Annotated in this window: 55 protein-coding genes and 1 pseudogene (1 of these 56 cut by a window edge); 26 read left to right on the plus strand and 30 right to left on the minus strand. The window is 65.8% G+C overall.

The genetic code is table 11. The features are described from left to right. Both U5760_RS28485 and U5760_RS28490 read left to right on the plus strand, forming a co-directional pair. Positions 1-262 (plus strand): annotated as a pseudogene (locus U5760_RS28485) (glutamine--fructose-6-phosphate aminotransferase); the annotation flags it as partial. Between the two features lie 264 nt (positions 263-526). Further along, the gene (locus U5760_RS28490) at positions 527-1036 is read left to right on the plus strand and encodes a GAF domain-containing protein (protein WP_322015659.1); all 510 of its coding nucleotides are present in this window, start codon (positions 527-529) and stop codon (positions 1034-1036) included. Here U5760_RS28490 and U5760_RS28495 read toward each other — a convergent pair. Continuing rightward, positions 1033-1809, minus strand: a complete 777-nt coding sequence (locus U5760_RS28495; protein WP_415914195.1) for an AraC family transcriptional regulator — start codon at positions 1807-1809, stop codon at positions 1033-1035. The genes U5760_RS28490 and U5760_RS28495 overlap by 4 nt on opposite strands. Before the next feature lie 99 nt (positions 1810-1908). On the opposite strand from U5760_RS28495, the gene U5760_RS28500 reads away from it, so the two are divergent. Continuing rightward, positions 1909-2835 carry a DMT family transporter gene (locus U5760_RS28500; protein WP_322015661.1) on the plus strand — a complete coding sequence of 309 codons (927 nt, stop codon included), beginning with the start codon at positions 1909-1911 and terminating at the stop codon, positions 2833-2835. A 57-nt stretch (positions 2836-2892) separates the two neighbouring features. On the opposite strand, the gene U5760_RS28505 is transcribed toward U5760_RS28500, so the two are convergent. Then, positions 2893-3795, minus strand: a complete 903-nt coding sequence (locus tag U5760_RS28505) for a LysR family transcriptional regulator (protein WP_322015662.1) — start codon at positions 3793-3795, stop codon at positions 2893-2895. Positions 3796-3904: 109 nt separating this feature from the next. On the opposite strand from U5760_RS28505, the gene U5760_RS28510 reads away from it, so the two are divergent. Next, entirely contained in the window at positions 3905-4786 is an 882-nt protein-coding gene (locus U5760_RS28510) for an aldo/keto reductase family oxidoreductase (protein WP_322015663.1), read from the plus strand. 75 nt (positions 4787-4861) lie between these two features. Here U5760_RS28510 and U5760_RS28515 read toward each other — a convergent pair whose 3' ends face one another. Further along, positions 4862-6523 carry a hypothetical protein gene (locus U5760_RS28515; RefSeq protein ID WP_322015664.1) on the minus strand — a complete coding sequence of 554 codons (1662 nt, stop codon included), beginning with the start codon at positions 6521-6523 and terminating at the stop codon, positions 4862-4864. 171 nt (positions 6524-6694) lie between these two features. Continuing rightward, on the minus strand, positions 6695-8008 hold the full coding sequence (locus tag U5760_RS28520; RefSeq protein ID WP_322015665.1) for an MFS transporter: 1314 nt from the start codon (positions 8006-8008) through the stop codon (positions 6695-6697). Positions 8009-8199: 191 nt separating this feature from the next. Between U5760_RS28520 and U5760_RS28525 the strand changes: the two genes are divergently transcribed. Beyond that, positions 8200-9153, plus strand: a complete 954-nt coding sequence (locus tag U5760_RS28525) for a LysR family transcriptional regulator (RefSeq protein ID WP_322015666.1) — start codon at positions 8200-8202, stop codon at positions 9151-9153. Between the two features lie 19 nt (positions 9154-9172). On the opposite strand, the gene U5760_RS28530 is transcribed toward U5760_RS28525, so the two are convergent. The 3 genes from U5760_RS28530 to U5760_RS28540 form a co-directional block, all read right to left on the minus strand. Beyond that, complete coding sequence (locus U5760_RS28530; protein WP_415914194.1) at positions 9173-10099, minus strand: 2-hydroxyacid dehydrogenase; 927 nt, start codon at positions 10097-10099, stop codon at positions 9173-9175. 13 nt (positions 10100-10112) lie between these two features. Further along, positions 10113-10928, minus strand: coding sequence for a class II aldolase/adducin family protein (locus U5760_RS28535; RefSeq protein WP_322015668.1), 816 nt, complete (start codon positions 10926-10928; stop codon positions 10113-10115). A 243-nt stretch (positions 10929-11171) separates the two neighbouring features. Further along, positions 11172-11393, minus strand: a complete 222-nt coding sequence (locus tag U5760_RS28540; protein WP_322015669.1) for a hypothetical protein — start codon at positions 11391-11393, stop codon at positions 11172-11174. 359 nt (positions 11394-11752) lie between these two features. Between U5760_RS28540 and U5760_RS28545 the strand changes: the two genes are divergently transcribed. Further along, positions 11753-12394, plus strand: coding sequence for a LysE family translocator (locus U5760_RS28545; RefSeq protein ID WP_322015670.1), 642 nt, complete (start codon positions 11753-11755; stop codon positions 12392-12394). An 81-nt stretch (positions 12395-12475) separates the two neighbouring features. Here the strand turns inward: U5760_RS28545 and U5760_RS28550 are convergent, their stop codons facing one another. From U5760_RS28550 to U5760_RS28560, 3 genes are all read right to left on the minus strand, one after another. After that, positions 12476-13240: an SDR family oxidoreductase gene (locus U5760_RS28550; RefSeq protein WP_322015671.1), complete on the minus strand. Its 765-nt coding sequence runs from the start codon at positions 13238-13240 to the stop codon at positions 12476-12478. Positions 13241-13297: 57 nt separating this feature from the next. After that, on the minus strand, positions 13298-13699 hold the full coding sequence (locus U5760_RS28555; protein ID WP_322015672.1) for a nuclear transport factor 2 family protein: 402 nt from the start codon (positions 13697-13699) through the stop codon (positions 13298-13300). A 183-nt stretch (positions 13700-13882) separates the two neighbouring features. Then, entirely contained in the window at positions 13883-14779 is an 897-nt protein-coding gene (locus U5760_RS28560; protein ID WP_322015673.1) for a LysR family transcriptional regulator, read from the minus strand. Positions 14780-14933: 154 nt separating this feature from the next. Between U5760_RS28560 and U5760_RS28565 the strand changes: the two genes are divergently transcribed. The 9 genes from U5760_RS28565 (at position 14934) to U5760_RS28605 (ending at position 20740) form a co-directional block, all read left to right on the plus strand. Further along, positions 14934-15995, plus strand: coding sequence for a DMT family transporter (locus U5760_RS28565; protein ID WP_322015674.1), 1062 nt, complete (start codon positions 14934-14936; stop codon positions 15993-15995). Between the two features lie 38 nt (positions 15996-16033). Continuing rightward, a complete protein-coding gene (locus tag U5760_RS28570) occupies positions 16034-16420 on the plus strand; it encodes an SRPBCC family protein (RefSeq protein WP_322015675.1) in 387 nt (128 codons plus the stop codon). A gap of 394 nt (positions 16421-16814) precedes the next feature. Beyond that, on the plus strand, positions 16815-17366 hold the full coding sequence (locus tag U5760_RS28575) for a ferritin-like domain-containing protein (protein ID WP_322015676.1): 552 nt from the start codon (positions 16815-16817) through the stop codon (positions 17364-17366). Between the two features lie 44 nt (positions 17367-17410). Next, positions 17411-17968: a type 1 glutamine amidotransferase domain-containing protein gene (locus U5760_RS28580; protein ID WP_322015677.1), complete on the plus strand. Its 558-nt coding sequence runs from the start codon at positions 17411-17413 to the stop codon at positions 17966-17968. 35 nt (positions 17969-18003) lie between these two features. Next, positions 18004-18297, plus strand: a complete 294-nt coding sequence (locus U5760_RS28585) for a DUF1488 domain-containing protein (protein ID WP_322015678.1) — start codon at positions 18004-18006, stop codon at positions 18295-18297. Positions 18298-18408: 111 nt separating this feature from the next. Then, entirely contained in the window at positions 18409-18897 is a 489-nt protein-coding gene (locus U5760_RS28590) for a PRC-barrel domain-containing protein (RefSeq protein ID WP_322015679.1), read from the plus strand. A gap of 77 nt (positions 18898-18974) precedes the next feature. Then, positions 18975-19127 (plus strand): DUF6496 domain-containing protein, encoded by a 153-nt coding sequence (locus tag U5760_RS28595; RefSeq protein WP_322015680.1) that lies wholly within the window; start codon positions 18975-18977, stop codon positions 19125-19127. 41 nt (positions 19128-19168) lie between these two features. Continuing rightward, positions 19169-19549 (plus strand): DUF3022 domain-containing protein, encoded by a 381-nt coding sequence (locus U5760_RS28600; RefSeq protein WP_322015681.1) that lies wholly within the window; start codon positions 19169-19171, stop codon positions 19547-19549. A gap of 132 nt (positions 19550-19681) precedes the next feature. Then, positions 19682-20740 carry a purine nucleoside permease gene (locus U5760_RS28605; protein ID WP_322015682.1) on the plus strand — a complete coding sequence of 353 codons (1059 nt, stop codon included), beginning with the start codon at positions 19682-19684 and terminating at the stop codon, positions 20738-20740. A gap of 70 nt (positions 20741-20810) precedes the next feature. Here the strand turns inward: U5760_RS28605 and U5760_RS28610 are convergent, their stop codons facing one another. Both U5760_RS28610 and U5760_RS28615 read right to left on the minus strand, forming a co-directional pair. Beyond that, the gene (locus tag U5760_RS28610) at positions 20811-21077 is read right to left on the minus strand and encodes a hypothetical protein (protein ID WP_322015683.1); all 267 of its coding nucleotides are present in this window, start codon (positions 21075-21077) and stop codon (positions 20811-20813) included. Between the two features lie 58 nt (positions 21078-21135). Further along, entirely contained in the window at positions 21136-21552 is a 417-nt protein-coding gene (locus U5760_RS28615) for a MarR family winged helix-turn-helix transcriptional regulator (RefSeq protein WP_322015742.1), read from the minus strand. A gap of 504 nt (positions 21553-22056) precedes the next feature. On the opposite strand from U5760_RS28615, the gene U5760_RS28620 reads away from it, so the two are divergent. Continuing rightward, positions 22057-24300, plus strand: a complete 2244-nt coding sequence (locus U5760_RS28620) for an NADP-dependent isocitrate dehydrogenase (RefSeq protein ID WP_322015684.1) — start codon at positions 22057-22059, stop codon at positions 24298-24300. Positions 24301-24455: 155 nt separating this feature from the next. On the opposite strand, the gene U5760_RS28625 is transcribed toward U5760_RS28620, so the two are convergent. Continuing rightward, positions 24456-25451, minus strand: coding sequence for a quinone oxidoreductase family protein (locus U5760_RS28625; RefSeq protein ID WP_322015685.1), 996 nt, complete (start codon positions 25449-25451; stop codon positions 24456-24458). 136 nt (positions 25452-25587) lie between these two features. Here U5760_RS28625 and U5760_RS28630 point away from each other — a divergent pair, with 136 nt between their 5' ends. After that, positions 25588-26475: a LysR family transcriptional regulator gene (locus tag U5760_RS28630; RefSeq protein WP_322015686.1), complete on the plus strand. Its 888-nt coding sequence runs from the start codon at positions 25588-25590 to the stop codon at positions 26473-26475. Positions 26476-26518: 43 nt separating this feature from the next. Here U5760_RS28630 and U5760_RS28635 read toward each other — a convergent pair whose 3' ends face one another. From U5760_RS28635 to U5760_RS28665, 7 genes are all read right to left on the minus strand, one after another. Continuing rightward, a complete protein-coding gene (locus tag U5760_RS28635; protein WP_322015687.1) occupies positions 26519-27292 on the minus strand; it encodes a slipin family protein in 774 nt (257 codons plus the stop codon). Further along, positions 27289-28836 carry a nodulation protein NfeD gene (locus tag U5760_RS28640; RefSeq protein WP_322015688.1) on the minus strand — a complete coding sequence of 516 codons (1548 nt, stop codon included), beginning with the start codon at positions 28834-28836 and terminating at the stop codon, positions 27289-27291. Before U5760_RS28640 ends, U5760_RS28635 begins: the two co-directional genes overlap by 4 nt. 200 nt (positions 28837-29036) lie before the next feature. Continuing rightward, positions 29037-29417, minus strand: coding sequence for a cupin domain-containing protein (locus U5760_RS28645; RefSeq protein WP_322015689.1), 381 nt, complete (start codon positions 29415-29417; stop codon positions 29037-29039). Positions 29418-29499: 82 nt separating this feature from the next. Then, positions 29500-30747 (minus strand): cytochrome c, encoded by a 1248-nt coding sequence (locus U5760_RS28650; RefSeq protein ID WP_322015690.1) that lies wholly within the window; start codon positions 30745-30747, stop codon positions 29500-29502. Then, positions 30744-31388, minus strand: coding sequence for a (2Fe-2S)-binding protein (locus tag U5760_RS28655; RefSeq protein WP_322015691.1), 645 nt, complete (start codon positions 31386-31388; stop codon positions 30744-30746). Before U5760_RS28655 ends, U5760_RS28650 begins: the two co-directional genes overlap by 4 nt. Next, positions 31385-34273 carry a xanthine dehydrogenase family protein molybdopterin-binding subunit gene (locus tag U5760_RS28660; protein ID WP_322015692.1) on the minus strand — a complete coding sequence of 963 codons (2889 nt, stop codon included), beginning with the start codon at positions 34271-34273 and terminating at the stop codon, positions 31385-31387. Before U5760_RS28660 ends, U5760_RS28655 begins: the two co-directional genes overlap by 4 nt. Before the next feature lie 196 nt (positions 34274-34469). Then, positions 34470-34610 carry a hypothetical protein gene (locus U5760_RS28665; RefSeq protein ID WP_322015693.1) on the minus strand — a complete coding sequence of 47 codons (141 nt, stop codon included), beginning with the start codon at positions 34608-34610 and terminating at the stop codon, positions 34470-34472. An 84-nt stretch (positions 34611-34694) separates the two neighbouring features. On the opposite strand from U5760_RS28665, the gene U5760_RS28670 reads away from it, so the two are divergent. The 4 genes from U5760_RS28670 to U5760_RS28685 all read left to right on the plus strand — a co-directional run bounded on the left by U5760_RS28670 (position 34695) and on the right by U5760_RS28685 (position 39416). After that, positions 34695-36194 carry a dipeptidase gene (locus U5760_RS28670; protein ID WP_322015694.1) on the plus strand — a complete coding sequence of 500 codons (1500 nt, stop codon included), beginning with the start codon at positions 34695-34697 and terminating at the stop codon, positions 36192-36194. A 208-nt stretch (positions 36195-36402) separates the two neighbouring features. Then, positions 36403-36753 carry a hypothetical protein gene (locus U5760_RS28675; RefSeq protein ID WP_322015695.1) on the plus strand — a complete coding sequence of 117 codons (351 nt, stop codon included), beginning with the start codon at positions 36403-36405 and terminating at the stop codon, positions 36751-36753. A gap of 363 nt (positions 36754-37116) precedes the next feature. After that, positions 37117-38253 carry a bacteriohopanetetrol glucosamine biosynthesis glycosyltransferase HpnI gene (hpnI, locus tag U5760_RS28680; protein ID WP_322015743.1) on the plus strand — a complete coding sequence of 379 codons (1137 nt, stop codon included), beginning with the start codon at positions 37117-37119 and terminating at the stop codon, positions 38251-38253. Positions 38254-38303: 50 nt separating this feature from the next. Beyond that, positions 38304-39416 carry a lysylphosphatidylglycerol synthase domain-containing protein gene (locus U5760_RS28685; RefSeq protein ID WP_322015696.1) on the plus strand — a complete coding sequence of 371 codons (1113 nt, stop codon included), beginning with the start codon at positions 38304-38306 and terminating at the stop codon, positions 39414-39416. On the opposite strand, the gene U5760_RS28690 is transcribed toward U5760_RS28685, so the two are convergent. Beyond that, complete coding sequence (locus U5760_RS28690) at positions 39322-40269, minus strand: cupin domain-containing protein (RefSeq protein WP_322015697.1); 948 nt, start codon at positions 40267-40269, stop codon at positions 39322-39324. The genes U5760_RS28685 and U5760_RS28690 overlap by 95 nt on opposite strands. Positions 40270-40466: 197 nt before the next feature. Here U5760_RS28690 and U5760_RS28695 point away from each other — a divergent pair, with 197 nt between their 5' ends. Beyond that, entirely contained in the window at positions 40467-41393 is a 927-nt protein-coding gene (locus tag U5760_RS28695; RefSeq protein ID WP_322015698.1) for a LysR family transcriptional regulator, read from the plus strand. 44 nt (positions 41394-41437) lie between these two features. On the opposite strand, the gene U5760_RS28700 is transcribed toward U5760_RS28695, so the two are convergent. Continuing rightward, positions 41438-42214 carry an NAD(P)H-dependent oxidoreductase gene (locus U5760_RS28700; RefSeq protein WP_322015699.1) on the minus strand — a complete coding sequence of 259 codons (777 nt, stop codon included), beginning with the start codon at positions 42212-42214 and terminating at the stop codon, positions 41438-41440. Positions 42215-42299: 85 nt separating this feature from the next. Here U5760_RS28700 and U5760_RS28705 point away from each other — a divergent pair, with 85 nt between their 5' ends. After that, a complete protein-coding gene (locus U5760_RS28705; protein WP_322015744.1) occupies positions 42300-43193 on the plus strand; it encodes a LysR family transcriptional regulator in 894 nt (297 codons plus the stop codon). 26 nt (positions 43194-43219) lie between these two features. Here U5760_RS28705 and U5760_RS28710 read toward each other — a convergent pair whose 3' ends face one another. From U5760_RS28710 to U5760_RS28730, 5 genes are all read right to left on the minus strand, one after another. Further along, a complete protein-coding gene (locus U5760_RS28710; RefSeq protein WP_322015700.1) occupies positions 43220-44347 on the minus strand; it encodes an FUSC family protein in 1128 nt (375 codons plus the stop codon). A gap of 99 nt (positions 44348-44446) precedes the next feature. Continuing rightward, on the minus strand, positions 44447-44962 hold the full coding sequence (locus tag U5760_RS28715; protein WP_322015701.1) for a lytic transglycosylase domain-containing protein: 516 nt from the start codon (positions 44960-44962) through the stop codon (positions 44447-44449). A gap of 23 nt (positions 44963-44985) precedes the next feature. Then, positions 44986-45366, minus strand: coding sequence for a hypothetical protein (locus U5760_RS28720; protein WP_322015702.1), 381 nt, complete (start codon positions 45364-45366; stop codon positions 44986-44988). A 4-nt stretch (positions 45367-45370) separates the two neighbouring features. Then, complete coding sequence (locus tag U5760_RS28725; protein ID WP_322015703.1) at positions 45371-45757, minus strand: hypothetical protein; 387 nt, start codon at positions 45755-45757, stop codon at positions 45371-45373. A 418-nt stretch (positions 45758-46175) separates the two neighbouring features. Continuing rightward, the gene (locus U5760_RS28730) at positions 46176-48227 is read right to left on the minus strand and encodes a bifunctional diguanylate cyclase/phosphodiesterase (RefSeq protein WP_322015704.1); all 2052 of its coding nucleotides are present in this window, start codon (positions 48225-48227) and stop codon (positions 46176-46178) included. A gap of 290 nt (positions 48228-48517) precedes the next feature. Here U5760_RS28730 and U5760_RS28735 point away from each other — a divergent pair, with 290 nt between their 5' ends. Continuing rightward, positions 48518-49702, plus strand: coding sequence for a peptidase (locus U5760_RS28735; RefSeq protein ID WP_322015705.1), 1185 nt, complete (start codon positions 48518-48520; stop codon positions 49700-49702). A 20-nt stretch (positions 49703-49722) separates the two neighbouring features. Here the strand turns inward: U5760_RS28735 and U5760_RS28740 are convergent, their stop codons facing one another. Next, positions 49723-50640, minus strand: a complete 918-nt coding sequence (locus U5760_RS28740; protein WP_322015706.1) for a LysR family transcriptional regulator — start codon at positions 50638-50640, stop codon at positions 49723-49725. 115 nt (positions 50641-50755) lie between these two features. On the opposite strand from U5760_RS28740, the gene U5760_RS28745 reads away from it, so the two are divergent. Together U5760_RS28745 and U5760_RS28750 are read left to right on the plus strand one after the other, a co-directional pair. Continuing rightward, complete coding sequence (locus tag U5760_RS28745) at positions 50756-51307, plus strand: carboxymuconolactone decarboxylase family protein (RefSeq protein ID WP_322015707.1); 552 nt, start codon at positions 50756-50758, stop codon at positions 51305-51307. Positions 51308-51444: 137 nt separating this feature from the next. Continuing rightward, entirely contained in the window at positions 51445-53295 is a 1851-nt protein-coding gene (locus tag U5760_RS28750; RefSeq protein ID WP_322015708.1) for an acyl-CoA dehydrogenase, read from the plus strand. 107 nt (positions 53296-53402) lie between these two features. Here U5760_RS28750 and ugpB read toward each other — a convergent pair whose 3' ends face one another. Together ugpB and U5760_RS28760 are read right to left on the minus strand one after the other, a co-directional pair. Continuing rightward, positions 53403-54686 carry a sn-glycerol-3-phosphate ABC transporter substrate-binding protein UgpB gene (ugpB, locus tag U5760_RS28755; RefSeq protein ID WP_322015745.1) on the minus strand — a complete coding sequence of 428 codons (1284 nt, stop codon included), beginning with the start codon at positions 54684-54686 and terminating at the stop codon, positions 53403-53405. 239 nt (positions 54687-54925) lie between these two features. Next, on the minus strand, positions 54926-55147 hold the final stretch of the coding sequence (locus U5760_RS28760) for an MFS transporter (protein ID WP_322015709.1). It continues 1011 nt past the right edge of the window; 222 of the gene's 1233 nt are visible here — the last part of the coding sequence; its start codon lies off the right edge, out of view — the gene reads right to left on this strand; its stop codon occupies positions 54926-54928.

Genomic DNA, 55147 nt, shown 5'->3' on the forward strand with positions numbered 1-55147 from the left:
CGACGCGCTGCTGGAGAAGCTCAAGTCGAACATGCAGGAAGTGCGGGCGCGCGGCGGGCAGCTGTATGTGTTTGCAGATTCGGACTCGCATATCGCGAGCGAAGAGGGCATTCACGTGATCCGCATGCCGGAGCACTATGGGCTGCTCTCGCCGATCCTGCACGTGGTGCCGCTGCAGTTGCTGGCGTATCACACGGCGTGTGCGCGTGGGACCGATGTGGACAAGCCGCGGAATCTGGCGAAGTCGGTGACGGTGGAGTGAGGTTTACCTCTCCCTGTTTATAAGGCGAAACGAAGAATAAGGGCGCTGAAACAGGTTTTCAGCGCCCTTGCTGCTTCTGAGTCTCGCCACTGGGCACTATCCCGCTTTCCAGCGGTGGGTGCCGATATTCGCAGGTAACTGCGGACGCGCGGGTGCGATCCTGGCACCGGCCCCGCCCCCCTCCTCCCCAGCAAAACCACCCAATCTCCCGTAAACTACCCCCCTGACCCAACGCACCACCCGTGCCCCCACCCTGCCACCACCATGTTCTCTCCCTCCGAAACCCTCCCCACCGACAAACCCGCCCTCTACGCCACGCTAGCCGCCCAGGCCCGCGCCCTGATAGAAGGTGAATCCAGCGTAATCGCCAACGCGGCGAACTTCTCCTCGCTCGTATTCAACTCACTGGAAGGCCTCAACTGGGCCGGCTTCTACTTCTTCGACGGCACCGAGCTCGTCGTCGGCCCGTTCCAGGGCAAGCCGGCCTGCGTGCGCATCGGTCTCGGCAAGGGCGTCTGCGGCACGGTGGCGCAAACGCGCGAAACCCAGGTGGTCCGCGACGTTCACGCGTTCCCCGGCCACATTGCCTGCGATTCGGCTTCGCAATCGGAGATCGTCGTGCCGCTCGTCGCCCCGGACGGTACGCTCATCGGCGTGTGGGACGTGGACAGCCCGCATCTCGCGCGCTTCGACGAAGAAGACGCGAAGGGCATGGAAGCGCTCTGCCGCACGTTCGTCGAATTCGGCTGGCAAGCCGCCGCGCGCACGGTCTAACGATAGAACGCAGACGGCGCGATCCCGAAGTGCCGCTTGAACATCGCCGCGAAGGCGCTCTGGCTTGTGTAGCCGTGATCGAGCGCCACGTTCACGATTTTCTCGCCGTGCGCGAGCCGCTCCAGCGCGAGAAAGAGCCGCGCGTGCTGGCGCCAGCGGCCGAACGTCATGCCCGTTTCGCGCTGGAACGCGCGGTGCAGCGTGCGCTCGGCCATGCCCAGCATCTGCGCCCACTGTGCGATTTCGTGACCCTGCTCAGGTGCCGCAAGAATGGCGTCGCACAGGCGGCGCAGCCGCTCGTCCTCGGGCCACGGCAAATAGAGCGGCAAGCGCGGAATCGCGGTTAGCTCCGCCAGCAGCAGGTGCATCAACAATTCGTCGCGGCTGCCCGCCGCGTAATCGAGCGGCACATCCACCGCCGCGAGTATCAGCTCGCGCAGCAACGGCGGCACATCGACCACACAACTGCCCTGCGGCAGCCCCACCGTTGCGCCGGGCTCGATGAACACGGTGCGCATGCACACGTTACCGCTCATGCGCACCGTGTGCTCGAGGCCCGCATCGAGCCAGACCGCCCGCGTGGGCGGCACGACCCAACGGCCCGTGTGCGCCTCGATCAGCATTACCCCTTCGCTCGCATAGAGCAGTTGCGCGCGGCGGTGCTGGTGCGGCTCGATAAATGCGCCGTGCGGATAGTCCGCGGCAAGCGCCGCAACGGGCATCGGCGTGTCTTCGAAGCGGACGTGAACATTGTGGGGCGGGCGCTCGATCATGGCTGGCATTTTTGCGATAGCTTTCGCCATTTTAGCGCGAGACCGTCCGGGCATCTGGCGGGCATCATCGGGACTCCCTTGGTTATCCGGAATGCGCCGATGCCCTCGCTCTACGCCCTCTTCCCCCTGGTCGCGATCCTTCTGTGGTCCGGCAACGTGATGGTTTCCCGCCTCTCGGCGCACACCATCGATCCGTATGCGATCACGTTCTGGCGGCTCGCGCTCGCCGTGGCCCTCATGAGCCTGTTCGTGCTGCGGCCCGCGTGGCGCAATCGCGCAGCCATCCGTCCGCAGTGGCCCAAGCTCGCATTCCTCGGCCTGCTGGCGATGGCGCTGTTCCAGTGTCTCTCTTACGAAGCAGCCAGGACCACCACGGCCACGAACATGGCGATCATGACCGCCCTCGTGCCCCTCCTGACGATGCTGCTCTCCGTCGCACTGCTCGGCGAGACACCCACCGCCGGCATGCTGTGCGGCGGCGCGCTCTCGTTCGCGGGCCTCGTCTATCTGATCACGGGCGGCGCACCGTCCGTTCTGCTCGCGGGCGGTGTGCATCTGGGCGATCTGCTGATGCTGGGCGCCGCACTCGCCTATGCGCTCTACAGCGTCTTGCTGCGGCGCTGGCACGTGGGTCTGCCCTCGTGGCAATCGACCTATATTCAGGCCATCGCTGCGCTGCTGGTCATGTCGGTGCTGATGCTGCGACTGCCGTTGCACGACGCGCTGCCGAACCGCGCCAGCTTGCCGCTGATCGCCTATGCAGGTGCGCTCGCTTCCGTCGTCCTGCCTTTCTTCTGGATGCAGGGTGTGAAGCACCTCGGGCCCAACCGTTGCAGCATGTTCATGAATCTGTTGCCCGTCGCCACGGCGGCGCTCGCGGCGGGTGCGTTCGGCGAGCAGCTCCACGTCTGGCACCTGACGGGAGGCGGCACGGCCCTCGCCGGCGTGCTGCTCGCGCAAACCTGGCGCCAACCACTCACCTGGCGCGCTTCGCGTGAAACTGCGGGCGAGACCACAAGCTCCTGAGCAAAGCGCGATAATGTACGTACCATTCTCAGCGTGCAGAATCTTATTTCATCAGGATTACCAATCTTTTTCCACCGGATGCTCGCGTAGAAATTCCACGAACGCGCGCAACGGCGCCGGTAAATGCCTGCGCCCCGGATAGTAGAGAAAAGGCCCGGAAAAATTCTGCCACCAGGGCTCCAGTATCGGCTCCAGCGCCCCGCTGTCCAGGTGCGGGCGCAACATGCCCTCGAACAGATGCACGACGCCCACACCCGCGAGCGCCAGGCTGATCGCCAGATCGACGGCCGCGCCGGGTCTGACCACCAGCGGCCCGCGCGGGTCCAGCCGCACGAGCTCACCCGCGTGCTCGAACTGCCAGACAGCCATCGCGCCGCCCGAAAATTGGCCACGCAGGCACGCATGCGCCAGCAGTTCGCGCGGATGCGAGGGGCGTCCGTGCAAATCGAGGTAAGACGGTGCCGCCGCCGTCGCGAAGCGTTGCACGCGCGGTCCGATCGGCACCGCGATCATGTCCTGTTCGAGACGTTCGTCGTAGCGGATGCCGGCGTCGCAGCCAATCTCCAGCACGTCGACGAATCCATCCTCCACCACCACTTCCACGCGTATCTCGGGATACGCGCGGTAGAACGCCGCAAGGATAGGTGGCAGGATGATCCGCGCGGCGCTCGACGGCACGTTCAGGCGCAGTGTGCCCACCGGCCGTTCGCGAAAACCGTTCAGCACGTCAAGCGCCGCTTCCATTTCGGTGAAAAGCGGCGCGAGCCGTTCGAGCAGGCGCTGCCCTGCCTCGGTGGGCGCCACGCTGCGCGTGGTGCGGTTCAGGAGCCGCAGGCCGAGTTTCGTCTCCAGCCGGCGCACGGCAGTGCTGAGGCTCGATGCCGAAACCCCGGCCACGCGCGCTGCGTCGCGAAAGCCGCCCGCGCGCGCAACCGAAACGAAAGCGGCCAGATCATTCATCTCCGAGGACATTGTTCACCTTTTTGAACGGCCCGTGCACATCTGCGCGGATTATCCAACAAGGCGAAGCTTGCCATACTGCGGGCATCCCTTTCCAAGGAGAAACATCATGACGAATCCCGCACCCGTCAACACTTACCCGCTCGCCGGCCGCACCGTCAACCGCATGGGTTACGGCGCCATGCAGCTCGCCGGCCCCGGCGTGTTCGGGGCGCCCCGGGACCGCGCGACGGCTGTGGCCGTGTTGCGCGAAGCGCTGGCGCTGGGTGTCGATCACATCGACACGAGCGACTTCTACGGGCCGCACGTCACCAACCAGATCATCCGCGAGGCACTGCATCCGTATCCGGACCCTCTCGTGATCGTCACCAAGGTCGGCGCCGTGCGAGGCAGCGACGCTTCATGGCTTGCCGCGCAGGAGCCCGCCGATCTCGAACGCGCGGTGCACGACAACCTGCGCAATCTGGGGCTCGACGTGCTCGATGTCGTGAACCTGCGCGTCATGGGCAACATTCACACACCGAGCGAAGGCTCGATCGCGCGCCAGGTCACGGCGCTCGCGGAACTCAGGGAGAAGGGGTTCGTGCGCCACGTGGGCCTGAGCAACGTGACGGCAACGCAGGTCGCCGAGGCCCGGCGCATCGTGCCCATCGTCTGCGTGCAGAATCACTACAACCTCGTCGAGCGAGCCGACGATGCGCTCATCGACGAACTCGGCCGCGAACAGATTGCCTACGTGCCGTTCTTCCCGCTGGGCGGCTTCACGCCGATCCAGTCGGATGCGCTCTCACGCATTGCACGAGGATTGGATGCCACGCCGATGGCTGTTGCGCTCGCATGGCTCCTGCATCGCGCGCCCAATATCCTGCTGATTCCCGGTACATCGTCGCTTTCGCATTTGCGCGAGAACGTTCGGGCGGCTCAATTGCGGCTCGCCGATGCAACGCTCGCCGAACTCGATGCCATCGGTAAGCATTCCGAAGCACACTGAGCGACGACGCAGCGACGCCACAACGGGCGATTGGGCCCACCGGCGCCCAATCGCCGTCTCTTCAGGCAGATGCGATCAGAACGCCTGACCGAAGAAGCCGCCCGGCGCGAGCGACACGCCGCGCAGCACTTCGCCGAAGCCGGCGTTGCGCAGCGTGACGAAGCGCTCCTGCGCCGTGCCCGCCGCCGACGTATTGCGCAGCACGTCGCGAATCGCGACGAGGCGGTTCGGATCGGCGCCGGTATCGCCGTTGCCGCTCACCGTGGAGGTGATCGCCCAGATCGTGACCGTGCCGTCGCCATCGACGTGGCCGGTCAGGTTACGCAAGCCGTCGGTGGCCGGTGCCCACGGCAGGCCCGTCGCGCTGTTCGAGCCGGTGGGGTAACCCGCAACCGTGTACGGCGTGCCCAGGTTCAGGCCGTTCTGCAGCGTGTAGACCTGCGTCCACGACTTCGTGCTGGCGTTGTACACCCACTTTTGCAGGCCCGCCTTGCTCTCGGCGGCAGCATGCGTGTACAGATCCGCACCACCCACGTAGCCGTCGCCTTCGTCCGCAACGTAGAGCGTGGTTGCATTTGCGAACCAGATTCCGAACGGATAGGCCAGCGTGGTCGCCGACTTGTTCGGCGTGGACGGGAAGCCCGCGAGGATACAGACGTTGTTCGGCAGGCCGTTGGACTGCACCGTTCCCGGCGTATAGGCAAGCGGCGTGGCGGGCAGTTTCGCGCCCGCTGCCGGCACACCCACGCCCGAGGGACAGGCCGTGCCCGTCGTATCGACGAAGTACACCGTGTTCACGCCATTGCTGCCGCTGCCCTTCGTGAAATACACAACGTTGTTGTACACGGTCAGGCCGCGGAAGTTATCGTCCTTGCCGACCTTGTCCGGCTTCGCGCCCAGCTCCGTCACCGAAAAGCTCGCGAGCGGTGCGGGCGTGGCGGGTGTTTGCTGCGACTCGTGTTCCGTCGTCGCGTCAATGAACTGCGCGCCCGCGCCGAGTATCACGTTGACCGGCTGCGGATTCGAGCCGTTGCCCGCGTTGCCCACGGTGTAGTAGAAGCCGGGTTTGCCCGCGCTGTTGTTCAGGATCGCGCTGCGGCCGTTGTTGCCGCTATAGGCGTTCGTTTCGGTGAAGCTGAAGTGGCCTTCGGGGTCGAGGCGCGCAACGGCGCGATAGAACGCCTGGCCATCCGGATTCGTCGGATCGCTCGCGCCCGGCGTGTTCGAGTTCGAGACGTCGATGACATTGACCGGCGCGACGTAACCCATGAACGTCAGATAACGTCCGTCGCTGGAGAGGTTGAGCGCGAGTTCCGACTTCGAGCTAAAGCTCGTCACGAGCTGATCGTGGCCTTCGCCCGGATGCAGACTGTTCGGCACTTCGAGCGTGTGCACCACCTGGCCGCCAGGCGTGATGGTGTCGAGGAACACGCGCGCCGTCACGCCGAAGCTCGGATCGTAGAGCACGTTGTTCCAGACGTAAGGATACGTCCCGTCGCTGGTCGCGCCATTGCCTGCGGGGCAACCCGCCTGGGTACTCGCGCAATTGGGCGGCAGCGTCTGGCCGGCCTGCACGTTGCTCGAAACGTTGTCGTACACGCTGCGGCTTACGACCAGCAGGCCCGGACCGCCGAAAAACAGGCCGGGAACCTGGGCGATTGCGGTGGTGCTGGCAGCAGCGAGAGCGAGGGTAAGGAGAGAAGCACGAACTGCGATACGCGGGGAATCGATGGCCATCTGTAGCGTCTCCGTAAGGAATTGAAAACTTCTTGTGCGGACGAGCGGGAAGGACAATCGACGCTACCGTAACGGCAATTTATGACGTATTTGTTGCAGCCGTGCGGGTCTCCCTGGAAAAAAATATTTAAATAATATTCAGGATAATTAATCAATCTCCGATACAAATCCTCAAGAGCGCACCGCCGCACCGCTCACCGATTCGGCCGGCTGCGTGCGGCAATACCGACCGAGCCCGACGATGCCCACCAGCGAGATTGCCGAAAGCAGGGTGAAAAAGAGCGCGAGCGGCAGCCACTCTCCCTGATACTTCTGCGCGAGCACGGTACCGATGAGCGGCGTGGTGCCGCCGGCCAGCGTCGCGCACAACTGATACGCGATGGAGATGCCCGAATAGCGCACGCGCGTGGGGAAAGCCGGGGTCATGAAACCCGCAATCACCGCATAGATCGCCGAGAGCGTCACGACGGCAATCGCGATCCCCGCGACAATCGCGAGCGGCTGCTGCGTCTTGACCAGCAGGAACATCGGATACGGCGTGAGCATCGAAGCGATCGCGGCCCATGTGAGAAAGCGCGCTTCGCCGAAACGCTGCGCGAGCCACGCGGAAACCGGCTGCGACAGCAGCTGGATCAACGTCACGACGAAGAGGCAGTCGAGGATAAACGACTTCGACATGCCGAGATAAGTCGTCGTGTACGAGATCATGAACGTGTTGGTGAAGAAGAAGCCTGCGGAACCGATGGTCGTGGCGGCAGCGGCCATCACGATGGGATACCAGGCAGTGCGCAGCACTTCGGCCACCGGATACTTCGCCACGGCGTTGGTGCTGCGCACGCGTTCGAACTCGGGCGATTCTTTCACGCTGAGCCGGACGGCGAGCCCGATCAGCAGCAACAGGAAGCTGCCGAGGAACGGCAGGCGCCAGCCCCACGAAACGAAGCTCGCATGATCGAGCGACGTGACGAGCCGAAACGTGAGCAGGGAAAGAATGAGGCCCGCGGGACTGCCCATCTGCGGGAACGAAGCAAAGAAGGTCTTGCGGCCCTGCGGGGCATGCTCGCTCGCCATCAGCACGGCGCCGCCCCACTCTCCGCCCACCGCAATGCCCTGCAGAATGCGCAGCAGCACGAGCAGCACGGGGGCCCAGATACCGATGGTTGCGTAGCCCGGCAAAAGACCGATGCCTGTCGTCGCGATCCCCATCAGGAACATGGTGAGCACAAGCATCTTCTTGCGCCCGATCCGGTCGCCCAGGTGGCCGAACACGGCGCCGCTCAGCGGACGTGCAACGAAGCCCACGAGAAACGTGCCGTACGACGCCATGGTGCTGAGAAAGTGATTGCTGCCCGGAAAAAACACGTCGCCCAGCACGAGGGCCGCCGCAGTCGCGTAGGTGTAGTAGTCGTAAAACTCCACCGCCGTGCCGACGAAGGCCGCAATCGCCGCACGCACGGGCTGGTGGGTCTGGGTAGGGTTAGACATGAGCGTCCTGTAGCGGAGAGTTTCGTTGATTTATCCGTCGCCGAAATACGTTCGTACAATTCCGTTTTTTTATCTGGAGCATTAGTGGGGCTTATTCTTGCGTTCGAGCCCTGCGCGGAGTATTTCGCAGGCCCATGCGCAAGGGCATGCGTATAATTTCCGCGGATTTCGCCTTCAGCAAGAGGCCCGCGATGAGCAAAGACACGCCCGACACCTATCTGAACGACCGCCTCGACTGGAATCTGCTGCGCACCTTTCTCGCGATTGCACGCGAAAAAAGCGTGAGCCGCGCGGCCACGCGACTGCATCTCACACAGCCCGCCGTGAGCCAGGCGCTGCGCCGTCTGGAGGAGCAACTGGGCCTGCGCCTCGTCGACCGGCATGGTCCGCGCATCGAAGTGACCCAGGCCGGCATCGAAGTCCAGAAGATCGCCGAAGACATCTACGGCACCATCTCGCGCCTCTCGCTCACCGAAGTCGATCGCGAGCACGACATCTCGGGCATGGTGCGCATCGGCATCGTGAGCGGTATCGACTTTCCTGCCTACGACGATTTCCTCGCCGGGTTTCATCGCACGTATCCGCGCATCGAGTTCGAAAGCCAGGTGATGCGCAGCGCCGATGTCGTCAACAGCCTCCAGCGCAAGGCCACCACGCTCGGGCTCACGCCGCGCCGCGCGCTGCCCAAAGGGGTGGAAAGCCGCGTGTTCCTGCGCCAGCGCTATGGCCTGTTCTGCGGGCGGCATCATCCGCTCTTCGGGCGCGAAGACGTGCGCGTTGCCGACCTCGCGAGTCAGGCGTTCGTGTCGTTCACCGGCGACAAGGTGGGGGACCACATGTCGCCGCTCACCATCTTTCGCGACGAAATGGGCTTCACGGGCCGCGTGATCGCGTCGTCGTCGAGCATGGCCGAAGTGCGGCGCTACATCTTCGCGGGGCTCGGCATAGGCTGCCTGCCCGAGCACATCGTGAGCGACGACATCGCGCGCGGACGCTTCCAGCGTCTGCCGCCCGATGAAGGCGTCGCCGACGTCGATCTGTATTTCCTCTGGTCGCAGGACCGCAAGTTCAACGCCGCCGAAGCGGCGTTCATGAGCGCGCTGCATGCCTTCCTCGATGCGCAGGAAGCGGAAGGCACGGAATAGCGGATCAGCCGGTCAGGGGTCAGTAACCGCGCTTCACGTCCACGACGTTGCTGAGCGGCTCGCCCGCAGCGAGGCGCCTTGCGTTGTGTGCCACCTGTTCGCCTATCGTTCTCGCACTGGCTACCGATGCCATGTGCGGCGTCACGATCAGATTCGGCGCACGCCAGAGCGGATCGTCGGCAGGCAGCGGCTCGACAGGAAACACGTCGACCACCGCGCCGCCCAGCTGGCCGCTTTCGAGCGCCGCGAGCAGATCGGACACGGCCAGATGCTCGCCGCGCCCCACGTGGATCAGTTTCGCGCCCGGCTTGAGCTGGCCGAACGTCGTTGCATCGAGAATGCCGCGCGTTTCGCCGGTGAGCGGCAGAAGACAGACGAGCACATCGGTACCGGCGAGAAACGGCGCGAAGCCATCGGCCCCCTCGAAAACTGTCACGCCCGGCAGTTCGCGTGCACTACGTGCCCAGCCCCGCACCGAAAAGCCGTGGTGCAGCAGATCAAGCGCCACGCGGCTGCCGATTTCGCCGAGTCCCATGACCCCGACCGTGTATCGCGCGGGATGCACCTGCTCGGGCCGAAACCAGTGCCCACGCGCCTGATTGCGCAGCACCAGATCGAGTTGCCGATGGAAATGCAGCACACCCCACGTGACGAACTCGCTCATGCCGCGCGCATGCTGCGGGTCCACCACACGGCACACCGGCAACGCGGGCAGCGTCGGGTCGCAGAGAATGTTGTCCACGCCCGCAGCGATGCTCTGGATAAGCCGCAGGTTAGGCATCTTCGCGAGCGCGCCGGGCGGCGGGTCCCAGCATGCCGCAACCTCGGCAGAGGCAGCACCGGGCTCGCCGTGCATCACAACCGTGAATTCCGGCGCGGCGCGCTGGATCGGCGCGACGAGATGAGACATGTCGTAGCTTTTGCTCAAAAGCGCAATGGTGGTCATGTTCGGCCTATGCTCAACTACGGTAGTCGCCCAGCTTCGCGCCACTCGGGTCGTCGATGAGCCGCAGCGCGGCGCGCCATGCCGTTTCGGTGATCCCGGCCGAATCGTCGCGGTTGAATTGTGCCGCCGTGCGTTCACAGACTTCTTTCGGCGGAAAGATCAACTTCGCGCTGCCCGCCAGTGCCTGAACCTGCGCCTGGCACGCGCGCTCCAGAAAATAGATCTCGTGGAAAGCCTCGGCCGCCGTTGCGCCGCCCGCCAGCAGGCCATGATTGCGCAGGATCATCGCCTTGTGGTTTCCGAGGTCGCGCACGAGCCGCTCGCGCTCAGCGAGATCGAGTGCAATACCCTCGTAGTCGTGATACGCCACCTTGTTGTAGAACTTGAGCGCATGCTGGCTGATCGGCAACAGCCCTTGCTCCTGCGCCGAAACCGCAATGCCCGCCGCAGTGTGCGTATGCACGACGAAATGCAGATCGTGACGCGCCATGTGGATGGCCGAGTGAATCGTGAAGCCCGCGGCGTTCACGCGAAAGCGCGCCGGGTCGGTTTTCGCGCGTTCGTCGATCACGTTGCCCAGGTGATCGATCTTCACGAGGTCGGAGGCGCGCATCTCATGAAAGAGGAGTCCGTAACGATTGATGAGGAACGTAGGCGGCTCGCCCGGCTGGCCGGGCAGGCGCGCCGAGATATGCGTGTCGATCATGTCCGTCATGCGAAAGTGCGCGACGAGGCGGTAGAGCGCCGCGAGATCGGTACGCACAGCCCATTCGTCGGCCGCAAAGGTGTGAGGGCCGCTCTGGCTGGTGGATTCGTCGCTGGCGTGCATGGTGTCTCCGGTTGCCTGGCAAGAATGCCTTTATCGGAGATCAAAATGCCGATGTAAAAGTCTCTTTTTTGATCGTATGTATAAGCGGCATTAATGATGGACAACGGCGGGCGCACGAGCGCCCCAAGAAAAAAGCCGCGGTCGTCATGACCGCGGCTTTCAATCGCTTTGCTTACCTGGACCAATCAGCGTGAACTGCCGCCCCGGCCGTCGCCCCCCGGCGCACGAGCCAGGCGCACAGGCTCACGCCTGCGGATCGGAATTGTCGGCCTGCTGGGCGCTGTCGTCCGCCGGCTTGTCTTCCTCTTTCTTTTCGACCATCGATTCCAGCGCGCCCGCGCCTTCGAAGCCCGCGACCGCGGCGGCAGCCTTGGTCAGAAAGCCCGCGTCCGGATCGACCTTCTCCGCCGCTTCCACAGCAGCCACGGCGCCGGCCACTTCACCCACTTTATCCAGAATGCCCATATGATTCTCCACTTGAATGAATTACTGCCTCGCCTCAGAGACCGGCCGGCATTCCCGCCACGCCGGCCGCCAGTCAACTGTCGCGCGCCCCGCAAGACGCGCATGACAACTCATTCTGGGCGACCGAAACGCGCGCATCAATCACATTCCGCATGAATTGACAATCTTTAACCATTGAAATGTTGCGCCGCGTCAAGCATCGGACTACAGTGAAGTCTGTCTCCTCCATGTCTCCACTGATATGGTTCAAGCCCGCCTCGTTGCGGGCTTTTTTCTGTCCGGGTTCTGGCCTTGCTTTTGCGTCGATATCGGCTGCTGGCATAATCGGCATCCCACGCAACCTCACGCCCGACCGTCCCATGAGCCTGCACACCTGGTGGCTGTACCTTGCCACCGTCTTCGTCGTTTCCGCCATTCCCGGCCCGAACATGCTGCTCATCATGACGCACGGCGCCCAGTACGGGCTGCGGCGCAGCAGCGCCACCATGGCCGGATGCCTGTCCGCCCTCGTGCTGATGCTCTCGGTTTCCGCCGCCGGTCTTGGCGTGTTCCTGCAGGCGTGGCCCGCCATGTTCAATGCCCTGCGCCTGATCGGCGCCGCCTACCTCGTCTATCTCGGCGTCAAGGCCTGGATCGCGCGGGTGCCCGAGGAGGCTGAAGCGACAGCCGGGCAGCCGGCATTGGCTGCGGCGTCCGCGCGGCGGGCGGGTGCGCTCTATCGCAACGGCTTTCTCGTTGCGAGCAGCAATCCGAAGGCCATCCTTTTTGCCGCGGCGCTGCTGCCCCAGTTTATCGACGCAAGCCGCCCCACGCTGCCGCAATTCGGCGTGCTCGTCGCGACCTTCGCCGTCGTGGAGGTCAGCTGGTATCTGGTCTACGCGTGCTGCGGCACGCGCATTGGCGCAACGCTCAAGCGCCGTCGCGTGGCGAAGGCGTTCAATCGTCTAACCGGCGGGGTGTTCGTTGGTTTCGGCGCCATGATGGCGCTCGTGCGGCAGTAGATTCTCGCCACTCAAAAACAAGGCAGCCGGCCGAGACACCCTGCCCGGTCCGGCTGCGACGGTGCTTGCAACAAGCCCGCCTCAATAGGCGCCCGACCGCAGAATCGGCGTCATCTGCGCATTGAAGCCGTTCACCAGGTCGTGCTCGCCCACGCCGGGGTTCGCACGCAACGCCTTCGCATTTTCCACCAGCACTTCATCGGTGTCCGTGCCGAGCACGGCCATCGTTTCTTCGATGAACGCGTCGAGCGGCATGGCCGCCTCGGCTTCGCGGCTGTTCATGAGATCCGTGCGCACCCAGGGCGGCGCGATCTCGAGCACGCGCACGCCGGATTCCTTCAGCAAGAACCGTTGCGAAAGCACGTACGAGTGCAGCGCTGCCTTCGTTGCCGAATACACGGCGGTAGGCGCGAGCGGCACGAACGCGAGCACCGAGGTCGTGTATGCAATCACGGCGTCCTGCTTCGTCTTGAGATGCTCCACGAGCGCTGCGGTAAGCCGCAGCGGACCCACGAAGTTCGTGGTGACCGTGTTCTCGAGCAGGGTGTCGTCGAGTGCGCCGTCGGCTTCGTCGGGCAGCATGATGCCCGCGTTGTTGATGAGCACGTTGAGTTCGGGATAGTCGGCGATCAGTTGCGCCGCCACGCGCTTCACGCTCGCCGCATCGGCCACGTCGAGCACGACCGAAGCCATGCCGGGGTTCGCCGCAACCACCTCGTCGAGTTGCGCGCGGCGACGGCCTGCGATGATGACGCGATTGCCGCGGCGATGCAGCGCTTCGGCCAGGGCGCGGCCAATGCCCGATCCGCCGCCGGTGATGAAGATCGTGTTGCCGGAAAGTTTCATGATGGACTCCGAAATAAAAGATATAGAAGCTGTCAAACCAGAGAATGTCGAACCGGTTCAGGCGGGAAAGCGGTCGCCGAACATGGGCAGGCCGCTCACCGATTGCTCGCGCGTTGCTTCGTCCTGCAACACGTCCCAGTGCTCCGCCAGCTTGCCGTTTTCCATGCGCACGACGTCCGCTGCAATCCATGCGGCGGGACGGCCATTGCCCGAAAAGCGGCCGTGCGCGATCACGTAATCGCCTTCGGCCACGATCAGCTGGTTTTCGTAGCGCAGCCCGTCGGGCAGCGTGCGCACGAGGTCAAAGAGGCCCTCGCGGCCCGGTGCGATATGCGCGCTGTGCTGGATATAGCGATCGGACCAGAAGGTTGCCGCGGCGGCGTAGTCGCGGCGATTGAATAACGTTTCAAAGGCCTCCAGCACGAGGGCCTTGTTCTGCTCGGGGGTGGTCTTGCTCATGGCGGTCTCTACCTCGATGAAGTTGCACGGATCAAAGATCGGGCGGCAGCGCGGGAGCGCGGCGGGGAACCCGCCGTCACGCCCTTGCCAGGCTTCGATGAGACAAAGGTAGTGGCACGGCGGCCCGTGCGGTAGTCATCGCATCCGGCTAACACTTATGTGCCGGACGCATGAGTCGCGCAATCAGCCGCCGGCGGGGCTGCGCCCGAAGTCGGCAAGGAGGTGTTCGACCACGGCGCGGGCCGCCGCACGCGTCGCGCGGCCCATCGGAAACCACGCGTGCATGGGGATGCCCGGCAGGGTCCAGTCCGCCAGCAGGCGCACGAGGGAACCGTCGTCCAGTTCGCGGCGGCAGGCCCACTCGCTCGTCGAGGTGATGCCGAGCCCCGCCACCGCGGCCGCCACGGCCCCCTCGTTTTCGTTGACCCAGAAGTGCGGTTCGAGGTCGAGCGAGACCTCCTCCTCGCCGCGGCTGAAAATCCATGCGCTGGAGACGTCGGCGGCCGGGCCGCCCACGATGCGATGCGCGTTCAGCGCTTCGGGCGTGGCCGGCGCGCCGTGCTGCGCGACATAGCGGGGCGAGGCGATCACGAAACGCGGAATGGTGGTGATGAGCCGGGCCGTGGCCGACGAATCGCCCAGCCGCCCAAGGCGGAACGCCACATCCACGGCTTCCTTCACGAAGTCGCGCGGGCGGTCGCCCACCAGCATCTGGATGCGCAGATCGGGGTGCTGCACAGCAAAGGGCGCGAGGCGCGGGATCACCTCGCGCACGGCGATGCTCGCCGGCATGCTCATGCGCAGCGTGCCGCGCAGGTCCGCGCCTTCGCGGATGCTCTGCTGCGCGTCGTCGAGCGCGGCGAGAATGGCATCGAGCCGCGCGAGGAACTCGGCGCCCGCCTCGGTAGGCACGACCGCGCGGGTCGTGCGCGAGAGCAGCCGCACGCCCAGCTCGGTCTCGAGGTCGGCGACGATGCGCGAAACCTGCGATTGCGACATGCCCCATTCGCGCGCGGCGGCCGAAAAACTGCCGAGGCGGGCCACGCGGGTGTACAGGCGAAGCGAAAGGATGTCCTTCACGGCGGCGGTCTTATCGGGAGCCGAAACCGCCACAGGCTAGCCGATTGATGCGTCGCGCGCAAACCCGGACAGGTGCCGGCATGCCGCACAATCCAGCGCGCGGCCATGCGGCGCGAGCGCGTAAAATGCGCACATTCTCCTTTGCCTCGCCGCCATGAAGCATCACCAGAACGCCATTTTTCAGGCCCTCGCCGCAGCTGCGCTATTCGGCGCCGCCACGCCGCTCGCAAAAGCGCTGCTCGGCACGCTGCCGCCGTTCATGGTCGCAGGGTTGTTCTATCTGGGCAGCGGCGTTGGACTCGCACTCCTGATCGCCCTGCGCCGCAGCCGCCGCAAGGCAGGCGCGCACGAAGCCGAAAGCACGTTGAAGGTTAGCGAACTCCCCTGGCTCGCCGGTGCGATCGCCGCCGGCGGCGTGGCGGGGCCTGCACTGCTGATGCTGGGCCTGAGCAGCACGGCCGCCGCGGCGAGTTCGCTGCTGCTCAATCTCGAAGGCGTGTTCACGGCGCTGATCGCGTGGCTCTGCTTTCGCGAGAATGTCGATACGCAGATCTTTCTCGGCATGCTCGCCATTGTTGCGGGCGGCGTCCTGCTGTCGTGGCCGGCTTCGCATGCGGGCTTTGCGCCCGGCGCGCTGCTCGTCGCCGCCGCGTGCCTGTGCTGGGCCATCGACAACAACCTCACCCGCAAGGTGTCCACCAACGACGCCATGGTGATCGCCTGCCTGAAGGGCATGGTCGCGGGGCCGGTCAATCTGGGCATTGCGCTGCTTCTGGGCGCGCACTGGCCCGCCGCCGGCACGCTGGCCGGCGCGATGACCGTGGGCTTCGCGGGCTATGGCGTGAGCCTCGTGCTCTTCGTGGTGGCCCTACGCGATCTCGGCACGGCGCGCACCGGCGCCTATTTCTCCGTTGCGCCGCTCTTTGGCGTGGCGATTTCACTGCTCCTGTGGCCGGAGCGCCCTGCCGCCACGTTCTGGCTTGCGGGCGCGCTCATGGCGATCGGCGTGTGGCTGCACGTTCGCGAGCGGCACGAGCACGACCACACGCACGAAGCGCTCGATCACACGCACCGGCACCATCACGACGCGCATCACCAGCACGAACACGACTTCGACTGGGACGGCACCGAACCCCATACCCACGCCCATCATCACGCGCCCATCACCCACCGTCACGCGCATTACCCGGACGTGCATCACCGCCACTCGCACTGAGCGGCCATGCGCGGACGGACATGCGAGGAGAGACTGCCATGACGTCCGTTGTCCGTGAGCTCACGCTCAATCTCGATGCCGCTCGCGCGTGGGACGCGCTGCGCGATCCCGGCAATGTCGGCAACGTGTTTGCGGGCGTGCTGGTCGACGCCGTTATCGACGGCGACCTGCGCACCGTGACGTTTGCGAACGCAAGCGTGGTGCAGGAGCGTGTGATCGCCATCGACGAATCGCGAATGCGGATTGCCTATACCGTTTGCGGCGATCGCTTCGAACACCATCATGCGTCGATTCAGGTGTTTCCGGATACGGCCGGGCGGTGCCGGGTCGTCTGGATCAGCGATTTCCTGCCGGACGCGCGGCGCGAAGTGGTCGAGCCGCTCATGGACGCCGGTTGCGCGGCGCTTGTGCGTAATGTGCGTTGAGCGACGTTGGGGGCGCTTTTGATCGCGCAGTCCCCCGCCGTGGACGCATTCGCGCACGCTCCAGTCTGCCCCCTTCCCTGCAGGACAAAATAGAACGACGGTAATTCGGATCGCCGTGGCAGAACGGCGGATCGTTCGGAGCGGCAGGTTTTGCCTGACCGTTAGTTGCATTAAATAGATCCCCTTATCTCTTCTTGTCGCACCGACGCCACGTGCCTCCCGCGAATCACTTCTGCGGGCATGGCCAATGCGCGCCGCCACACGTGTGCAAAGCGTTCCGGGGAACGCACGGTCGTCCGATGACGCAGCGCGCCAGGTACAGGCAATGCGCAACCGCGTTCAACCACACACTCACGCTGCACGATCGACATCAACCTGACCGAGGGAGGAGTCCATGTCCGCAAAGCCATCCATGACCGACGTCGCGACCATCCGCAAGCGCGCCCGCGAACACGTTAACGAAGGGGCCGTCACCGCGGGTTATCACGCCGATCGCGAGACCGTTCTGAAGCTGCTCAACGACGCACTCGCGACCGAGCTGGTATGCGTGCTGCGCTATCGCCGTCACCATTTCATGGCGCGCGGCATTTCGTCGAAGAGCATTGCCGACGAGTTTCTCCAGCACTCGAACGAAGAGCAGCAGCACGCGGATCAACTCGCCGAGCGCATCGTGCAACTGGGCGGGGAGCCCAACTTCGCGCCGGACACCCTGAGCAGGCGCGCCCACGCGGAATACGTGGAAGCGGACACGCTGGTTGGCATGATCCGCGAGGACCTGGTCGCGGAGCGCATTGCCATCGACAGTTACCGCGAGATCGTCCAGTACCTGGGCGACAAGGATCCCACGTCGCGCCGCGTGGTGGAGAGCATCCTGGCGGTGGAGGAAGAGCACGCCGAAGAATTGTCGGACCTGCTCGCGGGCCTGCCTGGCGACAAGAATCACTGAGAGTGATGCTTGCAATCTCTAACCCATTTACAACGGAGTACGAAATGTCCAGCAAACTCGCAGGCTGCAAGGTAGCGGTACTCGCCGTAGACGGTTTCGAACAGGCCGAGCTGTTCGAGCCAAGACGCGCGCTGCAGGAAGCCGGCGCCGAAGCGCACGTGGTTTCCGCGAAGCCGGGCAGAATCCAGGGTTTCCGGCACACAGAAAAGGGCCACACGGTCGAGGTCGACGTCACCTTCGACAAGGCGCGGCCCGAGGAGTACGACGCGGTCGTGCTGCCCGGCGGCGTAGTCAACGGCGATGCGATCCGGCTGCTGCCCGAGGCCCAGGAGTTCGTGCGCGCCGTGAACAAGGCGGGCAAGCCCATAGGCGTGATCTGCCACGGCGGGTGGTTGCCCATCTCGGCGGGTCTCGTGAAAGGACACAAGATGACGAGCTGGCCGAGCCTTCAGGACGATATCCGGAATGCGGGCGGTACCTGGGTCGATGCCCAGGTGGTGGAAGACGGCAACTTCATCACGAGCCGCAAGCCCAACGATCTGCCGGCGTTCAACAAGAAGCTGATCGAGCAGATCGCCAAACACAGTCACCATCGCCCTTGATTCAGAGGCTTGTTCGATTAGCCGGAGCGTCCAGCATGAATGTCCAGTTCATCGATGACGAAGCCCGTTACGACGGCGCCAATCTCGTGGTCCGGTTCGGCGCACGCGTCGATGGCAAGCCCGTGGCGTGCGCCATCACTGCGGAGGCGCTCGAAGACCACTTCGGCGCGCACTCGTCGCTGGAGGGCGCGTTGCTGGACGCCTTTCGCGCCCATCGCCGGCGCATCGAATCCCTCTGCGTGCAGGCGCTCGGACGCAGCGGCGCGACAGCCGTCACGCTGCATAGCGGATTCGTGAGAATGATCGAGCAGCAGGAACAACACCCATAACAGGCATGACAGGCCGCCGCGGCTGGCGCACGCTCACGTGCATCGTTGCGCCGCTGAGGATGGTCTCGATAGCGAAAGTCAGGGACCGCACGAACACGCAAGGAGATTTTCATGGCACCGATTCCTCCCACCCCAGCGCCCGGCGGCACCGGCGCCCGTATCGTCGGCAAGGGCGATTCGACCGCCGCGGGCCCCGGCCCCGACATCATGGCCGCCAGCACGCTCGACAGCGACCGCGTCCTCAGTTCGGACGGCGAAGAAGTCGGCAAGATCAAGGACATCATGCTCGATGTCCAGAGCGGCCGCGTCGCCTATGCCGTGCTTGCGAGCGGCGGCTTTCTCGGCATCGGCAACAAGCTGCTGGCCATTCCGTGGAGCGCGCTCACGCTCGACACGTCACGCAAGTGCTTTTTGCTCGACGTATCGGCCGAGCGCGTGAAGGCCGCCCCGGGCTTCGACAAGGACCAGTGGCCCACCATGGCCGACCCGGACTGGGCCGCCACGCTGCACGAGTACTACGGCGCCGATCCCTACTGGGACGACCCCGACACCTTGAGCCCGCGCGACACGCGCCCCGGTACGGACCGCTCGCAAATGTAGTCGTACGTGGGCGTCGTCGCGCCACACGGCGGGTGTGCGTGCTCGACGCCGCCCGCCCTCAAGCAACGGAGGCAGACATGCCACTCAGCAAAGGCAAATCGCGCGAAGCGATCTCGAAGAACATCAAGACCGAGATGAAGGAAGGGAAATCGCAGAAGCAGGCCGTGGCGATTGCATTGAACCAGGCGCGCAAGGCGGGCGCGAAGATTCCGAAGAAGCACCGCAAGTAGGGCCACCACGAGTGCCACCACGCATCACGCGAGACACACGAATGAACACGTTCGATTTCGATCAGCGCGTCGAGGAAATCCAGCTTGCGCTCGCCGAGGTGTTCCGCTCGCCGAAGGCACCTTCGGTGAGCTCTCTCGACGAAGGGGACACGTTTTACATGCAGTTGTCGTGGGTCGTCGAATCGCATCGCGACACGACGCTCGACGCGCGCTGCTCCGTGACACTACGCTTCGCCCGCGCGCAGATCGACCGCTATGCGCGCCTCGACACGCGTGCCCGCCACGAAATCCAGCAGCGCATCTGCGCACAGGTGCGCGAACGATTCGAGGCCTTGCAGGCGCCGCCCTCGGTGGAAGGCGAATGCGCGATCGAATTGACCTTCGCCGATACCGATTTCGATCCCGCCAATCGCAGGGATTGATTCCGCAGTCTCACTTTCCCTCAGCCCTCCCGCCGTCGCACGACGGCGGCGACATCCTGCGCATGCCCGCTTCGATTGTCGGGTAACATCCGCCCACGTCCCGACCGATCCCGACCAACAAGGAGAACGTGCATGCCTCGCCGCCTCGTCAGCTTGTGCGCGGCGCTGATGCTCGCCGGATGCTCGGCCAGTCAGCTCCCCGCCACCCGCGATGCCGCCGCTTTCGGGCAAGCACCCGGCGCCCGGCCGGTGAAGGTCATGATCGTCACGATGTTCGGCCCCGAGGCGAAGACCTGGCTCGACCGGCTCGGCCCCTGGGACACCATTCCCGTTGCGGGCCTCTCGCCCGATTACCCGGTAGTCCACTGCAATCGCGACGCTGTCTGCGTCATGACGACGGGCATGGGCCACGCCAACGCGGCCGCTTCCACGATGGCGCTCGCATTCGCTCCGCAGTTCGACCTGCGCCAGACCTGGTTCCTCGTCGCCGGGATTGCCGGTGTGAATCCCGAGCAGGGGACGCTGGGCTCGGCGGCGTGGTCGGACTACCTGGTGGACTTCGGGCTGCAATGGGAGATCGACAGCGACGGGCGGCCGGCCGGCTGGCCCACCGGCTACCTGGGCATCAACACGAAGCGCCCGGCCGAAACGCCCACGCTCGACTACCGCACCGAGGTCTTCCGGCTGAATCCGCGCCTCACCGACGCGGCCTATGCGCTCACCCGCCACGTCGCGCTTGTCGACAGCCCCGAGATGCAGGCCGCGCGCGCGAAGTACGGCTATGCCCCGGCGAACCGCCCACCCACGGTGATTCGCTGCGATTCCGTGGCCGACGACACCTGGTGGTCTGGCGCCGCGCTCGGCGCGCGAGCCAGCGAATGGACCCGCCAGCTCACGGCCAACCACGGCGTGTATTGCATGACGCAGCAGGAAGACAACGCGACTCTCGAGGCGCTCAAGCGCGCGGCCGCCGCGCATCGTGCGGATCTCGACCGCGTGGCGGTGCTGCGCGCCGGCTCCGATTTCGACCGCCCGTACGCAGGCGAAACGGCTGCACACAACCTGCTCGACTACGCCGCTCAAGGCGGCTTCGCGCCCGCGCTGGAAAACCTCTATCGCACCGGCAATCCGCTCGTGCAAGCCATCGTTGCGCACTGGAGCGACTGGCGTGACGGCGTTCCTTCGCAGTAACATCCAGTTCCAAAGCAGTCCTGACAAATTCACCTAGATCGCCGCTCGCGAATAAGCACATACGAGCCATTCAACGCGAGCAAGCCTGTAACGCCTCCGTGAATTCCACCTGCCATACCGGATCCTGCGAAAAGGCGGCAAGATCCGCGTGCAGATCGCTGGCGTGCGCTTCCATGCAGTTGTGCCGGTTCGCCTCGGCGGCGCGCGGCAACATCACGATCGCCGCCGTCAAACCACCCACCGCCAGCGCACAGATCGCGCAGCCAATCGCCCAGCGCCATCCTTCTCCCGACGCCCCCTTTGCTTCTGCTCTACAGGCCAAAGTCGAATCGTTCATCATCCCCCCTCAAATGATTAGCAAGACAATCGTTCAGCGAAAAAAAAGCCGCCACCCGTCACGCGAGTTCTTTGCGGATATTGCGCATGCCCGTCACCGTCGATTCGAACAGATCCGTGCCCACTTTCGTCCTCAGCCTGCGAGCGACATCGGCGCTCGCACCATTGATCGGACCGTCGATCGCGAGGCCCTCATCGGTCGGAAACAGGCCCCACTCGCGGCCGTCCGCCTCACCCTGGCGGCGCTCGAGCAGTTGCTTCTCGCACAGATTGTCGACGAGACGCGTGGCCGTAGGCCGCGCGATGCCGAGCGTCTGCGCGACGTCGCTCGCCAGGCAGCCGGGCTTCGCCAGCACGACGCGCAGCACGAAGCCCTGCGCCGGCGTCAGGCCGAACGGCGCATAGGCGGCGCTCCACTCGCGCTCCACGAGCCGCGCCAGCGCAGACGAGTTGAAGTAAAGGCAATGATCGAACATGGTGTCATCAAACCACGAATTGATTAGCAAGGCAATCATTATCGCGAACCTGTGAAAGCCGGCGGCGTGCATCCGCGAGATCGAATACCCCACTAATTGACCAGGAAAAGCGGCTGCCTGCCGACCGCCGCCAAGAAAAATTCTTATATAAGACTGCCTCATTCCCACGGCCTTTCACAAGGGTCTTTCCCAGCTTGACAGAGAATAGAGGGAACAATCAGGAAAACCCCGACGATGCGGTCAGTGCCCCCGTAACGCGCCGCCAGCCCTTGCCCGGCGGGGTTTCGCCGCGGCGACGTTTTCACGGCGCTGTCGCACGGACGGCCGAAAATAGCCCAACTTTCGCGCCTGTCAATATCGCGCAACCGCTTTCCACAATATGAAATTCATGCACAGTTCGGCCCCTGCCCGCCTGAAATTCAGGCAAAATCCAGGTGTTTCGCCGACTGCGCGCAGCCGGTGGTGTCGCCACCCCGTTTTTGAACCCCGCCAAGAAGCCGATCGATGAGTACCCAGCAACCCACCATCATCTATACCCTGACCGATGAAGCGCCGCTGCTTGCCACCAGCGCGTTTCTGCCGATCATCCGCACCTTCGCTGCGCCGGCCGGCGTGAACGTCGAGACCAGCGATATTTCCGTGGCGGGCCGCATCCTCGGTGAATTCCCCGAGTTCCTGACCGAGGAACAACGCGTGCCGGACAACCTGGCTGAACTGGGTCGTCTCACGCAGCTGCCGGAAACCAACATCATCAAGCTGCCGAACATCAGCGCATCGGTGCCGCAGCTCGTCGCCGCGATCAAGGAGCTGCAGGGCAAGGGCTACAAGATCCCCGACTATCCGGAAGATCCGAAGACCGAGGAAGAGAAGGCCATCCAGAAGCGCTACTCCCGGTGCCTCGGCAGCGCGGTGAACCCGGTGCTGCGCGAAGGCAACTCGGACCGCCGCGCGCCGCTCGCCGTGAAGAACTACGCGAAGAAGCACCCGCACAGCATGGGCGAGTGGAGCATGGCGTCGCGCACTCACGTCGCGCACATGAAGCACGGCGACTTCTATCACGGCGAAAAGTCGATCACGAACGACCGCGACCGCGAAGTCCGCATGGAGCTCGTCACGAAGGGCGGCGAGACGATCGTGCTGAAGCCGAAGGTCAAGCTGCAGGCCGGCGAGATCGTGGACAGCATGTTCATGAGCAAGAAGCACCTGCTGGCGTTCTACGAAGAGCAGATGGAAGACGCGCGCAAGACCGGCGTCATGCTCTCACTGCACGTGAAGGCCACCATGATGAAGGTTTCGCACCCCATCGTGTTCGGCCACGCGGTCAAGGTGTTCTACAAAGAAGCGTTCGAAAAGCACGCGAAGCTCTTCGAAGAGCTGGGCGTGAACGTCAACAACGGCATGGTCGATCTGTACACGAAGATCGAAGCGCTGCCGGAGTCGAAGCGCGAAGAAGTGATCCGCGACCTGCACGCGTGCCACGAGCACCGTCCGGCGCTCGCCATGGTCGATTCGGCCAAGGGCATCTCGAACCTGCACGCGCCGAACGACGTGATCGTCGACGCCTCGATGCCCGCCATGATCCGCGCCGGCGGCAAGATGTGGGGCGCCGACGGCCGCCCGGCCGACACGAAGTGCCTGATCCCGGAAAGCACGTTCGCGCGCATCTACCAGGAAATCATCAACTTCTGCAAGACCAACGGCGCATTCGACCCGAAGACGATGGGCACGGTGCCCAACGTCGGCCTGATGGCGCAGAAGGCCGAAGAGTACGGTTCGCACGACAAGACCTTCGAAATCCCGCAGGACGGCACGGCACGCATCGTCGACAACGCCACGGGCGAAGTGCTCGAAGCGCTCACGCAGGAAGTCGAGCAAGGCGACATCTGGCGCATGTGTCTCGTGAAGGACGCGCCGATCCGCGACTGGGTCAAGCTCGCCGTCACGCGCGCGAAGAACTCGGGTATGCCGGTGGTGTTCTGGCTTGACCCGTATCGTCCGCACGAGAACGAGCTGATCAAGAAGGTCGAAACGTACCTCAAGGACTACGACACGACCGGCCTCGACATCCACATCATGTCGCAGGTTCGCGCAATGCGTTACTCGCTCGAGCGCGTGATCCGCGGTCTGGACACGATCTCGGCCACGGGCAACATCCTGCGCGACTACCTGACCGACCTGTTCCCGATCATGGAACTGGGCACGAGCGCGAAGATGCTTTCGATCGTTCCGCTGATGGCGGGCGGCGGCATGTACGAAACGGGCGCGGGCGGTTCGGCACCGAAGCACGTGCAGCAGCTGGTTCAGGAAGACCACCTGCGCTGGGACTCGCTCGGCGAATTCCTTGCGCTGGCCGTCTCGCTGGAAGACCTCGGCATCAAGACGAACAACGCGCGCGCCAAGCTGCTCGCGAAGACGCTCGACGCCGCCACCGGCAAGCTGCTCGACAACAACAAGGGCCCGTCGCCGAAGACCGGCGAGCTGGACAACCGCGGCAGCCAGTTCTACCTCGCGATGTACTGGGCGCAGGAACTGGCCGCGCAGAAGGAAGACGCGGAACTCGCCGCTCACTTCGCGCCGCTCGCGAAGACGCTGGCCGAAAACGAGCAGACTATCGTTGCGGAACTGAGCGCGGTGCAGGGCAAGCCGGTCGATATCGGCGGCTATTACAAGCCGGATTTCGCGAAGCTCGCCGAAATCATGCGCCCGAGCAAGACGTTCAACGCTGCGCTCGAAGCGGCCGCGAAGTAAAGCCGCGAAATAAGCGGGTTCGCGTCGTCACGCCCCGCAGGCTCCGGGGGCGTGCGGGGCCGAAGGATCGAAGCAGTACGAAAGCCCTTGCGGTCAGAAACCGCAAGGGCTTTTCATTTTGAATCAGCTTCCCCGCGAGTACCGAACGAACGCACCTACGCCACCAGAACGGCCTTCGCCCCCGGCCGCGATTCATAGGCCATGGCCTGCCCGATTTGATCGAAGCGGAATTCCTGGCCGATTCGCGTGGTGAACATCGGATCGTCGATCACGCCTTCCAGTGCCTGCAACGCCCGCACGAGCCTGTCCTTGTCCACGACGGTCTTGCTGGCGTAGTTGCTGAATCGCTTCATGGTCAGGTCTTTCATCATGAAGAGCGTGGACTGCATCGAAAACGGCACGGCGCCGCCCAGAAAGCCGTAAAAAGAGATCGTCGACTGCACGGGTAGAGCAGGCGCCAGGCGGCTCAACAGGTCGCCGCCCACGCCGTCGAATACGGCCGTGGCTCCGAGTTCGGCGGATAGCGCTTCGAGCGTCTCGACGAAACCCTCGCGGGTCACGACGACATGCTCCGCACCGCATCCGGCCAGCGCCTCACGCGCGGCCTCCGTGCGCACGAGGAAAATCGCCGGCAGCTTTCTACGACGTGCGAGCGCGGCCAGCGCACAGCCGGTTGCGGAACTCCCGGCCGTCACGATCACCCCCTTGTGGCCCGCTTCGGCAACTTCCTCGAGAAACGCGTAGGCCGTGATGACATTGACGAGCGACCCGCAATAGTCCTTCGCACGGACCCGCTCAGGCAGAATCAGGCAACAGGTATGAGGCACGTGGGCTCGTTCGGACCACAATCCCACGCCCAACGGGCTGCGCTCGAGCGCGCGGTAGATCGCCACCTGCCTGCCCGCATATTCCGGCGGAACGCCGGCCCCCACCGCGACCACCCTGCCCGCTCCCGAAGCGCCCCACACGTCATGCCGCCCGGTAATGGGCGGGGTGCCCGCTACCGCCGGCATCTTCAGGAAGGTCTTGTCGCCGTGATTGATCGCCGAAGCCTCCATATCGACCAGCACGTGGCCAGGCGCCGGTTCGTCGGGAGCCGGGATGTCGCGCACTTCCAGTTCCCGGCTGGCTGTCACACAGATCGCTTTCATGAATCGCCTCCTTTGCTCTCGCTTCAGTCGTTTCAGTGATGGCACAGCCCGTACCATAAGCAAGATCGCCATTTGCCGGAACGCGGTCTCCCGACATACCATCGATTCCATTCTGGAATTGATGGAGTCAGCGCCTATGGACCGCCTGGACGCGATTCGCCTGTTTGTTCGCCTTGTCGAGCGAGGCAGTTTTTCCGCCGTGGGGCGGGAGGAAGGCATTGGACAGCCTGCGGTGAGCAAGCAGATCGCCGCGCTGGAACGGCATCTCGGCGCGCAGCTCGTTCTGCGCACTTCGCGCAAGGTGGTCATCACGAAAGCGGGCCAGGCGTTCTACGAATCGGCGAGGCCGCTGATCGAAGACTTCGACGCGCTCGAGTCTTCCGTGGGCGCGCGGCAGTTGTCGCCGCGCGGGCTCGTGCGGGTCAGCACCGCGCCCGCACATGGACGGCTCTGCATTACGCCCCTGCTTCCGGAGTTCTTCCGCCGGTATCCCGACGTCGCGGTGGAGCTGTCGGTCTCGGAGCGGCAGGTCGATCTGGTGGGGGAAGGCATCGATCTGGCCGTGCGCCACGGCACTCTGGCGGATTCCTCGCTCACCGCCAGAAAGCTCGCCGAAACCACGTTCGTTCTCGTAGCGAGCCCCGGTTATATCGCGGCGAACGGCGTGCCCGCCCGGCTCGCGGACCTCGATTCGCACGCCTGCATTGTTTTTGCACGGGGCCGTGAACGCTATCCCTGGTCGCTCAGGACCGGGCAGGACACCGTGTCTTATGTTCCGCACGGCTCGCTCCTCACCGGCGACGCCGAGCACATACGCGCCGCCGTGCTGTCTGGCCTCGGCATTTCTCAAGCACCTTACTGGCTCTTTGCCGAGGAGATCCGCTCCGGGGCGGTGCGGGTGCTGCTTCCGGACCTGCAGCCCGAACCGCTGGCCATCAATCTCGTTTATCCCGCCGGTCGACGGGTACCGATGCGGGTGAGAGTATTCATCGACTATCTCGTCGCGGCCTTCTCGCGCCCGTAATGTTGATTGCGCAACGAATGCCGCCTGCACCGAACGCCACCGCTCAGCGCCCGCGCGGCGGCCCCAGCCGGTCCAGCAGCTCAGTCAGCAGATCGACCGGCAGCGGAAAAACGATGGTCGAGTTCTTGTCCGCGGCGATGGTGGTGAGCGTCTGCAGGTAGCGCAGCTGCATCGCCTGAGGCTGCTGGGCGAGCCGCTGCGCGGCCTGCAACAGCTTCTCCGAAGCCTGCAATTCGCCTTCCGCGTGGATCACCTTCGCGCGGCGTTCGCGTTCGGCCTCGGCCTGGCGCGCAATCGCGCGGATCATCGTCTCGTTCAGATCGACGTGCTTGATCTCCACCGTCGATACCTTGATGCCCCACGCGTCGGTCTGGGCGTCGAGCGTCTTCTGGATATCGGCATTCAGTTGCTCGCGCTCCGCCAGCAGCGCATCCAGATCGTGCTTGCCCAGCACCGCGCGCAGCGTGGTTTGCGCAAGCTGGCTGGTCGCTTCGAAATAGCGGGCGACCTGAATCACCGCCCGCTCCGGATCGACGACGCGGAAATAAACCACGGCGTTGACCTTCACCGAAACGTTGTCGCGCGTGATCACGTCCTGGGACGGTACGTCGAATACGACGGTGCGCAGATCGATCCGCACGACCTGCTGAACGACGGGAATGATCAGCACGAGCCCCGGCCCCTTGACCTTCCAGAAGCGGCCCAGCATGAACACCACGCCGCGCTCGTACTCGCGGAAAATGCGGATCGCCGAAACGATGAGGAACACCGCGAGCACCACCAACAGGCCCGTAAAACCGAACGTGAAGCCGATCATGAGGGTTCTCCTTGTGGGTGTGCTTCGTCGAGCGGCGTGACCGTGAGCGTGAGTCCGCTGCGTCCGGTCACGCGAACGTGCCGACCCGCCGCAAGCGGCGCATCGCAGGCCACGCGCCAGCGCTCCCCGTGCACGCGCGCCCACCCCGTAGCCGTGCGCGCACGATCCGTGCCGCCTTGCCGCCCATCGGCCTGCAAGCCTTCGTCGATCACTTCGCCCACGCTGCCGAGCATGGCTTCGGCCCCGCTCACGACCGGACGCCGCCGCGCGCGCAGCGCCACGCTCGACACCAGCGCGACGAAGAGCGCGCCGCCCAGCGCGAGCCCCGCGACGAGCGGCAAGGGAATGCCATAGCCCGGCACGTCGGTATCGATCAGCATGAGCGCGCCGATCGCAAACGCCACGATGCCGCCGAAGCCGAGCACGCCGAAGGTGGGCAGAAACGCCTCGGCGATCAGGCACGCGAGCCCGAACACCACGAGGCCGAGCCCCGCATAGTTGACCGGCAGGAGCTGCATGGCGAAGAGCCCGACGAGCAGGCAGATCGCGCCGGCCACGCCGGACAGCACGAATCCCGGATTGGCAAACTCGAAGAAAAGCGCATACATGCCCACGGTGAGCAGGATCAGCGCGACGTTCGGGTCGGCGATGATCGAGAGCAGACGATTGCGCCAGTCGGGCTCCACGTAGGCGAGCGGCGCATGCGCGGTCGCAAGCGTGACTGGGCCGGCCGCGGTCGTCACGACGCGGCCATCGAGCTGACGCGCGAGATCGGCAGGGCTTGCCGCGATCAGGTCGATCACGTGCTGGTCGCGCGCCTCGCTGGCCGAAAGGCTCACCGCTTCGCGCACCGCGCGCTCCGCCCACCCGGCGTTACGGCCGCGCAGTTGCGCGAGGCCGCGGATATAGGCCGCGGAATCGTGCATGACCTTGCGCGCCTCGGTCGAGGCGGAATCGGTGGGTTGCGCGGCCGGCTGCGCGCCGGAGGCGGGTCCGGCGGATCCCGCTGGCCCGGTTGGCCCGGTTGGCCCCGCACCGCCCGGGACCGCTCCCCCGCCGACCCCGAGTTGCACCGGCGACGCCGCGCCCAGGTTGGTGCCGGGCGCCATCGCCGCAATATGGCTCGCGTAGACGATATAGGTGCCCGCACTCGCGGCGCGCGCGCCGCCCGGCGCCACGAAAGCGGCCACCGGCACCGGCGAGGCGAGGATGGCCTTGATGATCTGCCGCATCGACGTATCGAGTCCGCCCGGCGTATCGAGCTGGATGATCGCGAGCGGCGCGCGCTGGTTCGCCGCGCGCGCGAGCGTGCGGATGATGAAATCCGCGCTCGCGGGACCAATCGCACCGTTGACGGTCATGACGATCACGGGGGAAGACGTGGCGCCGGAAGGCATGCCCACGGCGAGCCGTGGCGCGGCCGCAGCCACGCAAACGACCAGCAACACCGCGAACAGCGCGGCGCGGGCGACCCGCGCCGGCAGCGGATGATGCGGATGAGCCGGCGGCAGCGCCGGCTCGTGCGAAGGACGATGAACGCGCATCGAAACGTCCAGACGGCGCGTAAAAGGGCATAGGGCATAGCCCCGATATTCAAAGATTAGGCGCTTTCTGAACAAAGCGCGAACCGGCGCCCCGCAGCGCTGCGCCGCAGCATGGCGCGGCGCAGGTGCAGGGTGGTCAGGTATGGCGAGGGTGGGCGCCGCAGTCGGCGGCGTGGACGGCCCGCTTCAGGCCACGTTCGTCAGGCCGCCTTTTCATAAGCGACGTAGATCTTGCGGCAGGACTCCACCACTTCCCACGTGCCCTTGAAGCCCGACGGAATCACGAAGCGGTCGCCCGTCCGCAGCTCCTTCGCGGCACCGGCTTCGTCGCGGATCACGGAAACACCTTCGAGGATCTCGCAGTATTCCATTTCGGTATAGTTCACGCGCCAGTGCCCCGGCGTGCTCGCCCAGATGCCCGTGCTGAACTGTCCGCACGGGCTCGTGTAGCACTGCGTGAGCGTCTGGAGCGGGTCGCCGGCAATCAACTTTTCCGGCGCGACGCGATATTCGAAGTGCTCGCCCTCGAAGTGCTCGCTCTGTTTCGTGCCGATATCGACGATATCCGAAATGCCTGCCATGTCCTGCTCTCCTCGTTGTCTCGTTTGAAGTGGTGCGAGGCTGCAAGTATCGCAGCGTTTCAGGAGGCGCCAATATTCCCCCTCAGCGCAACGCCTTCACATCCTGCGCAGTCACATTCGCCGCTTGCCCACCCCACGTCGCGCGCAGGTAATTCGCAAGTTGCGCGAGCTCCTCGTCGCTGAGCGTGGACGAAAACGCCGGCATCGCCTGCATGTCCTCGAGCCCCGCGAACTTCTGCGTCTCGATGCCGTCCAGCATCGCCACCAGCAGGTTGTGCGGATCGGCCTGCCGCAGCGTCGAGTTGCCGTTCATCGCCACGGCAACGTGCGGCTTGCCCTCGCCCGAGAGCCCGTGGCAACCCGCGCACACGGCGAGGTACACCGAGCGCCCGGCCGCGAGCATGGCGGCATCGGCGGCAACCGGCGTCACCGGCCGGGGCGCCGGCGGCGTGTCGCCCAGCAAATAGACGGACAGCGCGCGCACATCGTCCTTCGTGAGGTACTGGGTGCTCAGATGCACCACCGGATACATCTCGCCAAACGCAGAGCCCTGCGGCGCAATCCCAACGCTGAAGAACGTCTGCAGGTCGTGCCCCGTCCAGCCGCGCGAAGCGAGGCCCGCAGGCGTGATGTCCGGCGCGATCGTGCGCCCGAGCGCGGCACCCGAAAGCGGCTTCGCATCTTCGAGCTGGCCGAACACGTTACGCGGCGTGTGGCATTCGGCGCAATGGCCCAGCGCATTGGCGAGGTAACGCCCGCGCTGCCAGTCGGCGGATTGCCCCGTCGACGCATCGGGCAGCGTGTCCTTCAGGAACACCGTGTCCCACAACGCCATGCCGAAGCGCAGGTTGTACGGGAACTTGAGGTCATGCGGATGGTTCGCCACCGCAACCGGCTGCACGCTCATCAGATACGCGTAGATCGCATCGGTATCGGCACGCGTCAGCTGCCGGTACGACGTGTACGGCATCGAGGGATACAGGTGCTTGCCGCGCGCGTTGCCGTCGTGCAGCGCCTTGTAGAAGTCCTCAGCACTCCAGTTGCCGATGCCGTGGTCCTTGTCGGGCGTGATGTTCGAGCCATAGAACGTGCCATACGGCGAGTCGAGCTTCACGCCGCCCGCAAACGGTGCGCCGTCCTTTGCCGTGTGGCACGCGGCGCAATCGGCGGCCCTGGCGAGGTAGCGGCCGTGTGCGACCTGCTCCGGAGTCGGCGTGAAGGCCGCCGATGCATCCGACGAAGATTCGTCGCGCCCGCAGGCAGCAAGTGTCAGCGCACAGGCGGCGAGCAGCATGCCCTGTGCAACGCGTTGGGCGAAGGCGTATTTCATGCCGCGTCCTTCACGAGACCGGGCGTGTTCATCACCACGTCCTTCACGGCCTCGTAGTAGCGCACATAACCCGTGCAGCGGCAGATATGGCTGTCGAGCGCTTCCATGATGGTGCTTTCCACATCGGCCTTCGCGACGGGCTGGCGCTTGAGCCGCTCGATCAGCACCGTGGCGGCGTTCACGAAGCCCGGCGTACAGTAGCCGCACTGGAAGCTGAAATGGTCGAGAAACTTCTGCTGGATCGGCGAGAGTTCGACCACTTCGCCCGCTTCGTTGCGTTTCGCGTGACCTTCGATCGTGCGGATCGAGCGGCCGTTGAAGAAGTGCGCGCCCGTGATGCAGGAGCGCATCTCTTCGCTCGTGCCATCGGGCTTGTCGAGAATGACCACGCACGCGTGGCAGATGCCCTGCCCGCAGCCGAGGCGCGAGCCCGTCAAGCCCGCATACTCGTGCAGGAACTCGATCATCATGAGGCCCTCGGGCACCTGCATGGGACCGACGGCCTTGCCGTTGATGGTGAGCGCCAGCGCCTTCGGGCGATATTGCACGAGCGGGCGTTCGACGGGCGCAGCGGCAGACGAAGCCGGGGCCGAAGCAGCGCTGGCGCTGGCCGCGGAAGCAGCGGATTGGGCGAGCGTCATGCGAGCACCTCCAGGATTTTTTGCGGGGTCACCGGCAGGTCGGTGAAGCGATGGCCGATGGCGTGCGCGACACCGTTCACCACCGCGCCCACCACGGGAATCATCACCACTTCGGCAATGCCCTTGGGCGGATCGGTTTCGGAAAGCGGCGGCAGCACTTCGCCGGTTTGCGTCCACACGGCCACGTCCGAGGCGCGCGGCAACTGATAACGATTGAAGTTCCAGGTGCCGTTGCCGGGCCCGTCTTCGTACAGCGGCAGATATTCGTGCAGTGCGTGGCCGATGCCCATGGCGAGGCCCCCCTGCAACTGGCCCGAGACCAGTTGCGGCGAAATCTGGTTGCCGCACTCCATGATCGAGTGGTGCGTGAGCAGCTCCACCTTGCCGGTCGCTTCGTGAACGGCGAGTTCGACGAGCGTGCCCACCGCGCTGTAGTAGGTCACGGCGGCATTGTTTCGGCTCACCGGCGGGATGAACACGCGCTTGCGGTCCAGCACGCGGTAGCCGTTGGCCGTGGGCGGCAGTGTGGCGGGCGCCATCGCGACTGGGGCCGTCGCGTTCGGCTTCGCACCGGACGCCGCAGTACCCGCATCGGCTGCCTTGCCGCTGCCGTAACGCAGCGAAAGACCGTCGATCGGCAACCGCTCCACCGTGCCGCCGCCCACGTCGAACTCCGCTTCGGCCCATTGCCAGCGGTTGAACACGTGTACGACCGCACCGGTAGGCAAGCCCATGGCGTGTGCCTCTTTCGCGAGCTGCTCGAGCGGCAGCGGCTCGAGCCCGGTCGCGGTGAGCTTGCCGTCGACCCAGCGCGCGTCTTCGATGCGCACGACGTACGGCGCGGCCTGGCCTCCGCCGATGCCTTGCCCCCAGATCGAGAGCGCGGCAGGCCACAGGCCGTAGCGGAATACCGCACGTGCGGCCTCACGCGTGCTGTGCGTGAAGTAGTAGGCGGAGTTCGTCGCGCTGGAGGGCGAAGCGATGTTGGGGGTCCAGCGCGGGTTCGCGCTCAGGTGGTCCTGGTCGGCCTGGCTCATGATGTACGGATCGCCGCTCGTCACCACAGGCAGGTCCGGCCAGTCGGTCACGGCCACGCGGATCCCGGCGGCAGGCTTGCCCAGCCACTTCGCCACGGCCACGGCCTGCGAGGTGGACATGCCCGTGCCGATCTCGGCGCCCGTGTGATGGAGCGTGATCGTGCCGTTCTCGTCGAACTCCACCTTCGCGAGCGAGCCCTCGGCGCCCGTGCCGAAATCCTTTTGCACGCACGCGAAACCCACGCCGTAGCGCTTGCCCGGATTAGCGGCTTCGTATTCGGCCTTGCGCTTCGCTCGTTGCGTCCACAACGGATGCGCCTTCGCGCGTTCGAGCACGTCGTCCACGCGGATCGCCCCTGCCGGAATCGCGCCCTGGGTGTTCTTCATGCCCGAGCGCAGCGCGTTCTTCAGGCGGAAGTCGATCGGATCGACGCCGAGTTGCGCCGCGATTTCATCGACGGCCATCTCGGTTGCGGCCATGCTCTGCAAGGTGCCGTAGCCGCGCGCCGAGCCCGCGTCGATCGCGCGCGAGGCAATCGCCACCGTGGCGAAGTCGTTCTTCGGGAAGTAATAGACCGACTGTGCCGCCGTGGCGCCCACCATCGCGACCGAAGGCGAGAAGTTGCAGCGGCCGCCGCCGTTCGCCTCGAAGTCGCCCTTGAACGATTGCAGGAGTCCTGTCTTGCGATCGACCGCGATGCGGTAGCGCATCTTGAACGCATGGCGCTTGAGTGCGGTCTGGAACTGCTCGTAGCGGTCGTTCGCGAAGCGCACCGGCCGGCCGTCGCCGTAGAGCGTGGCCACGAGGCTGTAGAACGGCACGTTGCAGTGGTCTTTCGAGCCGTAGCCCACGGTGTAGCACGGGTGCAGAAAGATCTGCCTGACCGGGAAGCGGCACTTCGCGACCATGCCCGCGGCCGCGTCCGCCACTTCGAGCGGCGATTGTGTGGGCACCACCATGTGCAACGACTGCGTGGCGGCGTCGTACCAGCCGTTCGCGTTGTCGGGTTCGAGCGCGGACGTGTCGATGGACTGCGTGTTGTACTCGCGCTCGAATACCAGCCAGTCCGCGCCGGCGTGATCGAGTTCGTCGGCGATCTGGCCGGCGTAGTCCATGCCCTGCTCGTCCAGCTTGCCGTGCTCGTTGCCGTCGGGCCACACCGGCTCGTGCTTGCGCATCATGCTCGGGAAGATGGGCGCGTCCTTGAGGCTCGAATAGACGTCGTCGTCGTAGGGTGTCTTGCCGCCCACGCGCACGAAGCGGAACGTGCCCCACGGATCGCGTTCGAGCGGCCCCGTCACGGCGCCGTAACGGATCACGTCGTCGCGGAATTTGAGCGTGCTCTTCGCAAAGCGAAAGCGCGCGAAGTCGTGATAGATGAGAATCGCCACGGCATGGCCCAGATACGCGGGCGTCTTGCCGGCGGGCAGCAGCATGTCGTCGCCGTAGAACGACGGAAACGCGAGGCCGTCGCGGGCGAGGTCGTCGGCCGTGACGATGCGGTCGGGCTTCAGGTCGTCGCCCAGCACCGTGAGGTCGAAGCCATCATAGAGGCGGTCGGCCTGGGTGGCGCGCAGGATCAGCGCGTGAGCCTGCTGTTGCGGCCAGTGGGGCATGTCGCTCGCGCGGATGTCGCGCGCGAAGATTTTCGAGCCCGTGACCTTGGCAATGCCGTCGATACGGAATTGGGGAGCGCCCGTGGCGGTATCCCATTTGACTGGCGTGAGGAGTTTTTCTTCGAAGAGCGCAGCGAATGCGCGGCTGCCGATCGGCGCCACATATACGGCTACGCCCGCCAGCATGCTGGCTTTGAGAAAACCCCGCCGCGACAGGCCGTGGTTCTTCATGAGGGGACCTCCAGGTGCGTGCGCGACTCACGAAGGCGATGGTGTCGCATCGCCCGGAGCGGCGCGCATTGTGCCATCCCTGCCGGGTTAAACCCAATAGCGGATTTCGCATGCGCTTCTTATGGCAGCGCTTATAACCGCGATATGACGGCAATGCACGCGAGGCGCCGCGCCGGAAAGCGGCCTGTGCGGCGCCTCAACGCACGTTCATCGGCAACAGCACCCTCTGCTTGCCCTGCAACTGTAGCCGCGTCTGGATTTCGACGAGTGTTTGATTGTGCAGCCATGCGGTGAGCGCGGTCGCCAGCGCGAGAAAGAACGACGCAATCTTCCGCACCGGTCAGCGACGGATTTCTGCCCGTCGCGCGTTGAAGTATCCGATGATCTCCCCACGCGCCCCAATCGACGACCCTCGCCGCCCATGCCGATCTCAGCCCACCGCCCGTCCCACACGCCGCCCCAAACCGACTGGTCCGCCATCCGCGACGACAGCGCCGCGGTATCGCACGCGAGCGCCGTTGACATGACCGGCTGGATGATTCCGCTCGACCCGCAGGCCGCGCACGCGGACTACTTCCTGCTCGCCGCAGAGGAGCCGTGTTGCGGCGGCTGCGTGCCGCGCGACCCGCTCTCCTGTGTGGAAGTCGAAACGCGGCACGCGGTACCTGTCACGGCAGGACCGGTGCGCGTGCGCGGCCGTCTGATGCGCCTCCGGGACGATCCCGCAGGCTGGCGCTACCGGCTCGAAGGCGCCGCGATAGCCGCCGCCACACAGGCGCCGATGAGCCGCCGCGCGTTCCTGGCCGCGGGCGCGGCGCTGGGCCTCGCCGCCTGCGCACCGGGACGCTTCGCGCATTACACGGAACCGGCCGACGCCACGGCGTCGGAGTCGGCGGCATCGGCACCCGCTGCCGCGAGCGCCTCCACGCCCACGTGGCAGCCGTCGGCCGACGCGCTGACGATCGACATGCACAGCCATGCGGGCCACGTGATCGTCTCGCGCAACCCGGAGATCGGTGCGAGCCGGCCGTTTACCCCCGTTAGCGCCTCCATGCGCGCGGGCGGCATGAACGTGCTGTGCCTCGCCATCGTGACCGATACGGTGGTCACGCGCGTTTCGGCCGACCGCAAGCGTTTCGAGGCCTGGCGCCAGCCCGACCCGGGCGAGCTCTACTATCTCGGCCAGCAGGAATTCGCGCGCGCGAAGGCACTTGCGGCGCGCGAACAACTGGAGATCATCACGAGCGCCGCCATGCTCGACGGCCCGTCATCGGGCGCCCCACGCGCCATCATCGCGGCGGAAGGCGCCGACTTTCTCGAAGGCCAGATCGACCGCGTGGACGAGGCCTACACGCTGCACCAGCTCCGCCATCTGCAACTCACGCACTATCGCGTGAACGAACTCGGCGATATCCAGACCGAAGCGCCCGTGCACGGCGGCCTGACCGACTTCGGCGCGGACGTGGTGCGGCGCTGCAACCGGCTCGGCATCGTGGTCGATGTCGCGCACGGCACTTACGATCTGGTGAAACGCGCCGCCGCCGTCACGACGAAGCCGCTCGTGCTTTCGCATACCGCGCTCTCGCAACATCCGCGCGAGCGCAGCCGGCTCATCAGTCCCGATCACGCGCGCGTCGTTGCGCAAACCGGCGGCGTGATCGGCGTGTGGCCCAGTTCGGGTTCGTTCCACAGCATCGCCGGCATGGCCGAAGGCTTCAAACATATGGCCGATGTCGTGGGCGTGGAGCACGTGGGCCTCGGCACCGATATGCTCGGTTTCATCTCGCCACCCGTCTTTCGCAGCTACGAGCAGTTGCCGGCGCTCGGCAGCGCGCTGCTCGCCGCGGGGTTCTCGGCCTCCGAAGTCGACCTGCTGCTAGGCGGCAACTATCGGCGCGTGTTCGAGTCGTCGCTCGCCTGACTGGCGCGCGGCTTGGGCCGCAGGGGCGCCGGTGCGGCCCCGCGCCCGATGAACCGGATCTTCAGCTTTTCTTCATCTTCGGCCGCTATGATCGCAGGAGCGTCCGGGAGCACCCCCCGGACGCAACTTAGTACGCAACTCAGGACGCGACTTCGGCCCGCGTCACTCAAACGTCACCTCCCCGCAGCGCGTTGGAGTCGATCTCATCATGAAGCCGCCGCTCATCGAACAGTTGCGCACGTATCTGCAACTCGCCGCGCTTTCAGCCATCCTGATTCAGGCTGTCGTTTTCATTGCAATCCTCGTGCTGCAAGTGCCGCAGGCGGTCTTCACGTCGGCGCCGTTCCGCGTGGGCGCGGCGGTAGCGGTTGCACTCAGCGTTTATGCGATGCGCGGCCTCGCCCGCGATGCGTTCCGCGACGCGCTTGCAAGCCGCCACGCACGGCTCGTGGGCTGGCAGCGCCGCACGGTGGCCCTGGGTCCCGAGTGCCCGCGGCGCCTGCTTGTCCTGCTGCACGTGCGGCTGAACCGGCATACGTTCGATCCGGCGCTGCCGTGACCGGTCCCATGACCGGTCCCCATCCGCGGCCGAAATACGCGGTAATACGACCGTTCGCAATGCGTCATACGAGCGTCAATACCGGCCCCTATACTGCCGGAAGCATTGCGACAAGCGTCGCGGGGGTATTCCTCTCATGAAATGGCTGCACCCGCAGGTTCGCCGTCGCAGTAGCGACGCATTCTCGCGCCGCGCTCCGCGCGCGTACCCGGCGTAATGGGCGTCTCGCGCGCCCAGCGGACCCGTGGGCACACCGGCGCTACGCTTGCCTTGCTCTTCACCGCGCTCACCCTCTGCTGCGCGGTCTTCGCGCTGACTGCGGTTTCGCCGTTCACCCTGTGGCAACTCGCGCACGGGCTGCTCATGCTGTTCGCCGCCCTCTGCGCCGCGGCCGCCGCGTTGGGCATTGTCTATACCTGCGTGGCGGGCGTGCTCGTGCGACGTTTCTTCGCTCAGCCGTGCGAAGCCCCCGCCAGTTACCCCGGCGTCACCGTCGTCAAGCCACTGCACGGCGACGAATGGCATCTCGAGCACAATCTCGCGAGTTTCTTCGAGCAGGACTACGCGGGGCCCGTGCATTACCTGTTCGGCGTGCACGACGCCAACGACGCCGCCCTGCAAACCGTGGAGACGCTGCGCGCGCGCTATCCGCACGCACACATCAGCGTGATCGCCGATTCGCGGCTCTACGGCCCCAACCGCAAGATCGCCAATCTGGTCAACATGCTCGGCCATGCGGAACACGACGTGCTGTGCTTCGCCGATAGCGACGTGAGCGTCGAGCGCGACTATCTGCGCCGTATCGTTGGCGCGCTGCAGCAACCCGAGGTGGGCCTCGTCACCTGCGTCTATCGCGGCCTGTGCGCCCCCGGTTTCTGGCCGCGCGCCGCCGCGGCATCGACGAACTATCACTTCCTGCCCGGCGTCGTGACGGGTCTCGCCATCGGCCGCGCCCGCCCCTGTTTCGGGCAGACCATCGCCCTCACGCGCACGATGCTCGAACGCATCGGCGGCCTCGCGCAGTTCGCTCACCATCTCGCCGAAGATCACGCGCTGGGCGTGGCCGTGCGCGCAACCGGCGCACGCGTGGCCGTGCCGGCGTTCACCGTGCGGCACGCGTGCGTGGAGACCACCTTCACGGCCCTCTTCACGCACGAGTTGCGCTGGAGCCGCACGATCCGCGCCGCCGATCGCAGCGGCCATCTGGGTTCCGCGCTGATGCACCCGTTCGCGCTCGCCCTCGTGGCCGTACTGGCCTCGGGCGGCGCGCCCGCCGCATGGGCGCTCGCCCTGGCCGCCCTCGCCGCGCGCGCAGCGCTCAAATGGCAGACCGACCGGGCCATCGGCGAGCCCTGCCGTGGATTGTGGCTGCTGCCGATGTGGGATATCGTGCAGTTCATGATCTTCGTTGCCAGCTTCGGCTCGTCGCGCGTCGTCTGGCGCGGCTTTCACTTCAGCGTCGACGGCGACGGCCTCCTTGCCCCCTTGCACGACGATTGAATGCATAACGCGCGGCACCAGAACGACACACACAGGGCGGTGGCTCATCGATGAAGCATCTCGGACGCGCGGCCGCCCTATGCGGCCTCGCCATCGCGATCTGGCTGGTCTGGCGCGATCATCCCGCCGCGATCTTTCGACTGTTGCAGGGCGCGGGCGCAGGCCTGCTGCTCGCCGCCGCGGCGCATATCCTGCCGATGCTCGCCAACGCCTGGGACTGGCGCACGCTGATCCGTGCGCGCGAGCGCCCGCGCTTCGCGACGATGCTGCGGCTCGTGTGGCTGCGCGAATCGATCAACGGCCTGTTGCCGGTCGCGCGCGTGGGTGGGGAGATCGTGTCGTTCCGGCTGCTCGGCCGCCAGGGCGTGCGCCCGGCCACGGCGGCGGCAAGCCTCGTCGTCGATATGCAGCTCACGCTCGTGAGCCAGTTGATCTACGCACTGGCGGCGGCCGGCTACCTGCTCGAACAGGCCTCGTCCGACACGGCACGCCTTGCCGGCCAGCTTGCCTGGGGCATCGCGGCGCTTGCCCCCATCCTGCTGATGTTCGCGCTTGTGCAGCACGCGCGCCCGTTCGAGCGCGCGGCGCAGGTGCTCAACCACGTCACGAGCGGCAAGGTGTACGACCTCGTGGGCAAGTCGGCGCGCATCGACCAGTCCGTCAAGCTGGTCTGGCGGAAAACGGGCGTGGTGCTGCGCTATCTGTTCATCTGGCAGACGCTGCAATGCGCAGGCTATGCGCTCGAGATCTGGCTCGCGCTGCACGTGCTCGGCGCGTCGCCCACCTTCCTCCAGGCCTTCGTGATCGAAGCGCTCATCCAGCTCGTTAGCAGTGCTGCGTTTCTCGTGCCGGGCGGGCTGGGCGTGCAGGAAGGCGGCTTCGTGCTGATCGGCGGCCTGCTGGGTTTCGACGCGCCCACCTGTCTGGCGCTTGCCGGCGCGCGCCGGGTCCGCGACCTGTTGTTCTACGTGCCCGGCCTCATTGCCTGGCAATTCGCCGAAGCGCGCCCGCGCGGCGCGAATGCCGGCGGGCGCGAGGCACCGAATGCACGGGGTACACCCAATGCGCTCAATGCGCGAAGCGGATATCCAGAGCGCGCAGGTAAGTCTGCAGTCCCGCATCCTGAAGCGGGATCACGTGCGCCACGTCGTCCGATTCGTTGAAGTGCGCGTGCCAGTAGCCGGGCGGCGTGACGAACGCCATGCCCGGCGTCCAGTCCACGCGCTGCGGATTGGCGATATTGCCCTCGGCGTCCAGCTCCGTACCCACGAGCGTATACACACCCGGCTTGCAGTTCGGAATGAAGTCGAGCGCAATCGACTGATGACGATGCGGCTTTTGCACCGTGCCCGGCGTGATCACGCCGAACATCGCCCACATCGAATGCGTGACCGTGCGCGTTTGCGGGAAGTGCGTATTGCCGAGCAGGATGCTCACGCGGTTGCGCTGCGCAGCGCCTGGCGCGCGCGCCACCTGGTCGAGTTCGGCCTGCGCGCGTGCCGCGGGGTACAGCGTGGGCGTGAAGCGCGCATGGCCGAAATCGACGCCCAGGTATGCGAGCAGCGGACCGTCGTTGACGTAGTAGAGGCGCGTGGTGGAATCGGCGGCGATGTGTACCGGCGCGCCGCCGGGCAACGCGAAAAAGTCGCCCGCGCCGAAGCGGAATGCCGTGTCCTGCTGCGTGACCACGCCCGAGCCTTCGAGCACGTAGCCCACCTGTGAGGTCGCATTCGGATTCAGGTTCACGGATTCGCCGGCGAGAACACGGACGAAGTGCGCAAGCAGGCCCGGCCCCGTGGCCGGATAGTCGCAGCCCAGTTCGGTGGAAAGATCGAGCGGCACGATGCGCGTCGGGCCACTATCGTAAAGCGCGCTCGCAAACGAACGGTAGGGCACGCGCGAAATCAGCCTGGCACCAATCGGATTGGCCGAGGACGTGTATTCGAAGTACTGCGCATCGCGGGTCACGGTTTCGTCGTCGAGCGCGAGCGTGGCGGGGGAAGTGGTGTTCAGCATGACGGTATTCCTTGCGGGTTGCGGGAACCGCGCAAGCGATGCGCGGCGGCCTGGAAACCAATATAGGTTTGCGCCGCACCGGCCGGAACCGCCCGCCGCCGAAATCAGCTTTGCAAAAAGGGGATAACTGCGCTCCTGCCAGGCAGGAGCGGCTCACTGTCCCGTACAATCGGGGAAATCCCCCCGGAATGCCACGCATGGATTACTTCTCGGCCATTCGCGCCTTTCTGCACGCCGCCGAACTCGGCAGTTTCAGCCAGGCTGCGGAGCGCACGGGCGTCAAAACCTCCACCGTCTCGCGCCATATCGGTGAGCTCGAAGCCGATCTGGGCATTGCACTCTTCAATCGGTCCACACGCGGGCTCGTACTCACGGAGGGCGGCCGGGTGTTTCGCGAGCATGCGCGGCTCGTGGAAAAGAGCCTCGAAGAAGCCCGCGAAGCCGCCGCTTCGCTCAACCGCTCGCCGCGCGGCCTCCTGCGCGTGACGATGCCGGGCGCGTTCGGGCGCCGCCATATCGTGCGCCATCTGCCCGAATTCATGGAACGCTATCCGAAGATCGACGTGGACTGCGTCATCACGGAAAGCGTGCTCAACGTGATCGACGCGGGTATCGACGTCGCGATCCGCATCGGCGCACTGCCCGACTCGCAGTTGATGGCGCGGCAGCTCGCGCCGCATCGGCGGATCGTGTGCGCAAGTCCCGGCTATGTGACGCAGCACGGCACGCCGCTTACCCCGGCCGATCTCGCGCAGCATACGGCGCTGCGCTTCGCCCTGGCCCCCGACGACCGCTGGTTCCTTGCGAACCGCGCCCGCGCGGGCACGCCCGAGGAAGCGGCCGTGCAACTGCAAGGCCGCCTGCGCGTGGACGATACCGAAGCGCTGCTCGATCTCGCCGTCGCCGGGCGCGGCGTGGCCCTGCTGCCCGCCTGGGCGACGGGCGCCGCGATCCGCGAGGGCCGGCTCATCCGCGTACTGCCCGACTGGGAAGCGCGGCCCACGCGCGCCGAGCCCGCCATCTGGGCCGTGTATCCACCGAAGAAAACCGTTTCTTCGAAGGTGCGCGCCTTCATCGACTTCTACGCCGCGCTGTATCGCCGCGAAAGTTATTGGGAAAGCTAAGCGATGCCTATCTCCCGGAAAGCTGCATCGCTTCGCGCTCCCTGTCACGCCACGTGAGCGGCAAAGCCCACGCGGCCCGGTGCGATCTCTTCGCGTAGCGTAAGCGCCGGAATCTCGTAGTCGCCTGCGTTTTGCGGACGAAACGCGATGGGCTGCGTCTGCTGCAACGTATCGAGCCGCTCACCCAGTTCGTTGCGGATCGTTTCGAAGCGCGTCTCGTCCATGCGGCCCGTGCGGTGCACGACATAGGGCGGCAGCACTTCGAAACCCGGGTAATAGAGAATGCCGTGATGGATGGGAAAGAGGATGTCCTCCATCGGGCCGTTGATCCCGCGCGGTCCATAGTGCGAAGCCCACCCGCCCGTAGTGACCACGAGCATCGCACGCTTGCCGGCCAGAGTGCCTTCGCCGTAGCGTTCGCCCCAGCGCACATCGGAGTGCTCGCCCACGCCATAGGCGAAGCCGTAGGCATAGACCCGCTCCACCCAGCCCTTCAGGATGGCAGGCATCGAAAACCACCACAGCGGAAACTGCAGGATCACGGTATCGGCGCGCATCAGCTTTTGCTGCTCGCGCACGATGTCGGCGCTTTGCAGACCATTCCTGTAGGCGTGTTTCGAATCGAGCGACGCGTCGAAGCGCCCGGCGTCGAGACGCCCGGTAGTGTCCTCGGCGTCGAGCACCGCCTTCCAGTTCATCGCATAGAGATCCGAGACCTCTACCGTGTGCCCGGCTGCGGCAAGCCGCTCGATCGCGAAGTCCCTGAGCGTGCCGTTCAGCGAGCGAGGTTCGGGATGGGCATAGACAAGCAGAACATTCATTGCGCGGCTCCTGTATCCGTGTGGGATCAGCATAGGCCGCGCTCTGGTATATTGAAAATGAATATCTGAAATACGAGCTATTATGATCGGCAATCTCAGGAAGCTGGATCTGAACCTGCTGGTGACGCTGGACGCATTGCTCGCCGAGCACAATGTCACGCGCGCTGCCGAGCGCCTGCACTTTTCGCAGCCCACGGTGAGCGTGCAACTGGCGAGACTACGCGAGATCTTTGGCGATCCGCTGCTGCTGCCGGGTCCGCGCGGCATGCGACCCACCGCACGCGCCGAATCGCTGCGCGAGCCGCTGCGTCAGGCACTGGAAGCGCTCGCGGGCGCCGTCGCACCCGAAAATCCGTTCGATCCGGCCAGCGCACGCCATACGTGGACCCTCGCGGCAACCGACTACGCCGAATCCACGCTCGTGCAACCCATGCTGCCCACGTTGCGCGCGAGCGCGCCCCACACGCGGCTCGCCGTGGTCGAACTCGTGCCGCCGCGCATCGAAAAACAGGCGGAACACGGCCAGATCGATCTCGCGTTTCACACCACCGAGGGCTCGCCGCCCAACCTGCGGCGCCGTGCGCTGTTCACGGAGCGCTACGTGCTCGCGGGCCGCGCCGGGCACCCGCGCCTGAAGCGGCGACCGACCGCCGCGCAGTTCTGCGCCCTCGAACACGTGATCGTCTCGCCGGACGGCGGCGGCTTTCACGGCGTCACCGACACCGCCCTCGCCGCCGTGGGGCTCGCGCGGCGCGTCGTGCTCTCCGTGCCGCATTTTCTGTTCGTGCTGTCGGTGGTGGCGAACACCGATCTCGTGGCGATGGTGCCCGAGCGGCTTGCCCGCCAGCACGCGGCACTGCGCGTGGTCGAAGCGCCGGTTGAGGTGCCGGGCTATGAAATGTCGATGCTCTGGCACGAACGCTCGCATCGCGATCCCGCGCATCGCTGGCTGCGCGAGTTGATCGTCGCGTCCCTCTGAGCCGCGCCCGACCGCTCAAACCAGATTTAACCGGGCCCGGGCGGTCTGCGGGTATCGCTGGAGGCATCGGCCACAGCGGGCGGCTCCGCACGCACCGGGAAAACGAACACCGCCATCGCGAGACCCAGCGCCCCGCCCAGCACGGTCTCCCAGGCGCGAGCCACGAGAACCGCAACGGAATGCTCGCCCGTTGCCGCGAGCGTGACCACCAGCGCAAAGGCAAATGCTCCGCAGGCCACGTCGTAGCGCTCGGGAAGCGCCATGGCGTAGACGATCATCGCGAGCGACGCCGCCACCCAGACGAGAAGCGGCGCATGCTCCGCCGCGGGCAGGCAGGCGAGCCCGAGCGGCACGCCCACCAGCGTGCCGACGATACGCCGCCGCACACGCTCCATCGTGCCGGCGGCCGTCGCGGTGACGACATAAACGCAGGCGGTGATTGCCCACGCCGATTCCACGAGCCCCCACACGCTATGCAGGACCACGACGATGGCCGCCGCAACGGCGGCCTGAACGCCCATCGCCAGTTCGGCGGAGCGCAGGAACGCTTTGCTGCGGGAGGTCGCCGCGCCCGGCGCAACGGCGGGAACCGCGGGTAGTTCGGCGGGACCGCTCAGGAGGCGCGGCACGGCGGCGGCCAGTATCGCGATGAGGCAGGAAAGGGCGATCGCCCCAAGATCCCCGGGGCCGAGATGCGCGCCATACGCAAGCAACTGCCCGATATAGACCTGCGAGCCCACGCCCGCGCCGATGCTCCCATAACGCTTGAGCAAACCCGCGAAAAACGCCCCGGTCACGAGGATCCATTCGCCGCCGCCCAGTCCATGCGACATCAGGAACGGTGTGCCGCTCAGCGGCACGAGGAGCGCGAAGAGCACGGCCCCCAGGGCCGCCGCAACACACAGAATGGCGAGGTCGCGCGTGGATGCGTAGCGGGCGGTCTGCGCTTCGGACACGCTCGCCCACAGCGCGAAGCCGCCCGCCAGCGTGCCGGCCGAAACGTTCGCGGGCAACCCGGCCGTCACGCCTTGCAGCGTGCCCAGCCCCATGGCGATGCCATACGCGGTGACGAGCCGCAGCCCCTTCACGCGTCGATGCGCCCCCGGGTCAACCCGTTCGAGCCAGGCGTTGAAGTACTGGGGATCGAATCGCATCGGCTCCGTCCTGTCGATCGGGCTTCAGACCGCGAAAGCCAGTATAGGCTGCACGTCGCCGTATTGCCCTGCCCCGGCAAATCGACCCGCACGACGGGATCAGTGCGCGGGCAGCAACTGCCCCCAGCTCACGAGAATCGCCTGAATGCTGCGCGCGTAGGCATCGCGCTCGTGCGGCGACTCCGAGTGATAGGCGCCGATGGCACGCCAGGTGTTGCCGTAGCGCACCATCTTCTGCTTGAGAAGCCACGCGGCCACATAGATGTTCACGCAGGGATCGATCAGCGCGCGGTGCGGAATGCCCTGGCGGGCGAGGTCCGGGAAATGGATCGAGTTGATCTGCAACTGCCCCACGTCGATCGAGCCATTGGCGTTGCGGTTGACGGCCGCCGCATCGCCCTTCGACTCGCGCCATGCCACGGCGCGCAGCACCAGCGGATTGACGCCCTGATAGGCGCCGGCCTTCTCGAAGCATTCGTCGGCGGGCGCATCGGCACGCGCCGGCGCCGAACCGAGTGCAACGGCGGCGGCCAGCGCGGCACTGGCACAAGCAACGAGGCGCCGCGAACGGCGCGCGAACAAACGGCGCACGAACAGGCAGCGAAGCGCAGACATGGGTCGTCCCTCCGTGGCGCGCGTCATCGCGCCAGTGCGACGTCGAGCTGATGCTCGATGTCCTGCAGATAGGCGCGCGATTCGTCCGACACCACGAGATGCGGCGAAGGCGCGCTGCAATGGCAATCCGGACGGCGCAGCTTCTTCTTGCGCGCATTGCTGCTGTGCGGCGCGGCCGGCGTGAGGTCGTCGTCGTCGCTTGCAGCAGGCGGCAGCATGGCGAGCGTCGGCAACGGCGGATACACCTTGTCCGCGGCGGCGCCCGGCGGCGCAACCGAGGCCACCTGCTGTGCCGGAGCGGCCGCAGCCGGCTGTCCCGCCCAGGCAGCGGAAACACACGAAGTCAGAACCACAGTCAGGGCGATGGTCGGGGCCGGGGCGCGGCCAGGGCGGTAACGTCGCATCGCATCAGCTCCCCGATTGCAGCGGCTTGATCGACACGCTGTATGGCTGGTTCGCGCCCGCCGTCAGGTTTTCGAGCGTGAGCTTGCCGGCCTGCTGGGGCGGCACGCCCTTCCAGATGGCCTGGTTGAGGTACGGCAGGTCCTGACCCAGCGCCGTCACGCGGATCACCGTCGGCTGCTTCTGCGCCGCCGCCAGCGCGCCCGCCTTCGCGAGCACGGCCGTGAGCTGCGGATCGCGCGCGCCGAGTGCGTCGGCCGGAATGTCGAGGTGCAGGATTTCGCCCGGCACTGCCGGCTTGGCGGCTTGCGCCGTGTTGCCCTGCGGCAGTTGTGCGCAGCCCGTCACGGCAAGTAGCGCGAGTAATGCGAGTAGTAGCGCGGCCCGCTTCACGTCCAACCCCTCCAAGGTCTCATGGCTATGAGCGCGTTTTCGGCCTGATCCGGGCGCAACTTGATACCCGGGCAGCAAACGTTTGCCAAATAGAAAGACTTCGCTCGCCAGGACGCCCTGGCGCGCAAGCCGCTGCGCGGCACACGGACAATCGCGCAGAGAACTGCTTCGTCAATATGCGTAATAACGGTGCCGTAGCGCGGACGCGACGCGCCTGTGCCGCGTGCCTTGCGCACGTCATATCGGCCTGCCTGGCAGGCGCTTTTCATCTGACGAATGATGTGTATGCACCGAAATGGCGCGGGACTTCTTCACCACCGATGCTGGCGACTACGCGTTGCGCAAATCATCTGGATTGCTAATCGATTAACCGAACATCGGAACCGGACCCGGCCCGGACCCCGATGAGTGCGTCCGCTCAGCCCGCGAGGATCGGCTGCGCGCCCGCTGCGCCCAGCGAAAGCTGGCCGCTCGCGATGATCTGGCTGAGCGGCGCGGGCCGGCCCAGCAGGAAGCCCTGCACTTCGTCGCAGCCCTCGCCCGCCAGCAGCGCGAGCTGGTCCTGGGTTTCGATGCCTTCGGCCAGCACCGGAATCCCCAGACTCTTGCCGAGTGCGAGCACGGCGCGCACGATCGCCGTGGCCTGGCGGCTCGATTCGGTTTCCCGCACGAACGACTGGTCGAGCTTGATCTTGTCGAACGGAAACGAGCGCAGCGTATCGAGCGACGAATATCCGGTGCCGAAGTCGTCGAGCGCGAGACTCACGCCCAGCGCCTTGATCTGCTGGAGCACTGTGAGCGAACGCTCGCGGTCGGCGAAGATCGTCGATTCGGTGAGCTCGAGTTCGAGCCGCGAAGGGGCGAGGCCGGTCTCTTTCAGCACGTCTTCCACGAGCTTCGGCAGGTCTGCATGCGCGAACTGCACGGGCGAGAGATTCACCGCGACCTTGTAAGGCGGCACCCACGACACTGCGCGCGAGCAGGCTTCGCGCAGCACCCACGCGCCAATGGTCAGGATGAGGCCGTTTTCCTCCGCCAGCGGAATGAATTCGGAAGGCGGCACGAAGCCGCGACGCGGATGCTCCCAGCGCAGCAGCGCCTCGTAGCCGCGAATCTCGCGGCTCGACACGGAAGTCTGCACCTGGTAATACACGCTCAGCTGGTTGCGCGCCAGCGCATCGCGCAGATCGGCGGCGAGCGTGCGGCGCGCCCGCGCGATCTCGTCCATGGCGGGCTCGTAGAAGCACACCGCGTGGGCGATATCGGCCTTCGCGCGATACATCGCGAGATCGGCGTTGTTGATGAGCACGGCTTTCGTGGTGGCGTCGTCGGGATAGATCGCCACGCCGAGGCTCGCGCCCGAGACGATTTCCCAGTCGTCGTAGCGAATCGGCCTGAACAGCGCGATCTCGAGACGCTCGAGGAAATCCATCAGTTCCTCGCGCGCGCCGAAGCGCTTGATCGCCACGAATTCGTCGCCGCCCACGCGCGCGACGAACTCCTCGTTCCCCAGCAGGCTCGCGAGACGCCGCGCGAGGATGCGCAGGACTTCGTCGCCGGCATGATGGCCGCGCAAATCGTTGACGTCCTTGAAGCGGTTCAGGTCGATGCCGACCAGCGCGAGCTTGCCTTGCCGCGCGTCCGTGCGCGCGATCTCCAGATCGAGCCGTTCATTGAAACCCGCGCGATTGGGCAGGCCCGTGAGGACGTCGCTCAGCGCCATGGCGCGCAGGTGTTCGACGGATTCCGCGCGCACGCTGTCGTCGAGCAGATAGCTCACGAACCCCGCGCCCGCGATGATGAACGCCATGCCGGCCACGGCGAGCGCGAGCGCATGGAGCGCCGAGGGATTCGAGAACGCGCCGGCGATGGGCATGGGCACGACCTGGAAGGCCGCCATGCCCGTAAAGTGCAGCGCGGCGATGCCCGTCGCGAGCAGCGCCGCCACCGAAGGCGCGCAGTCCGGCCCGCGCGAAGCGGCGCGCTGCAGCGCAGCGGCGCCGAAGGCGACCGAAAGGACGATCGACGCCACAAGATAGAGGTGATTCCAGCTCACGGCACCTTCCACGCGGTAAGCCAGCATCCCCGCGTAGTGCATGAGCGCGACAGCGAGGCCGAGCACAGCGCCGCCCACGGCGGGCGCGAAACGCGTCACGCGGCTCGTGGCGATGGCCACCCCGCCAAGGCTGCCCGCAAGCGCGATGAAGAGCGAGACGATGGTCTGCACGGGATCGAAGCCGACCGGCACGCCCGGATCGAAACCGAGCATCGCGACGAAGTGCGTGCACCAGATGGCCACGGCCGCGGAAATGCCTGTGAGGAAGATCCATCCGGCGCGCTGCAGGCCGGCGGCCCCGAACGCGCGCAGCACGAGCCTCGCGCTCACCCATGAGCCCGCCCCGCAGATCAGCGCGGCGACCATGACAAGCCAGGGATTGTGCCTGAAGACGATGCAACCCAGCACGGTCATCACAGTTTGATCTCCTTCTTGTCGGCCATGAAATTACCCCGCGGCGGCAGCACGATAGCACGACCCGCGCGGGCGCCGGTAGCGCATTCGCGGGGCGTCGCGGGCCGTTGCGCCGGCGCATCGGCGGGACTGCGGGTGGGCACGCGCAAGGCTGCTCATCCAGCGCAACCGCAAACGGCAGAATCAATAGAATCGAACTCCGGAGCGCTTAGGTAACAGTTCAGGCAACGCTTCGCACAACAGCGCGGGCACGCTTCAAACACACGTCGCAAACAATCGGGGGACACCTAATGGCTGGCTCAGGCAAGGCAACCACCTCGCACCACAAGATCTGGCATTACGCACGGGCCACGGTCGTGGCGCTCCTGTTCGCAACGCCTCTCCTGGCTTCCTCTCCCGCCCGCGCAGAAGAACCCGCTACCGATGCGAGCTACCACGTCGGCGAAGCGCAGCGTTCGATCGTCCCTCCCGTCGAGCGCAACTGGCGCGGCGCCAAAACGCAGCGCCTGCTCACGACGATCTGGTATCCCGTCGATGCGAGCGTGCCCGAAGTGCCCAACAACCTGGGCGCCCCCGACGACCCGCTCTTTCGCGGCCACCCGGTAGCCCGCGCCGGCGAACCCTCCGCGGCGCAAGCGCGCTATCCGTTGATCCTGCTCTCGCACGGCACCGGCGGCAGCGCGAGCGACGAAGACTGGCTTGCCGCCGATCTCGCCGCGCACGGCTATATCGTGGCGGGCGTCAATCACCCCGGCAACAACGCGCTCGAACCGCTCACGCGCGAGGGCTTCCTGCTCTGGTGGGAACGCGCGACCGACGTTAGCGAAGCGCTCGACGCCCTGCTCGCCGATCCGGTGTTCGGCCCGCGTATCGACGCATCGAGAATCGGCGCGATGGGCTTTTCGCTCGGCGGCTACACCGTGCTGGAACTGGCCGGCGCGCGCACGCGCCTCGCGGCATTCGAAGCGTTCTGCCGCTCGCGCGAGGCCGACGCGATCTGCACGCCGCCCGAAGCAAACCGGCGCGCGGACAGCACAAGCCTGATGGCGCCGCCCACGCCGGCCATGGCCGAGTCGATGGCGCACTCCGGGGATTCGTACCGCGACCCGCGCATCAAGGCCGTCTTCGCGATTGCCCCCGCGCTCGGCGAAGCCTTCGACGCGGCCTCGTTCGCGAGCGTCGATATCCCGGTGGCCTTCGCCGCCGGCACCGCCGACGTCACCGCGCCGCCCGCCACCAACGTCGAGCGGATCGCGGGCTTCCTGCCGCAGTCGAGCCTGCTGATGGTGCCGGGCGCCTCCCACTACACCTTCGTCGACGTGTGCCTGCCGGCGGCGGCGGCGCGCCGGCCGACGGTCTGCAAGGACGGCCCGGACGTCGATCGCGAGGCGGTGCACGACGCGACGGCCGCGCGCGTGCTGACCTTCTTCGATGCCGCGCTCGCGCCCCAACCCGCGGGTCAGGTAGCCAGGTAGCCAGGTAATCGACGCTTCGCTCAGGCTTTCCTGCCGCCCAGCGTCTGCGCGATCCGGTTGCGCAGACGCGGCGCGGCGAAGTCGAGAAATGCCCGCAGCTTGAGCGGCAGCGGCGTCTGGCCGCCGTGCACGAGACTCACGGGCCAGGGTTCGGGCTCGAAGGCATCGAGCACGATATCGAGCTTGCCCTGCTCCACCGCATCGGCAATCTGATACGACAGCACGCGCGCGAGACCCACGCCCAGTATCGCCGCCTCGATCGACGCCTCCGCCGTATTGACGACGAGCCGCGAATGCACCGGCAGCGTGACCGGCGTCTTGCCATTCCAGAACACCCAGTTGTGCGCGGAGGCGATGCCCTCGAAAGTGATGCAGCGATGGTGCGCGAGATCGCGCGGCTGGAGAGGCACGCCATGCTCGGCCAGATAGCCCGGACTCGCGCAGACCACACGCCGGATCGCGCCGAGGCCGAGCGCCACGAGCGCGCTATCCGGCAATTCGCCGATGCGCACGGCCGCATCCAGATGATCCTCCAGCAGGTTGACCACCCGGTCCGCCAGCGTGAGCCGAACGTCGATCTCAGGATAGAGCGCGAGGAATTCGGCCACCACGGGCACCACGTGCAGGCGCCCGAACACCACGGGCGCCGTGATCGTGAGGTCGCCTCTGGGCGAGGTGTACTCGCCCGTCGCCGCGCGCTCGGCCTCGCCCACCTCTTCGAGAATGCGCCGGCACGCGGCCAGGTACGACGCACCCGCTTCGGTCAGCGCGAGCTGGCGCGTCGTCCGCGTGAGCAGGCGCGTCTTGAGGTGCGCTTCCAGTTCGCCCACCTTGCGGCTCACCGTGGCGAGCGGCATGCCGAGGCGCCGCGCGGCGGCGGAAAGGCTGCCCGCGTCCACCACGGCGACCAGCACGGACATGGCATCCAGACGGTCCATCGTACTCTCGCATTTTGGGAGGATGATTCCCAATACTGCAGGATTCTCTCCGATATTGAAAGTGCGTAACGTGGCACCTGTCGCTCCCGACACCCTTTCTCCAGGAGAAGTCACCATGTCACGCATCCCCACTCCCCCCACGGTCGAGGCCGCCCCGGCCGCCGCGCAACCGCTGCTCGAAGCCGTCGGCAAGCAACTGGGCACCGTGCCCAACATGTTTCGTGTCATCGCCAACAGTGCGGCGGCGCTCGAAGGCCACCTCGGCCTCTTCGGCGCGCTCGGCAAAGGCACGCTGGGCGCGCAGACCGGCACGCGCATTGCGCTGGCCGTCGCGGAAATCAACGGCTGCGACTACTGCCTCTCCGCCCACACGTACCTCGGCAAGCAGCTTGCGAAACTCGACGACGCCGAAATGACCGCGAACCGCAACGGCCGCTCGAACGACCCGAAAGCCGACGCCGCGGTGCGCTTCGCTGCGAAGGTCGCGCGCGAGCGCGGCCGCGTGAGCAACGACGACGTGAACGCCGTGCGGGCCGCGGGCTACACGGATGCGCAGATCGTCGAAATTCTGGAGCACGTCGCGCTGAATGTGTGGACCAACTATCTGAACATCGCGGCGGACACCGAAATCGATTTTCCCGTCGTGCGCGCCCGGGTACACGGGTGAACCCACGCGGGGTCGCTCTGCGCCAGGCCCCGTCCCGGCAAAGAGCGACCGCAGCCGCGTGAAATTTTCAATAGCACGATCGTGCTATTTTGTGTACGCTCACGGGAATCGAACTTCTTTTCCTGCGAGCGTGCGCCATGTCGCTGATTCTTTCCCGCCGTGACCTGAACTTCCTGCTCTACGAATGGCTCGACGTGGAAGGCCTCACGCGCATTCCGCGCTACGCGGACCACTCGCGCGAAACCTTCGATGCGGCACTCGACACCTGCGAAAAGATCGCGACCGACCTGTTCGCCCCGCACAACAAGAAGAACGACCAGAACGAACCGCACTTCGACGGCGAAACCGTCACGATCATCCCCGAGGTCAAAGCCGCGCTCGACGCCTTCAGCGAAGCCGGCCTCACCGCCGCCGGGCAGGACTACGAGTACGGCGGCATGCAGTTGCCGCTCGTCGTCGAAAAGGCCGGCTTCGCGTGGTTCCTCGGCGCGAACGTCGGCACCAGCGCGTATCCGTTCCTCACGATCGGCAATGCGAACCTGCTGCTCGCGCACGGCAGCCCGAAGCAGATCGACACCTTCGTGCGTCCCGAATTCGAGGGCCGCTACTTCGGCACGATGTGTCTTTCCGAACCCCAGGCGGGCTCGTCGCTTTCGGATATCGCCACGCGCGCCGACTACGAGGGCGAAGCGCCGTTCGGCGCGCAGTACCGCCTGCGCGGCAACAAGATGTGGATCTCCGGCGGCGAGCACGAACTCTCCGAGAACATCGTGCACCTCGTGCTGGCGAAGATCCCCGGCCCCGACGGCAAGCTGATTCCGGGCGTGAAGGGCATCTCGCTCTTCGTCGTGCCGAAGTACCTGGTGAACGAAGACGGCACGCGCGGCGAGCACAACGACGTCGTGCTGGCCGGCCTCAATCACAAGATGGGCTATCGCGGCACGACGAACTGCCTGCTCAATTTCGGCGAGGGCACGAAACATACGCCGGGCGGCCGCGCGGGTGCGATCGGCTATCTGGTGGGCAAACCGCATCAGGGCCTGGCCTGCATGTTCCACATGATGAACGAGGCGCGCGTGGGCGTGGGGCTCGGCGCGACGATGCTCGGCTACACCGGCTATCTGCACGCACTCGACTACGCGCGCAACCGGCCGCAAGGCCGGCCCGTGGGAGCGGGCGGCAAGGATGCCGCCTCGCCGCAGGTGAAGCTCGTGGAGCACGCAGACGTGCGCCGCATGCTGCTCGCGCAAAAAAGCTACGTGGAAGGGGCGCTCGCGCTCAACCTCTACTGCGCGAAGCTCATCGACGAATCCAGTGCGATCGGCGACGACACCGAACGCGCGCCGCATACGCTGCTGCTCGATCTGCTCACGCCGATTGCGAAGAGCTGGCCTTCGCAATGGTGTCTGGCGGCGAACGATCTCGCCATCCAGGTCCACGGCGGCTATGGCTACACGCGCGAGTACAACGTCGAACAGTTCTACCGCGACAACCGCCTCAATCCCATCCACGAAGGCACGCACGGCATCCAGGGGCTCGACCTGCTGGGCCGCAAGGTGGTGATCGAGAACGGCGCGGCGCTCAAGTTGTTCTCGCAACGCGTCCAGGCCACGCTCGAGAGCGCGCGCTCGAATGGCAACGCCGCCGACGCCGCACATGCCCATGCGCTCGATACGGCACTGCGCCGTCTCGTGGAAGTCACGCAAACGCTCTGGTCGGCGGGTGATCCCAACGTCACGCTCGCCAACGCTTCGGTGTACCTGGAAGCGTTCGGCCATGTGGTGCTCGCATGGATCTGGCTCGAACAGGTACTCGCGGCACGCGCCGCGCTCGCGCAAGGCCAAGCACAGGACGAGGACTTCTATCGCGGCAAGCTCGCTGCCGCGCAATACTTCTTCGCGTGGGAGCTGCCCAAGACGATGCCGCAATTCGATCTGCTCGCGTCACTGGATCGCACGACGCTCGACGCGCAGGACGCGTGGTTCTGATGCGATAGTGCAGTGCCGGGACACAAAAAACGGCGCGAGAGATTCTCTCGCGCCGTTTTGCTTTCGGACTTCGAACGGCTGCCCGGCGTTATAACGGGCTTTAAGGCTCAGTTGCTCTGCTGTTCGAAGCGGCGCAGCAGGTCGTTGCCGCGTGCGTTAGCCGAATCGAGCGCCTGTTGCGGCGTCTTCGTGCCGATCCACACCTGCTCCAGTTCCTCGTCCATCACCGTGCGGATCTGCGGCATGTTGCCAAGACGCAGGCCCTTCGTGTACGGCAGCGGCGGTTTGTTGAGCATCTGGCGCGTCGCGGTGTCGGCACCCGGATGCTGCTCGTAGAAGCCCTGCTGGCGCGTGAGGTCGTAAGCGGCCTTCGTGACCGGCAGATAGCCGGTGTCCTGGTGCCACTTCGCGGCCACGGCCGGCGAGGTCAGATAAGCGAGAAACTTCGCCACGCCCTTGTAGACCTCGGGGTTCTTGCCTGCCAGCACCCACAGGCTCGCGCCGCCGATGATCGCATTCTGCGGTGCACCCTTCACGGTCGGATCGTAGGGCATCATGCCCGTGCCGTACTGGAACTTCGCGTACTTCTGCACGTTCGCAAGCGCACCCGACGAACCCATCATGATGCCGCAGTCGCCGCTATAGAACTTCGCCGTGGCTTCGTCCTTGCGGCCCACGTACGTGAACGTGCCCTGCTTCACCATGTTCTGCAGGAAAGCGATATGCGCGACCTGCAGCGGCTTGTTGATTTCCAGTTGCGCACCGGTGCCGTCAAAGCCGTTGTTGAGCGTCGCAATCGGCGCCGCATGCCATGCGCTGTAATTCTCGATCTGGATCCAGCCCTGCCAGCCCGTCGTGAAACCGCAGTTCATGCCCGAAGCCTTCAGCTTCGCCGCATCGGCGGCGACTTCGGGCCAGGTCTTCGGCGGTTCGTCGGGGTTGAGGCCGGCCTTCTTGAACGCGTCGCGGTTGTAGTAGAGCACCGGCGTCGAGCTGTTGAACGGCATCGAAACGAGGTGGCCCGTCTTCGCGTCGCTGTAGTAGCTGGCGATGGTCGGCACGAAGCCCTTTTCGTCGAGCGGCACGCCCGCGTTCTTCATCACGTCGTACACCGGAATGACGGCCTTCTTCGCCTGCATCATCGTCGCGGTGCCGACTTCATAGACCTGCAGGATCGCCGGCGCGTCGCCGCTGCGGTAGGCGGCGATGCCCGCCGCCAGCGTCTGGTCGTAAGTGCCCTTGAACACCGGCACGATCTTGTACTCGCTTTGCGAAGCGTTGAACTGATCTGCGATTGCATTCACGCGCTCGCCCAGTTCGGACTCCATAGCATGCCAGAACTGGATTTCGGTGGCGGCGTGTGCGGCCTGAATGCTGCCGGCAAGCAGCATGCCCGTCGCCAGAGCCCGCCATGCCCTGCGCCCACTCTTGCGCCCATTGTCGTGCCTGTTCATCTGTGTTTATTCCTGTTGTTAATTTCGGTAGGGAAAACCTGAACACAAAGCTGCCGGTAAAAGCGTTCGCAGCGCTTCGGCGCCGCGCATCGCCTCGCCGGAGGCGGTGCAAGGGTAGCATGGGCATGCGGCAGACAGATGACCGGATGGGACAGCCAGCAGCCTGGCGGCGGCGCTCAGGTTGCCGCCGCGCCCCGGCGCGCCGATGCACCGTTGCGGTGCTTTGAGCCGAGCGGTGCCGATAGGCCATGTCGCACGCCCAGGGCATAGGCGCACAGGGTGACGCAGACAAAAGCGATCTGCCACATGAGCAGGTTCGCGCCCAGGCGGGCCATGGCCTGCGCGGCAAGGAGCGGCCCGGACATCGAGCCGAGCGTGAAGACGACGGAAACCGCCCG

Origin of the sequence: Paraburkholderia sp. J12 (genome assembly GCF_905220215.1) — a bacterium.
In the GTDB taxonomy this organism is placed as follows: Bacteria; Pseudomonadota; Gammaproteobacteria; order Burkholderiales; family Burkholderiaceae; genus Paraburkholderia.

Excerpts from the sequence above, each read along its gene's own strand:
- U5760_RS28645 (WP_322015689.1), bottom strand. The coding sequence starts at position 29,417 with ATGGCAGGCATTTCGGATATCGTCGATATCGGCACGAAACAGAGCGAG.
- U5760_RS28625 (WP_322015685.1), bottom strand. The coding sequence starts at position 25,451 with ATGAAAGCGATCTGTGTGACAGCCAGCCGGGAACTGGAAGTGCGCGAC.
- U5760_RS28495 (WP_415914195.1), bottom strand. The coding sequence starts at position 1,809 with ATGATCGAGCGCCCGCCCCACAATGTTCACGTCCGCTTCGAAGACACG.
- U5760_RS28605 (WP_322015682.1), top strand. The coding sequence starts at position 19,682 with ATGCCTCGCCGCCTCGTCAGCTTGTGCGCGGCGCTGATGCTCGCCGGA.
- U5760_RS28730 (WP_322015704.1), bottom strand. The coding sequence starts at position 48,227 with ATGACCGTGCTGGGTTGCATCGTCTTCAGGCACAATCCCTGGCTTGTC.
- U5760_RS28525 (WP_322015666.1), top strand. The coding sequence starts at position 8,200 with ATGAGCAAAGACACGCCCGACACCTATCTGAACGACCGCCTCGACTGG.
- U5760_RS28580 (WP_322015677.1), top strand. The coding sequence starts at position 17,411 with ATGTCCAGCAAACTCGCAGGCTGCAAGGTAGCGGTACTCGCCGTAGAC.
- U5760_RS28510 (WP_322015663.1), top strand. The coding sequence starts at position 3,905 with ATGACGAATCCCGCACCCGTCAACACTTACCCGCTCGCCGGCCGCACC.
- U5760_RS28500 (WP_322015661.1), top strand. The coding sequence starts at position 1,909 with ATGCCCTCGCTCTACGCCCTCTTCCCCCTGGTCGCGATCCTTCTGTGG.
- U5760_RS28670 (WP_322015694.1), top strand. The coding sequence starts at position 34,695 with ATGCCGATCTCAGCCCACCGCCCGTCCCACACGCCGCCCCAAACCGAC.
- U5760_RS28520 (WP_322015665.1), bottom strand. The coding sequence starts at position 8,008 with ATGTCTAACCCTACCCAGACCCACCAGCCCGTGCGTGCGGCGATTGCG.
- U5760_RS28655 (WP_322015691.1), bottom strand. The coding sequence starts at position 31,388 with ATGACGCTCGCCCAATCCGCTGCTTCCGCGGCCAGCGCCAGCGCTGCT.
- U5760_RS28490 (WP_322015659.1), top strand. The coding sequence starts at position 527 with ATGTTCTCTCCCTCCGAAACCCTCCCCACCGACAAACCCGCCCTCTAC.
- U5760_RS28570 (WP_322015675.1), top strand. The coding sequence starts at position 16,034 with ATGACGTCCGTTGTCCGTGAGCTCACGCTCAATCTCGATGCCGCTCGC.
- U5760_RS28715 (WP_322015701.1), bottom strand. The coding sequence starts at position 44,962 with ATGTCTGCGCTTCGCTGCCTGTTCGTGCGCCGTTTGTTCGCGCGCCGT.
- U5760_RS28735 (WP_322015705.1), top strand. The coding sequence starts at position 48,518 with ATGGCTGGCTCAGGCAAGGCAACCACCTCGCACCACAAGATCTGGCAT.
- U5760_RS28630 (WP_322015686.1), top strand. The coding sequence starts at position 25,588 with ATGGACCGCCTGGACGCGATTCGCCTGTTTGTTCGCCTTGTCGAGCGA.
- U5760_RS28585 (WP_322015678.1), top strand. The coding sequence starts at position 18,004 with ATGAATGTCCAGTTCATCGATGACGAAGCCCGTTACGACGGCGCCAAT.
- ugpB (WP_322015745.1), bottom strand. The coding sequence starts at position 54,686 with ATGCTGCTTGCCGGCAGCATTCAGGCCGCACACGCCGCCACCGAAATC.
- U5760_RS28535 (WP_322015668.1), bottom strand. The coding sequence starts at position 10,928 with ATGCACGCCAGCGACGAATCCACCAGCCAGAGCGGCCCTCACACCTTT.
- U5760_RS28620 (WP_322015684.1), top strand. The coding sequence starts at position 22,057 with ATGAGTACCCAGCAACCCACCATCATCTATACCCTGACCGATGAAGCG.
- U5760_RS28635 (WP_322015687.1), bottom strand. The coding sequence starts at position 27,292 with ATGATCGGCTTCACGTTCGGTTTTACGGGCCTGTTGGTGGTGCTCGCG.
- U5760_RS28545 (WP_322015670.1), top strand. The coding sequence starts at position 11,753 with ATGAGCCTGCACACCTGGTGGCTGTACCTTGCCACCGTCTTCGTCGTT.
- U5760_RS28505 (WP_322015662.1), bottom strand. The coding sequence starts at position 3,795 with ATGAATGATCTGGCCGCTTTCGTTTCGGTTGCGCGCGCGGGCGGCTTT.
- U5760_RS28660 (WP_322015692.1), bottom strand. The coding sequence starts at position 34,273 with ATGAAGAACCACGGCCTGTCGCGGCGGGGTTTTCTCAAAGCCAGCATG.
- U5760_RS28600 (WP_322015681.1), top strand. The coding sequence starts at position 19,169 with ATGAACACGTTCGATTTCGATCAGCGCGTCGAGGAAATCCAGCTTGCG.
- U5760_RS28695 (WP_322015698.1), top strand. The coding sequence starts at position 40,467 with ATGGATTACTTCTCGGCCATTCGCGCCTTTCTGCACGCCGCCGAACTC.
- U5760_RS28550 (WP_322015671.1), bottom strand. The coding sequence starts at position 13,240 with ATGAAACTTTCCGGCAACACGATCTTCATCACCGGCGGCGGATCGGGC.
- U5760_RS28530 (WP_415914194.1), bottom strand. The coding sequence starts at position 10,099 with ATGACCACCATTGCGCTTTTGAGCAAAAGCTACGACATGTCTCATCTC.
- U5760_RS28595 (WP_322015680.1), top strand. The coding sequence starts at position 18,975 with ATGCCACTCAGCAAAGGCAAATCGCGCGAAGCGATCTCGAAGAACATC.
- U5760_RS28590 (WP_322015679.1), top strand. The coding sequence starts at position 18,409 with ATGGCACCGATTCCTCCCACCCCAGCGCCCGGCGGCACCGGCGCCCGT.
- U5760_RS28540 (WP_322015669.1), bottom strand. The coding sequence starts at position 11,393 with ATGGGCATTCTGGATAAAGTGGGTGAAGTGGCCGGCGCCGTGGCTGCT.
- U5760_RS28740 (WP_322015706.1), bottom strand. The coding sequence starts at position 50,640 with ATGGACCGTCTGGATGCCATGTCCGTGCTGGTCGCCGTGGTGGACGCG.
- U5760_RS28610 (WP_322015683.1), bottom strand. The coding sequence starts at position 21,077 with ATGAACGATTCGACTTTGGCCTGTAGAGCAGAAGCAAAGGGGGCGTCG.
- U5760_RS28750 (WP_322015708.1), top strand. The coding sequence starts at position 51,445 with ATGTCGCTGATTCTTTCCCGCCGTGACCTGAACTTCCTGCTCTACGAA.
- U5760_RS28555 (WP_322015672.1), bottom strand. The coding sequence starts at position 13,699 with ATGAGCAAGACCACCCCCGAGCAGAACAAGGCCCTCGTGCTGGAGGCC.
- U5760_RS28700 (WP_322015699.1), bottom strand. The coding sequence starts at position 42,214 with ATGAATGTTCTGCTTGTCTATGCCCATCCCGAACCTCGCTCGCTGAAC.
- U5760_RS28650 (WP_322015690.1), bottom strand. The coding sequence starts at position 30,747 with ATGAAATACGCCTTCGCCCAACGCGTTGCACAGGGCATGCTGCTCGCC.
- U5760_RS28565 (WP_322015674.1), top strand. The coding sequence starts at position 14,934 with ATGAAGCATCACCAGAACGCCATTTTTCAGGCCCTCGCCGCAGCTGCG.
- U5760_RS28710 (WP_322015700.1), bottom strand. The coding sequence starts at position 44,347 with ATGCGATTCGATCCCCAGTACTTCAACGCCTGGCTCGAACGGGTTGAC.
- U5760_RS28515 (WP_322015664.1), bottom strand. The coding sequence starts at position 6,523 with ATGGCCATCGATTCCCCGCGTATCGCAGTTCGTGCTTCTCTCCTTACC.
- U5760_RS28640 (WP_322015688.1), bottom strand. The coding sequence starts at position 28,836 with ATGCGCGTTCATCGTCCTTCGCACGAGCCGGCGCTGCCGCCGGCTCAT.
- U5760_RS28720 (WP_322015702.1), bottom strand. The coding sequence starts at position 45,366 with ATGCGACGTTACCGCCCTGGCCGCGCCCCGGCCCCGACCATCGCCCTG.
- U5760_RS28615 (WP_322015742.1), bottom strand. The coding sequence starts at position 21,552 with ATGTTCGATCATTGCCTTTACTTCAACTCGTCTGCGCTGGCGCGGCTC.
- U5760_RS28685 (WP_322015696.1), top strand. The coding sequence starts at position 38,304 with ATGAAGCATCTCGGACGCGCGGCCGCCCTATGCGGCCTCGCCATCGCG.
- U5760_RS28690 (WP_322015697.1), bottom strand. The coding sequence starts at position 40,269 with ATGCTGAACACCACTTCCCCCGCCACGCTCGCGCTCGACGACGAAACC.
- U5760_RS28675 (WP_322015695.1), top strand. The coding sequence starts at position 36,403 with ATGAAGCCGCCGCTCATCGAACAGTTGCGCACGTATCTGCAACTCGCC.
- hpnI (WP_322015743.1), top strand. The coding sequence starts at position 37,117 with ATGCTGTTCGCCGCCCTCTGCGCCGCGGCCGCCGCGTTGGGCATTGTC.
- U5760_RS28745 (WP_322015707.1), top strand. The coding sequence starts at position 50,756 with ATGTCACGCATCCCCACTCCCCCCACGGTCGAGGCCGCCCCGGCCGCC.
- U5760_RS28575 (WP_322015676.1), top strand. The coding sequence starts at position 16,815 with ATGTCCGCAAAGCCATCCATGACCGACGTCGCGACCATCCGCAAGCGC.